Below are 55,804 nucleotides of genomic sequence, written 5' to 3'. Positions count from 1 at the left end.
TCTGCATCGTGCATCACCCCGCAGTCAGGCACTCGTCCCGCTGTCCAGTGTGCACCCGCCGCTTCCCATGGAGCGGTCAGGAACGGCCCCAGGGGCGGCAAAGGGCCGCCGCCGGGCCGCCGGGCGTCAGTACGGCGAGCGCATCTGGGCGTAGCCGAGGAGGACGATGACGACGGCCACGCAGCCGAGCACCACGGCCGTCGACACCCAGGAGGACCGGCGCGGCACCGGGTCCGGGTCGGCACGGAAGGGCGCCGGCTCCGGCGGGTTCTCCTTCCAGCGGGCGGCGAGCATCCGAGCCCGGGCGGAGGGCTCCTTGTGCTCGGCCGAGTTCGCCCATGTGTGATCGAACTCGCGGTCCCAGTCGTCCTGTTCGGGCATCCCCGTTCAACCTCTCTCGTCCGGCAGAGTCCGGGGGCATGATCCCCCGACAATAGGAAGTTTGAGAAGCGGGAAAGGTTGCACAGGGCCGGCCGGCAGGTCCTCCCGTCATCCGGAACGGCGGAAACGGGACCGGTAGGCGGTGGGCGTGGTGTCCAGCTTGCGGCGGAAGGCCCGGATCAGGGTGTCCGTCGTACCGAAACCACACGCGGACGCGACCCGGTCCAGGGTGTCGTCGGTGGTTTCCAGCCGGTTCCGGGCCGCCTCGACGCGGGCCGCCTCGAGGTAGGCGGCCGGGGTCATGCCGAGTTCGGTCTTGAAGACGCGGGTCAGCTGGCGTTCGCTGACGTGGGCGTGCCGGGCGAGGTCGGCGATGGTCAGCGGCCCGGCGAGGTGCTCGGCGACGAAGTGGCGCAGCCCGGCCATGCGCGGGGTGGTCGAGACGGGCTCGACGGGGACGCTGAACTGGCTCTGTCCGCCCGGCCGCTTCAGGTACATCACCAGCTGGCGGGCGACCCGCAGGGCGACGGCCTCCCCGAAGTCCTCGGCGACGAGCGCGAGGGACAGGTCCAGACAGGCGGTGATGCCCGCGCCGGTCCACACCCCGCCGTCCCGGATGAAGATCGGGTCGGCGTCGACCTCGACCGAGGGGTGGTCGGCGGCGAGCTGCTGGGCGGTCGACCAGTGGGTGGTGGCGCGCCTGCCGTCCAGCAGCCCGGCGGCGGCCAGCAGGTGGGCGCCCACGCAGACGGAGGCGACGCGCCGGCTCCGGGCGGCGAGGGCCCGCACCCGGCCGACGACGCCGGCATCGGCGAGCGCGTGCACCCGGCCCTCCCCGTCGACCTCGACCGAGCCCGGCACCAGCAGGGTGTCCACGGCGCGCCCGGACACCTCCGCGAAGGTGCGGTCGGGCAGGACCCGCACCCCGGCGGCGGTCGTGACGGGCTCCAGGGTCTCGGCGGCCAGGATCACCTCGTACCCGCTCCCGCCGCCGGTCTCCCGCCGCAGCAGCGCGAACACCTCCGGCGGGCCGGTGACGTCCAGCAGGTCGACGCCGTCGAACAACATGATCACTACCAGCCGCCGGACCCCGTCCATGTCCCCCGCACCCCTCTGTCGATGTCCGGATCTGCAAGTTACCTGACATTGCCGCCATCCGGGCCGGCTCCTAGCGTGGTCGCCGTACCCACGCCACCACCCGAGAAGGGGCCGACATGCCCACCACGACCCTGCGCGACCTGAACGGCCTCGACCAGACCCCGGCCTCCCTCGCCGGCGCCACGCTGATCCTGGTCGACTACCAGAACACCTACACCCGCGGCGTGATGGAGCTGGACGGCTGGCAGGCCGCCCTGGACGCCGCGGCCGGCCTGCTCGCCAGGGCCCGGACCGAGGGCGCCCGGATCGTCCACGTGATCCACGACGGCGGCGAGGGCACCCCGTACGACATCCGCACCGAGATCGGCCGCATCCATCCCCGCGTCGCCCCCCTCGACGGCGAACCCGTCGTCGTCAAGACCGCCCCCGACGCGTTCCACGGCACCGACCTCGGCGACCACGTGGACGCCGCCGGCCACCAGGACGTCGTGATCGCCGGCTTCATGACCCACATGTGCGTCCTGTTCACCGCCCAGGGCGCCTTCCTGCGCGGCAACCGCCCCACCGTGGTCGCCGACACCTGCGCGACCCGCCCCCTGCGGACCCCGCTGACCGAGGTACCCGCGGCCCAGCTCCACCACGGCGCCCTCGCCACCGTCACGGACCTCTACGGCGTGGTCGTCCCCTCGGCTTCCTCACTGGGCTGAGACGACCCGAGCCGGACGCGGAAACGGCGGAGCCCCGCCGCCCACGGGGGAGCGGCGGGGCCCGGTCGGCGTCTCTAGGCGGTAGGGATCGCCCACGCGGTGCAGGCGATGGAGAAGACCAGGCAGCCGGCGGCGACGTAGCCGGAGGACGTCAGGAGGTGGACGCCGGCCTGGGCGCGACGCAGCGAGGTCTCGACCTCCCGGGCGTGGGGGCCGACCTCGAAGGCGGACCAGCGGTGGCGAAGCGTCAGGCGGAAGGCGATCGGCGTTGAGATGAGCATGACGAGAGCCATCGGGGCGAGGGAGTCCGCGAAGCTCCCCGACTCGTGCCAGGTCTCGGCGCCGACATAGAGGGTGAGCGCCGTGAAGAACACCACGGCGGCCCGGTAGAGGATCAGGACGCGGCGCTCGACGACGCGGCCGGCGGCAACGTGGTACGCCTGTCTGTCACTGAGGCCGTGGCCCGGTACCGATCTGACGCGGTCCGCCTCGCGTGTCAGGGCCTGTGCGAAGTCGTCCTCGGCTCCCCAGTTGATGCCCAATGCCCGTCCCCCAGCGCGTGTGTGGTGTGTGAAGGGATCGTAGCGTTGTCGGGAACATGCGGAAACGACAGAGCCCCGCCGCCCACGGGGGAGCGGCGGGGCCTTCGTCGGCGCTGTGGAGCGTCCGTCACACGTCGAAGTACAGCTCGAACTCGTGCGGGTGCGGGCGCAGCTGGAGCGGGGCGATCTCGTTCGTGCGCTTGTAGTCGATCCACGTCTCGATCAGGTCGGGCGTGAAGACGTCGCCCTGGAGGAGGAACTCGTGGTCGGCCTCGAGGCGGTCGAGGACGGCGCCGAGGGAGGTCGGGACCTGGGCGACGTTCGCGTGCTCCTCGGGAGCCAGCTCGTACAGGTCCTTGTCGATCGGCTCGGCCGGCTCGATCTTGTTCTTGATGCCGTCCAGGCCCGCGAGGAGCAGCGCCGAGAAGGCGAGGTACGGGTTGCCGGAGGAGTCGGGCGCGCGGAACTCGACGCGCTTGGCCTTCGGGTTGGAGCCCGTGATCGGGATGCGCATCGCGGCGGAGCGGTTGCGCTGCGAGTACACCAGGTTGATCGGCGCCTCGAAGCCCGGGACCAGGCGGTGGTAGGAGTTCACCGTCGGGTTGGTGAAGGCCAGCAGCGACGGGGCGTGCTTGAGGATGCCGCCGATGTAGTAGCGGGCGGTGTCCGACAGGCCCGCGTAGCCGGCCTCGTCGTAGAACAGCGGGTCGCCGTTGCTCCACAGCGACTGGTGCACGTGCATGCCCGAGCCGTTGTCACCGAAGATCGGCTTCGGCATGAAGGTCGCGGTCTTGCCGTTGCGCCACGCGACGTTCTTCACGATGTACTTGAAGAGCTGCAGGTCGTCGGCGGCCGCGAGCAGCGTGTTGAACTTGTAGTTGATCTCCGCCTGGCCGGCGGTGCCCACCTCGTGGTGCTGGCGCTCGACCTTCAGGCCCTGCTTGTCCAGCTCCAGGGAGATCTCGGCGCGCAGGTCGGCGAAGTGGTCGACCGGCGGGACCGGGAAGTAACCGCCCTTGTAGCGGACCTTGTACCCGCGGTTGTTCTCCAGGGCGCCGGTGTTCCAGGCACCCGCCTCGGAGTCGATGTGGTAGAAGGACTCGTTCGCGCCCGTGGCGAAACGGACCGAGTCGAAGACGTAGAACTCGGCCTCGGGACCGAAGTACGCGGTGTCGGCGATGCCGGTCGACGCCAGGTACGCCTCCGCCTTCTTCGCCACGTTGCGCGGGTCACGGGAGTACTGCTCGCCCGTGATCGGGTCGTGGATGAAGAAGTTGATGTTGAGCGTCTTGTCGCGGCGGAACGGGTCGATGCGCGCGGTGGACAGGTCGGGGCGCAGGGCCATGTCCGACTCGTGGATGGCCTGGAAACCACGGATCGACGACCCGTCGAAGGCCTGCTCGTCGTCGGGGTCGAACGCCTCCGCGGGCAACGTGAAGTGCTGCATGACACCCGGCAGGTCGCAGAAGCGGACGTCGACGAACTTGACGTCCTCGTCCGCGATGTACTTCTTGGCCTCGTCGGCGTTCTGGAACATCCAGCTCCTCCTACTCCCGACCGTCCTCGCCGGGGTGGTAGATCGTTCGTGCGGCCAGTGCGGTGGCACACGCTGGTCCCGACCCTAGGGACGGGTGATTTCTCTGGCGTGACCCGTTTGTTTCGCAGAAGTTAACCAGCCACCCCTCCACGGTAGCCCCGGCCCACCCCTGTGCGTAGTGCCCGAAACCGGGCGCAGTACCGTGGACGGGTGGACAACAGGCAGGCAATCGGATCGTGGCTCTCCGGCCCCCGCGCGGCCATGGAAGAGGCGGGCGCGGACTTCGGATACCGGGGCGAGCAGCTCGGCCTCCCGGAGCACGGACCCAACTCGGTCGCACGGCCCGGCAGGCGGCTCGGCGCACTCGCCGTGGACTGGGCGCTGTGCGTGCTGATCGCATACGGCCTGATCACCCACGGCTACGGCCCCGCCACGAGCAACTGGGCGCTCGGCGTCTTCTTCGTCCTGAGCGCCCTGACCGTCGGCACCGTCGGCTTCACCCCCGGCAAGCGCCTCTTCGGCATCCGCGTCGTGGCCCTGGAGACCGGCACGGTCAATCCGGGGCGCGCCCTGCTGCGCACGGTCCTGCTGTGCCTCGCCCTCCCCGCCCTGGTCTGGGACCGCGACGGCCGCGGCCTGCACGACCGGCTGGCGAAGACGGTCGAAGTACGGATCTGAGCCGGGTACGGACCCGAGCGCGTGAGCCCGGTGGCCGGCGGTCGCCGGGCTCCCGCACGTCCGCGCGCTCAGCCTCTGCGCAGCACCGTCGCCACCACCTGCCGCAGCTCCCCCTCCGCGTCCCCCGCGGCCCCCGCCGCCCGCCACGCCACGAACCCGTCCGGCCGCACCAGCACCGCCCCGTCCGCCGTCGTCCCGTGCGCGGCCGCCCAGTCGGTGCCGCCTCCGGGGCCCTCCCCGTCGTAGGTCAGGTCGGCGTCCGGCCCGGTGCCGATCCGGTACGCCTCCAGGCGTACGCCGTCCGAGCCGGCGACGCTCCGGGCGGCGGCGTGCCAGGCCTGCCCGGCGGCCGAGCCCGCGTCGCAGAGCAGCACCAGGGAGCGCTCGTACAGGTCCACGGTGGACAGCCGCTCGCCCGCGCGGCGCAGCCACAGGTGCGGGGCCCGGCTGCCCGGGTCCGCGGTCAGCCGTACTCCGTCGGGTACGACCGGATGGGCCGGGTCGGCGCCGAGGACCGCGCCCTCCGGATAGCGGTAGGCGAGGACCACCGGGAGGATGCCGCTGCGCGGGCCGCCGCCGACGCCGGGCGTGGGGGCGAAGCCGGGGTGGGCGTGCTCCACCGAGCGGGCCGAGGCGCGGGCGCTGGTGGCGAGGGCGACGGGCCGGCGCTCGGTGTCGTAGGTGTCCAGCAGGTCCGGCCCGGCCCAGCCGTCGAGGACGGCGGCCAGCTTCCAGGCCAGGTTGTGCGCGTCCTGGATGCCGGTGTTGGAGCCGAAGGCGCCGGTCGGGGACATCTCGTGCGCGGAGTCCCCGGCGAGCAGGACCCGGCCGGCCGAGTACCGCTCGGCGACGCGTTCCGCGGCGCGCCAGGACGCCTTGCCGGTGACCTCGATGTCGAGGTCGGGGACGCCGACGGCCAGCCGGATGTGCCGCTGGAGCCGCTCCTCGGTGAACTCCTCCAGCGTCTCGCCGTGCTCCGGGTGCCAGGGCGCGTGGAAGACCCAGTGCTCCTTGTTGTCGACGGGCAGCAGGGCGCCGTCGGCCTCCGGGTTGGTGAGGTAGCAGCAGATGAAGTGCCGGTCGCCGACCGTGTCGGCCAGCAGCTTGGACCGGAAGGTGACGCTCACGTTGGCGAAGAGGTCCCCGGGGCCGCTCTGCCCGATGCCGAGCCGGCGCCGCACGGGGCTGCGCGGGCCGTCGCACGCGACCAGGTAGTCCGCGCGGACGGTGTACATCGAGTCGCTGTCCCGGTCCCGGACGAACGCCGTCACCCCTTCGGGGTCCTGTTCGAAGCCCTCCATCTCGTGGAAGTAGCGCAGGTCCCCGCCGAGCGCGCGGGCCCCCTTCAGCAGCACCGGTTCGAGATCGTTCTGGCTGCACAGGCACCAGGTCGTGGGGCTGAACCTCGCCAGTCCGCCGCCCGGGTCGATCTCTCTGAACAGCCACTCGCCGGCGTCGCCGGCCAGGGTCGGCGTCTGGAGGATGCCGTGGTTGTCCGCGAGGAGCGAGGCCGCCGCCTTGATGTCCGGCTCGATGCCGGCCACCCGGTACAGCTCCATCGTCCGCAGGTTGTTGCCGCGGCCACGCGGGTGGATCGAGGTCCCGGAGTGCCGCTCGACGAGCATGTGCGGTACGCCGAGACGGCCCAGGAACAGGGAGAGGGACAGGCCCACCAGAGAGCCGCCCACGACGAGGACGGGCACCTGGTGATCGGCTTTCTGCTGCATCGAGGCTCCAGAGGCAGGGTCGGGATGTGAGGCGCGTTGCTCTTTCTGTGCCCTGTGGGACGGGTTTCGCGTGCTCAATCACCCACGTGGTTCACGCGAGTCGCGCACACCGCGGGAAGCGGCACAGGATCAAGAAGCGCTGACGTCGCGTCATCGGCCGCCGGCGCTCGCCTCTGCCCCCGTGAAGGAGATGCGCAGCATGACCACCACCACGTCGGAAATGATTTCGGCCCCGTCGACGCGTCAGGTGTCGACACGGGTCTCCCAGTCCGTGTTCGACGGCTCCCGTCTCCGGGTCGTCCTGCTCGTGGACGTCCACGACGGCGCCCAGCAGCAGTTCCTGGAGGCCTACGAACAGCTGTGCAACCAGGTGGCGCAGGTGCCCGGCCATGTCAGCGACCAGCTGTGCCAGTCGATCGAGAATCCCTCCCAATGGCTCATCACCAGCGAGTGGGAGAGTGCCCCGCCGTTCCTCACCTGGGTGAACAGCGAGGAGCACGTCCGGATGGTGGAGCCGCTGCACAGCTGCGTCCGGGACACCCGGTCGCTGCGCTTCCACATCGTCCGGGAGACCGGCGGCGAGGAGGCCGCCGCCTCCGGGGAGCGGCGCCGGCTCCAGACGTCGCCGCGGATCGGCGACGGAGTGATCCGGCACGCGCTCACCTTCACGGTCAAGCCGGGCAGCGAGGCGCAGGTCAAGCGGATCCTCGCCGACTACGCCTCGCCGCGGGCGAAGGTCGACGAGACCACCCGGCTGTGCCGGACCTCGCTGTTCATGCACGGCAACCGGGTCGTGCGGGCCATCGAGGTGCGCGGCGACCTGCTCGCGGCGCTGCGGCACGTCGCCCGGCAGCCGGAGGTGCGGGCCGTCGAGGAGGCCATCAACCCGTACCTGGAACAGGAGCGGGACCTCAACGACCAGGAGTCGGCGCGGGTGTTCTTCACCCGGGCGGCGCTGCCGGCCGTGCACCACGTCACCGCGGACGAACTCACCGCGGGCGAGCGCAGGGCGCTGTACTACCCGGCCCGCCCGGGCGACGGGATGCGGCTGGCGGAACTGCTCGCCCAGCAGGACGAGGCGGCGGCGGAGGACCCGGACAGCCCGGTTCTGCGCAGCACGATCTTCCAGCGTGACGACGTCGTCGTACGGCTGGTCGACGTACGCCCCGGCCCCGGTGCCCGGGCCGTGCTGCCGGAGCCCGGGCGGCAGGCCGCGCTGAACGGTCTGCTGGACGGCGAGCCCGTCGGCATGGACCTCGTCACCGACCGCCACTCGCCCGAAGCCTGACCCGGCCGGCCCAGTACACCCAACGGAGGAACGCCGTGATCAAACCCCTTCCGAAGATCATCGACCTCAGCGAGATCGAGCCCAACACCCGGCGCGGCGGCGACCTGCGCGCCATGCTCACCCCGGCGACGGTGGGCTCCACCAGCGGTTTCATGGGGGTGGCCATCGTGCAGCCCGGTGACCGCATCGGGGAGCACTACCACCCCTACTCCGAGGAGTTCGTCTACGTCCTCTGCGGCCAGCTGGAGGTCGACCTGGACGGCGAGCCGCACCCGCTGCGGCCCGAGCAGGGGCTGATGATCCCCATCAACATGCGGCACCGGTTCCGCAACGTCGGCAACGTGGAGGCGCGGATCGTCTTCCACCTGGGCCCGCTGGCCCCCCGGCCGGCCCTCGGCCACGTCGACACGGAGGAGACGCCCGTCACCGCCGAGCGGGAACAGGTCCGCTCATGAACCGGCGCGTGGCGGTCACCGGCATAGGCGTCGTCGCACCCGGCGGGATCGGCGTACCGGCGTTCTGGGAGCTGCTCGCCGAAGGCCGTACCGCGACGCGGGGCATCACGTTCTTCGACCCGACCGGGCTGAGGTCCCGGATCGCCGCCGAGTGCGATTTCGACCCCGCCGCCCACGGCCTGGACGCCGAGCAGGTCGAGCGGGCGGACCGGTACATACAGTTCGCCCTGGTCGCCGGCGAGGAGGCCGTCCAGGACTCCGGTCTCGACCTCGCCCGGGAGGACCCCTGGCGGGTCGGCGTCTCCCTGGGCACCGCCGTCGGCGGCACCACCCGGCTGGAGCACGACTACGTCCTCGTCAGCCACCGAGGGCAGCGCTGGGACGTCGACCACGCCGAGGCGGAGCCGCAACTGCACCGGGCGTTCTCGCCGAGCACCGTGGCCTCCGCGGTGGCGGAACGCTTCGGCGCCCGGGGTCCGGTGCAGACCGTCTCCACCGGCTGCACCTCCGGACTGGACGCCGTCGGCTACGCCTTCCACACCGTCCAGGAGGGCCGGGCCGACATATGCATCGCGGGGGCGTCGGACTCCCCGATCTCCCCGATCACCATGGCCTGCTTCGACGCGATCAAGGCCACGTCCCCGAACAACGACGACCCCGCGCACGCCTCCCGGCCCTTCGACAACAACCGTGACGGCTTCGTCATGGGCGAGGGCGGCGCGGTGCTCGTCCTGGAGGAACTGGAGCACGCCCGGGCCCGCGGTGCCCACGTGTACTGCGAGCTCGGCGGCTACGCCACCTTCGGCAACGCCTACCACATGACCGGCCTGACCAAGGAGGGGCTGGAGATGGCGCGGGCCATAGACACCGCCCTCCACCAGGCGCGGCTCGACCCCACGGCGATCGACTACGTCAACGCGCACGGCTCCGGCACCCGGCAGAACGACCGCCACGAGACGGCGGCCGTGAAGCGGGCGCTCGGTCACCACGCCTACGACACCCCGATGAGCTCCATCAAGTCCATGGTGGGGCACTCGCTCGGGGCCATCGGCGCCATCGAGCTGGTCGCCTGCGTGCTGGCCCTCGCCAAGCAGGTCGTCCCGCCGACCGCGAACTACGAGATCCCCGACCCCGAGTGCGACCTGGACTACGTCCCGCGCGTCGCCCGCGAACGGAAGCTGACCAGCGTGCTGTCCGTGGGCAGCGGGTTCGGCGGCTTCCAGTCCGCGGTGATCCTGACCCGGCCGAGGGAGTGAGGACACGATGAGCGAACCGCAGGACCGGCAGGCGGCCATCACCGGCATCGGTGTGGTCGCGCCCAACGGCACCACCACCGGCACCTTCTGGAAATCCACCCAGGAGGGCCTCAGCGTCCTCGACCGGGTCACCCGCGAGGGCTGCGAGCACCTTCCCCTCAAGGTGGCCGGTGAGGTCCGCGCCTTCGACCCGGCGGCGACGATCGAGGAGCGCTTCCTCGTCCAGACCGACCGGTTCACGCACTACGCCATGGCCGCGGCCGACTTCGCGCTGGACGACGCCCGGCTCGGGCCGGCCAGCGTGCCCGACGCGCCCTACTCCATCGGTGTGGTCACCGCGGCCGGATCCGGCGGCGGTGAGTTCGGCCAGCGCGAACTGCAGCAGCTGTGGGGCAAGGGCAGCCGGTTCGTCGGGCCGTACCAGTCCATCGCCTGGTTCTACGCCGCGAGCACCGGCCAGGTGTCCATCCGCCGCGGCTTCAAGGGACCCTGCTCGGTCGTCGCCTCCGACGAGGCCGGCGGCCTGGACGCCCTCGCCCACGCGGCCCGGGCGGTACGGCGCGGCACCGACGTGATCGTGGCCGGCTCCACCGAGGCGCCGCTCGCGCCGTACTCGATGGTCTGCCAGCTCGGCTACGAGGAACTGAGCCGCGAGACGGACCCGTCCCGGGCGTACCGCCCGTTCACGGACGGGGCCTGCGGGTTCGTCCCCGCCGAGGGCGGCGGGATGCTCGTGGTGGAGGCCGCGGGCACCGCCCTGGCCCGCGGCGCCCGGATCCGGGCCTACGTGGCGGGCCACGGGGCGACCTTCACCGGCGCCTCCCGCTGGTCGGAGTCCCGCGACGGTCTCGCCCACGCCGTCCGGCAGGCCCTGAGGGAGGCCGACTGCGCTCCCGAGGAGATCGACGTCGTCTTCGCCGACGCCCTCGGCGTCCCGGAGGCGGACCGGGCCGAGGCGCTGGCCCTGGCCGACGCCCTCGGCGAGCACGGCACCAGGGTCCCGGTCACCGCGCCGAAGACCGGGATCGGCCGGGGGTACTGCGCGGCCCCCGTACTGGACACCGCGGCGGCCGTGCTCGCGATGGAGCACGGACTGATCCCGCCGACGCCGAACGTGTTCGACGTCTGCCACGACCTCGACCTCGTCACCGGCCGGGCCCGCGCCGCCGAACTGCGGACGGCGCTGGTCCTCAGCCGTGGACTCATGGGGTCGAACTCGGCGCTGGTGCTGCGACGCGGCACCGCGCAGTGAGTACAGAAAAGGCAGTGAGCACAGAGAAGGAGGAAGCACCATGCCCGAGATCACCGTCGAAGAACTCTCCGCGCTGATGAAGAAGGCCGCCGGGGTCACCGTCAGCCCGGAGCAGCTCAAGGAGAAGCCGGACACCGGGTTCGACGTCCTCGGCGTCGACTCGCTCGGCCTGCTCGGCATCGTCGGCGAGCTGGAGAACACGCACGGCACCCCGATGCCGGTCGACGCGGAACGCTGCAAGACACCCCAGCAGTTCCTCAACCTCGTCAACAGCACCCTGATGGCAGGAGCCTGACATGGCAGGACACACCCAGAACGAGATCACCATCGCCGCCCCCCTGGACCTGGTCTGGGACATGACCAACGACCTGGAGCGCTGGCCGCAGCTGTTCAGCGAGTACGCGTCGGTGGAGATCCTCAAGCGGGAGGGCGAGAAGACGACCTTCCGGCTCACCATGCACCCGGACGAGAACGGCACCGTCTGGAGCTGGGTCTCCGAGCGCGAGCCGGACCGCGCCACCCGTACCGTCAAGGCGCGCCGGGTGGAGACCGGGCCCTTCGCCCACATGAACATCCACTGGCGGTACGAGGAGGTCCCCGCCGGCACCCGGATGGTCTGGACCCAGGACTTCGCGATGAAGCCGGACGCTCCCGTCGACGACGACTGGATGACCGACAACATCAACAGCAACTCCAAGGTCCAGCTGGAGCTGATCCGGGAGAAGATCGAGAAGGCGGCATCCGGTCACCGGCCCGCCACGGCCATCGCCGACTGAGCCGGACGACAGGAGACGACCGTGCACCAGGCCCTGATCGTCGCCCGCATGGCCCCGGGCTCCGCCCCGGACATCGCCAAGGTGTTCGCGGAGTCCGACCGGGGAGAGCTGCCGCACCTCGTCGGTGTCGTCCGGCGCAGCCTCTTCCAGTTCGGCGATGTGTACATGCACCTCATCGAGTCCGACCGGGAGCCCGGGCCGGCCATCGCCAGGATCACCTCCCACCCCGAGTTCAGGGAGGTCAGCGAGCGGCTTTCGGCGTACGTCAGCGCGTACGACCCGGAGACGTGGCGGTCCCCGAAGGACGCCATGGCCGAGCGCTTCTACCTGTGGGAGCGCGACTGAGCGCCCCGCCGGGAAAGCCGCGACGGGCTCTCGGCCGTCCGCGCCCGCGTCGTGGCGGGTCACGCCCGCGCGGCTGAGCCGCAGGGCGAGCGAGCCCCGCGCCCCCAGGGGCGCGGGGGAGCCGCTTACGCGGGGACGATGCAGTCGAACGCGTGCAGGAACGGGTTGACCGGCTGGATCTCGCCGACGGCCAGACCCGCCGCCTCCAGCCGCCCGACCATGCTGTCGGTCGTGTGCTTGGCCCCGCCGACGTTCAGGAGCAGCAGCAGGTCCATCGCGGTGCTGAACCGCATCGAGGGGGTGTCGTCCACCAGGTTCTCGATGACGATCACCCGGGTGCCGGGGCCGCCCGCCTCGACGACGTTGCGCAGCAGCCGGGCCGTGCTCTCGTCGTCCCACTCCAGGATGTTCTTGATGACGTAGGCGTCGGCCTCGACCGGGACCGCCTCACGGACGTCACCGGGCACGATCCGCACCCGGTCGGCGAGGTCGCCGCCCTCGCGCAGCCGGGGCAGTGCGTTCTCCACCACCCGGGGCAGGTCGAGCAGGCTGCCCTGCATGGCCGGGTACTTGTCCAGCAGGCTCGCCACCACGTGCCCCTGGCCGCCGCCGATGTCGGCGACCGAGCGGCTGCCGGACAGGTCCAGCAGGGCCGCCACCTCCCGCGCCGACTGCTCGCTGGAGCGGGTCATCGCGCGGTTGAAGACGTCCGCGGACTCGGGGGCGTCCTCGTTGAGGTAGGCGAAGAACTCCTTGCCGTAGAGGTCCTCCACGACGTTCCGGCCGGTGCGCACCGCCTGGTCGAGCAGCGGCCAGGCGTCCCAGGTCCACGGCTCGGTGCACCACATGGTGATGGCCCGCAGGCTGTTCGGGTCGTCCTCGCGCAGCAGCCGGGACATCTCCGTGTGGGTGAACGTCCCGTCGGGCCGTTCGGCGAAGACGCCGTAGCAGGACAGCGCGCGCAGCAGCCGGCGCAGCGGACCCGGCTCGGTGTGCACCGCCGTCGCCAGGGTCTCCACGGTCATGGGGGCGTCCCCGAGCGCGTCGGCGACGCCCAGCCGGGCGGCGGCGCGGACCGCGGCGGCGCAGGCCGCCCCGAACGCCAGCTCGCGCAGCCGCATCGACGGGGGAGGGGAGGGGGGTGCCCCCGGCTCCGGGGGAGCCGAGGGCGCGCGGGATGGTGCGGTCATGTGCCGCCTTCCTTCCTTGCGTGGATCGGGTACGGCCGTCCGGTCAGCACAGACCCGCGGGCCTGGAGGCCCGGCAGGAGTTGCCGGTGAAGGCGTTGCCGCTCTTGGCCGTCTCCTGGTTGACGAGGTCCGCCGGGGAGTTGTCCGCGAGGTGGTTGCCGGTGATCCGGTTCTTCTCGCTGGGGGCGCCGACGAAGCTCTTGAACAGGACGATGCCGCCCGACAGCGGGGACTTGCCCCGGTGGCCGGTGACCCGGTTCCGCGTGACCAGGGCGTTCTCGGTGCCGGTCAGCACGATGCCGGAGCCCTTCAGATAGGGCAGCCGGGCGGTCTTCGGGCAGTACTTGTTGTTCTGCACGACCAGGTTGTCGCTGACGGTGAGGGCGCCGGCCCGCGGCTTGTTCTCGTCGCCGACGACGAACACGCCCGCGCAGTTGCCGGTGACGTAGTTCTTCGTGACGGAGAGGTTGCGCAGGCGGCGGACGGTGAGGCCGATCCGGTTGTCCTGCAGCCGGTTGTGGTCCACCACCGCGCCCTTGCTGTCCGCGGCGCCCTGCTCGGCCTTGACGTTGTTGGCGAGGAACAGGCCCGCGTCCCCGTTGCCCAGGGCGGTGTTGTTCCGGAACAGCCCGCGGGTGGAGTGCTCCTGGGCGATGCCCCACTGGCCGTTGCGCTCGGCGATGACACGCTTCACGGTCAGCCGGTCGGTGCCCATGGAGAACAGGCCGTTCCGGGCGAACCCGGTCACCTTCAGATCGGAGACGGTGACGCCCTTCAGGGGCTTGTTCTTGCCCCCGACGACACAGATGCCGTTGCCGTCCGAAAGACAGGTGACGGCGGCCTTCTTGCCGGCCCCGGCACGGGTCTTCGTCCCGTGCGGGGCGGGCTTGGTCTTCTTCTTGGAGGGCTGGATGACGGTGCCGGGGCCCGCGCCGCGCAGGGTCAGGTCCGGCGTCTTCACCGTGACGCTCTCACGGTAGGTGCCGGCGAGCACGAAGACCGTGTCGCCGGCCTTGGCGGCGTTGACCGCCTTCTGGATCGACTCACCGGGGTGCACCACGAGGGTCCGGTGGGCGGCCGACGCCGGGGTGGTGCCGGTGAACGCGCCGACGAGAGCCGTGGTGCACGCCAGGTACGCGATGTGTCGTTTTGTCACATTCCGAAGGCTAGGAGCGCATGACCCGATTACCGGGCGGATACTCCGTTGGGCGGCGTGTCAGGCTCAGCGGCCCCGCGGACCGCCCTTGGGAAGCTTCATCCCCTTGGGCATGGGGCCCTTCGGCAGCGGCATGTTGCTCATCAGGTCGCCCAGGGCGCGCAGCCGGTCGTTGGTGGCGGTCACCTGGGGACCGGTCAGCACGCGCGGCAGCTTCAGCATGGTGGTGCGGAGCTTCTTCAGCTCGACCTGGCCCTCGCCGGTGCCGACGATCAGGTCGTGCACCGGGACGTCCGCGACGATGCGGTTCATCTTCTTCTTCTCGGCGGCCAGCAGGCTCTTCACCCGGTTCGGGTTGCCCTCGGCGACCAGCACGATGCCCGCCTTGCCGACGGCCCGGTGCACCACGTCCTGGCTGCGGTTCATCGCCACCGCCGGCGTCGTCGTCCAGCCCCGGCCGATGTTGTCCAGCACGGCCGCTGCGGCGCCCGGCTGGCCCTCCATCTGGCCGAAGGCGGCCCGCTCGGCCCGGCGGCCGAACACGATCGCCGTCGCCAGCAGAGCGATCAGCAGGCCGAAGATGCCCAGGTAGACCGGGTGACCGATCAGGAAGCCGATCGCGAGGAAGACACCGAGGGTGCCGATGCCGACGGCCGCGAGTACAAGACCGATCTTCGTGTCGGCCTTGCGGGTCATCTTGTACGTGAGGGCGATCTGCTTCAGCCGCCCTGCGTTCGCGGCGTCCGCCGCGGTTTCCTTCCTCGCCATGCCACGAAGTCTACGTGCCCCCGGGAGCGCGGACGACGGCAGTGCCCGGCGGGGGAGCCGGGGCGGTGGGGGCGGAGGCGTCAGGAGCGGCCGGCGGCCTGCTGCAGGAACCGCTCGGCCTCGACCCGGTCCTTGGCACGGCGGCGGTCCTCCAGGACGGAGGTCCAGGCGTTGCGGCGGGCGGTGCGCTGTCCGCCGCTCATGAGCAGGGACTCGACGGCGCGGAGGGCGTCGGTGAAGGACGGGATGGCGGTGGCGCGTACGGGTGCGGCCTGCATGAGCGAGGTCCCCCCTCGGAGCAGTGGCGATACGGGGCGTGATACCAGGGTCACTGTTTGGTGTTACCAGGGCGTGACCCGCCGGTCAAACGCCCGTGAAGTCCGAACGGGCCGTGCCGGAACGGCGACGCGGCCCCGGCGCCGCCCTCATCAGCGAGGACGGCCGGGACCGCGTCGACTCGGCCATTACTGGCCGGTAAGTGCTTGTGCGTGAATTCACACGCTCGGCTCACACCGCCTGGGCGGCGACGAACTCGCCCCGCTTCTCGATCGCCATCTGGAACAGGCGGCCGGCGCGGTAGGAGGAGCGGACCAGCGGGCCGGACATCACACCGGAGAAGCCGATCTCCTCGGCCTCCTCCTTCAGCTCCACGAACTCCTGCGGCTTCACCCAGCGCTCCACCGGGTGGTGCCGCACGGACGGCCGCAGGTACTGCGTGATGGTGATCAGCTCGCAGCCGGCGTCGTGCAGCTGCTTCAGCGCCTCGCTGACCTCCTCGCGGGTCTCGCCCATGCCCAGGATCAGGTTGGACTTGGTGACCAGGCCGTAGTCGCGGGCCTCGGTGATCACCTTCAGCGAGCGCTCGTAGCGGAAGCCGGGGCGGATCCGCTTGAAGATCCGCGGGACCGTCTCGACGTTGTGCGCGAAGACCTCCGGACGGGAGGCGAAGACCTCCGCCAGCTGCTCCGGGACCGCGTTGAAGTCGGGGGCCAGCAGCTCGACCTTGGTGCGGCCGCCCTCGCGGCCGGCGGTCTGCTGGTGGATCTGGCGCACGGTCTCGGCGTACAGCCAGGCCCCGCCGTCCTCCAGGTCGTCGCGGGCGACGCCGGTGATGGTGGCGTAGTTCAGGTCCATCGTGACCACGGACTCGCCGACACGGCGCGGCTCGTCGCGGTCGAGCGCCTCGGGCTTGCCGGTGTCGATCTGGCAGAAGTCACAGCGCCGGGTGCACTGGTCGCCGCCGATGAGGAAGGTCGCCTCGCGGTCCTCCCAGCACTCGTAGATGTTCGGGCACCCGGCTTCCTGGCACACCGTGTGCAGCCCCTCGCTCTTCACGAGGTTCTGCATCTTCGAGTACTCGGGGCCCATTTTCGCCCGGGTCTTGATCCACTCGGGCTTGCGCTCGATGGGGGTCTGGCTGTTGCGGACCTCCAGGCGCAGCATCTTGCGTCCGTCGGGTGAGACTGCGGACACGTCGGCTCCCTGTGACTTCGATTCTTCGGCGCACACCAGGGTACGCCCGTACTGTTCGCGCCCTGCCGCAGAGGCCAACCCCGCAGTCGCAGGGCGCATTCCCCCACGGACGGTCAGGCGGAGGCCGTCTCGATCACCCTCGGCTTCAGCTCGGCGTTCTCCAGGACGTCCCGCAGGTGCTTCTCGATCACCGGCAGGACCTCCTCGATGGTGACGTCCCGGCCCAGCTCGCCGGTGAGGGAGGCGACGCCCGCGTCCCGGATGCCGCACGGGATGATCCGGTCGAACCACTTCATGTCGGGGTTCACGTTGAACGAGAAGCCGTGCATGGTGACGCCCTTGGCCACCCGGATGCCGATCTGGGCGATCTTGCGGTCCTCGCGGCGCTGGCCCGCGTTGGAGGGGGCGTACTCCGGGCCGTTCAGCCGGGGGTCGAACTCCTCGTCCTGCAGCCGCGGGTCGAAGTCCAGCGAGAGCCCGCCGAGCTTCGGCCGCTGCTCGACCGGGTCGCCGAGCACCCACACCCCGCTGCGCCCCTCGACCCGGGTGGTCTCCAGCCCGAACTCGGCGCAGGTGCGGATGATCGCCTCCTCCAGCCGCCGTACGTGCGCGACCACGTCCACCGGGCGGGGGAGCTTCTGGATCGGGTAGCCCACGAGCTGGCCCGGGCCGTGCCAGGTGATCTTGCCGCCGCGGTCCACGTCGATGACCGGGGTGCCGTCCAGCGGGCGCTCGCTGTCCTCGGTGCGCCGGCCGGCGGTGTAGACCGGGGGGTGCTCCAGCAGGATCACGGTGTCCGGCACCTCGTCGGCGAACCGGGCCGCGTGCACCCGGCGCTGCTCGTCCCAGGCCCGCTGGTATTCGACGGCATCCGCTCCGAAGCCCATGCGGACGAACCGCAACTCACTCACGGCAAGCGCCTCCCTCGGCGATGGGTGTGTCAGGCATGTTTCGCGCCCACGCCACTGTACGTCCGACCGGCGTACGTCAGCCCTGCGGGCGTTCCTCACACGATCGGATGAATGCCCGGGGAAGTATGCGACCGTCTGCTCACTCTCCGCTACATTCGCGCCGTTCGTGAGGCCATAAGGGCTGCTCAAAGGCAATCCGGGCACGTCGACAGGCCCGGAAGGCAGGAGACCGCACCGCAGATGACGGACCGACCCGCGCAGCGCACCCCCAACCGCCAACTCGCCGCGCTCATCGCAGAAGCGGGGTTCTCCAACGCGGGTCTGGCCCGTCGCGTCGACCAGCTCGGCCTGGAGCACGGGCTGGATCTCAGATACGACAAGACATCGGTCACCCGCTGGCTGCGCGGACAGCAGCCGCGCGGGACGACCCCGGCCCTCATCGCCGAGGTGTTCACCCGCCGGCTCGGACGCCGGCTCACCGCCCAGGACCTCGGCCTGGACGCCTGCGCGCCGGTGTACGCCGGGCTGGAGTTCGCGGCCACCCCGGAGGAGGCCGTCGACATCGTCAGCGGGCTGTGGCGCAAGGACTCCGGCAGCCACGCCGAGCTGCGCAAGATCGCCTTCACCCCGGCCGGGCTCGTGGTGCCCAGCCGGGACTGGCTGATCGGCAAGGCCGACGACCGGGTGGCCCGCGAACCGGCGCCCCGGGTGCCGCCGCAGGGCCGGCCCGGCGCGGCCAGGCCCCAGCCCCTGCTGCCGCCCCGGATGCGCGGGCAGGCCGAGCGTGCCACCGGGCACAGGGTCACCGGTGGTGACATCGCCGCGCTGCACTCGGTGGGCCAGCTGTTCCGCACCCTCGACGACCGCTTCGGCGGCGGCCACGCCCGGCAGGCGCTGGTGCGCTACCTGGAGCACGAGTGCGAGCCGATGCTCCGCGGCTCCTACGACGAGCAGACCGGCCGCCGGCTGTTCGGCGCCGCCGCCGACCTGACCCGGCTCGCGGGCTGGACCTCGTACGACATCGCCGCGCACGGCCTCGCCCAGCGCTACTTCGTCCAGGCCCTGCGGCTCGCCCAGGCGGCCGGTGACCGGGCCTACGGCTCCTACGTCCTGGTGACCATGAGCCGCCAGGCCGTCTACCTCGGCCACGGCAGGGAGGCCGTGCAGCTGGCGCGGGTCGCCCAGCAGGGCGTCGGCAGCGGCGCCGTCCCGGTCGTGCAGGCGCTGCTGCACGCGTCCGAGGCGCGGGCGCACGCCGTCCTCGGCGAGGTGCGGGCCTGCACCGCGGCGCTGGTGCGGGCCGAGCGCGCCCTGGAGGCGGCCCGGCCCGGGGACGAGGTGCCGTACTGGGCCGGCTTCTTCGACGAGGCACAGCTCGCCGACGAGTTCGGCCACTGCCACCGCGACCTCCAGCAGTTCCGGGCGGCCGCGCAGCACGCGGAGCGTTCGCTCCAGCTGCGGGCGCCGGTCTACGCCCGCAGCCGGCTGTTCTGCCGGATCGTCCTCGCCACGGCCCGGCTCGGCCTCGGCGAGCTCGACCAGGCGTGCGCGCTGGCGGCGGAGGCGGCGGGGCAGGCCGCGGAGATGCGGTCCGCCCGCGCGGTGGAGTACGTGAGGGACTTCGAGCGCCGGCTGGAGCCCTACCGGGACGCGGCGCCGGTGAGGGTGTACCGGGAGAAGGTGGCGGCGCTGGGGTGAGGGGCGCGTGCCGCCGGCCGTCGTGTGCCGGGTGCGGTTCGCCGTGGCTCGTCGCGCGGTTCCCCGCGCCGGTGAGGGGCGCCTACGCCGCCCTCGGCATCGTCGGGAGCGGGTCCGCGCTGTGCATCGAACCCGCCGCGCCGAGGTCCGCCAGGACGGCCGACGCCGCCCGGCGGGCCGAATGCAGGGCGCCCTGGACCGTGCTGGTGTCGCGGTGGTCGCCGCAGACGTAGAGGCCGGCCAGGAGGCGTACCGGGCGGCGCAGGTCGTGCGGGGGGCGCATGGCCGGGACCGCCTCGGGGGTGTGGTGGACGGCCAGGGTCTCCCAGCGGCGCGTGGAGGTGCCGTAGAGGCGGGAGAGGTGGATGCGGACCGCCGTGTCCACCCCTTCCGGCGGGGTGCCCAGCACCGTGGAGGAGATCAGGACGCGGCCGGCCGGCGCCCGGCTCGGGTCCACGGTGCTGAGCACGGCCGTGTGCGCGACCGGTCCGCCCCGGTCGGCGTCCAGGAGCAGTGAGCTGCCCGTGGCGAGGACCGCCGCCGGGTCGTCGGTGGTGTGGTGGACGACCGTCACCGGGTGGAAGTCCGGCACCCTCAGCCCGGGCAGCAGTTCGGCCGCGGCCCGCGCGTCCGTCGCCAGCAGCACCGCCCGGCAGCGGATCTCCCCGTGCTCGGCGGTGGCCACGGAGGTCGTGGAGACCGCGGTGACCCGCACCCCGGTGTGCACGGTGCCCGGCGGCAGCGCCCGGGCCAGCAGCACCGGCAGCATCTCCGCGCCGCCCTCCGGCACGCACAGCCGGCCGCTCGCGAAGGCATGCAGCGCCAGGTCGGCGCACCTGCTGGACGTGGTCAGCCCCGGGTCGCACAGCAGCGTGGCCAGCAGCGGGCGCAGGAAGCCGTCGATGGTGCGGGGCGGCACCCCGCGCCGGGCGAGCGCCTGGGCGGCGGGCATCTCGGGGCGGCCCAGGACGCGTTCGACGGGGGTCGCCGCGATCCGGCCGAGCGCGGCGCCCAGCCGGGCCTGGTCCACCGCGCCGCCCACCGGCGCGGCGGGCGCGGCCGCCGTCCCCCGGGGGGCGTTGGCGAGGGCGCGCACCACATGAAGTGCGCCCCGTGCGCCCCGTGCGCTCCCGCCGCCCGCCGGCGCGCCCGCGCGCTGGGTGCGGCCGTCGCGGTGCAGCAGGACGCCCGGCGCGAAGCGGCGCAGGGTCAGGGCGTCCAGGCCCGGGGACAGGCGGAGTTCGGGATAGGACGTGGACAGCAGCTGCCCGATGCGGTCGAGCCGGAAGCCGTCGACCTTCTCGGTCGACATGCGGCCGCCGACGTACGGGGCGGCCTCCAGGACCGCGGTGGTGATTCCTGCACTGGTCAGCCGATGGGCCGCCGAGAGGCCGGCGATTCCGGCTCCCACGATGACGACGTCCACCTGGTACGCGGGCTCAAGCACGAGGCCCCTCCTGTGGTTACGCGGCCGGTGGAGACGTCATGCCCCCAACAGGCGCCACGGATACCCGAGTTCGGGTCGAGAGTAGGGCCGTGATCGGTCAGGAGCAGTCGCGCATCAACAGGGCACGGTCGCATAGAGGTCGCATACGGTCACATCCGTTCGCCGGTGTCACCCGGCCGCGCGGATCGCCTCGTCGATGCCCGGGAACGCGAACCGGAAACCCGACTCCAGCAGCCGCCTCGGCACCACCCGCTGGCTGCCCAGCACGTCCCCGGCCATCTCCCCGAGCGCCGCCCGCAGCACCGGGGCGGGCACCGCGCACACCGCCGGCCGGTGCAGCACCCGGCCCATCGCCGCGGTGATCTCCGCGTTGGTCAGCGGCTGGGGAGCCGTCAGGTTGAAGGGGCCGACGAGGCCGTCGTGGTCGATGAGATGCCGCAGCGCGGCCACCTCGTCGTGCAGCGCGATGTACGACCAGTACTGCCGCCCGTCGCCCAGCCTGCCCCCGAGCCCCGCCCGGAACAGGGGGAACAGCCGCCCCCAGGCCCCGCCGCCCCGGGCCACCACCAGGCCGGTGCGGGCGAACACCGTCCGCACACCCGCCTCCTCGGCGGGTGACGCCGCCTCCTCCCACTCCACGCACAGCCCGGCCAGGAAGCCGTCGCCCGGCGGCGCCTCCTCGTCCACCACCCGGTCGCCCGTGTCGCCGTAGAAGCCGATCGCGCTGCCGTTCACGAACACCCGCGGCGGCCGCGGCAGCGCGGCCACCGCCTCGGCCAGGGCGGCCGTGCCCAGCACCCTGCTGTCCCGCATGACCCGCTTGTACCCGGGGGTCCAGCGCCGGTCGCCCACCCCGGCCCCCGCCAGGTTGACCACCGCGTCGCACCCGGTCAGCCCGGCCGCGTCGACCTCACCCCGCTCCGGGTCCCAGCGGACCTCGTCCGCGCCCCGGGGGGCCCGGCGCACCAGCCGTACCACCTCGTGCCCGTCCGCGGTCAGGGACCGCACCAGGGCGCTGCCGATGAGGCCGGACGCGCCGGCCACCGCGATGCGTGAACGTTCCATGGCATCAGCATGACCGTACGGCCGGCCGTAAACCCGTTGGGGCCGTGCGAACCGCGCGCCGTAGGGTGACCGTCATGCCGGAGCCCTCCATACGCCTCGCCCGCGCCGACGACGAGGACGAACTCGCCGTCCTCGACCGGGACACGTGGTCCGTCCTGCACGCCGTGACCCCCCGGCCGCAGCCGCCGTACCAGCCGTTCTTCGACGAGCGGCACCAGCCGGAGGACTTCCTCGTCGCCGAGTCCGGCGGACGCCTCCTCGGCTACATCCGCCTCGCCCGCCCCACCCCGCTCCCCTCCAACGCGCACGTCCTGGCGATCCAGGGGTTCGCCGTCGCCGACGAGGCCCGTGGGCGCGGCGTCGGGCGCGCGCTGGTCCGGGCAGCCGTCACCGAGGCGCGCCGGCGCGGGGCACGCCGCCTCACCCTGCGCGTGCTCGGGCACAACACCCCGGCCCGCTCCCTGTACGCGTCCGAGGGGTTCGCCGTCGAGGGCGTGCTGCCGGGGGAGTTCCTCATCGACGGCCGGTACGTCGACGACGTGTGCATGGGCCGCGGCCTGTAGGCCCGGCGCCCCCGCGAACCGGGCGGGCAACCGGGCGGCAACCGGCTAGGAGTCGACCAGCGCGCCCGTGTCCACCCGGGCCGTCGCCGTGGCCGCGCGCCGGGCGTCGCCCGCCACCTCGGCCGCCGTCAGCGCGTACCCCGTCTCCGAGTCCGAGGTGGACCGGGCGAAGACCATCCCGAACACCCGGCCGTCCGTCGTCAACAGTGGCCCGCCGGAGTTGCCCGGCCGGACCGTGGAGCGGACCGAGTAGATCTCCCGGGTGACCGTGCGGTCGTCGTAGATGTTCCGGCCGGTCGCCCGTACCCGGTTGCCCACCGTCGCCGCCTGCAGGTCCAGCGACCCGTTCTGCGGGTAGCCCGCCACCACGGCCGCGTCCCCGCGCGCGGCACCCGGGTCGAACCGCAGCACCGGCGCCCGCAGCCCCGGCACGTACAGCACCGCCACGTCCCGGTCCGGGTCGAAGAGCACCACCCGTGCCGGGTACGACGGCCCGACCCCTCCCACCCGCACGCCCGGGTCGTCGATGCCGGCCACCACGTGCGCGTTGGTCATCACCCGCTGCGGCGCGTACACGAATCCGCTGCCCTCGCGGCCCTCCGCGCCCGCGGTGCCCTCGACCTTCACCGAGCTCAGCCGCGCCGCGCGCGCCGCCGCCGGGGTGACGCTGTCCCCGGTCGGCCGGGGCACCCGGGCCGTCGACTCGTTCTCGAACGGGTTGAACACCTGCGGGAAGCCCGCCTCGGACAGCGCGGAGGTGGCCCGCGAGAACCACGCGGGCGTGGTCTGCGGCATCGCCTGCTGCACCGCGCCGAGCAGCGTGGAGTTCCGTATCGCCGCCGTCAGGGGCTCAGCCGGGGCCGCGCCCAGCACGCTCGCCGCCACCCAGGCCACGACCAGCACCGCGACCGAGTTCGCCGCCGCGCCCCCCACCCCGTCCGCCACCCGGAGCGGCCCCCGGTCCAGTTCCCCGCGCAGCCGCAGCGCCAGCCGGCCCGCCAGCTCGTGCCCCACCACCCCCGGCAGCAGCACCGTCACCACCGCGAGGACCGTCGCCGCCGTACCCCGCGCCACCTGGTCCGTCACCCACGGCAGCAGCCACACGCCGGCCGCCGCGCCGCCCACGAACCCGGCCAGCGACACGCAGCCCGCCACCAGCCCGCGCCGGTAGCCGGCCACCGCGTAGACGGCGATCAGCAGCACGAGCAGCAGGTCCAGCAGGTCCACGGAGCCGCCTTTCTCTCGGACCCCTCAGTACGGACGGGATCGGTCCGCTGATCAGCACACGCCCTGGCGCGGCCCCCGGGTGGCAGAACCGGTCATGTACGTCCGCACCCGGGAAACGACCTGGACCAGGACGATGGTTCCATCAAGTGGCACAGTGCACATCACGGGCGGGGTGCGGCGCCGTATTCGGATCCTCCGTGGAATGGCCGAATGCGCGCACGATCGGAATCGGAACGTTCCCTTCTTGGGCTCAGATCCGGCCGTCATTCCGGCGGCACTTGTTGGGCGCAAACGAATCCACGGAACGCCCGGCGCCGGCGGACCGGCGTGGAGGATGTCGAGGACGACACGGAATTCGTGGTCGACTCCTTCTCCCTGGCCTGGCTCCCGCCCTCCGGGACGTACGGGCCCAGGATTTTTCGAGCATCAACCACATCACGGAATACGTGAATGCGCTGAGCGGCCGGAACACCGCATCCACGGGGGGCACCCGATGGCGGGGGGATATTCACCGCCTTCGGATTCGGTGAGAAGGCGCTTCTCGACGGTGCGTTCGCGGGGCGTCCGGCCTTCCGCGAGGGGAAACGGGGTTTCGACATCACGCCCTTCCGGTGCTCCACCGCGGCCAACGCGCCCCCCGGCCTCACCCCCTGAACCGCTCCCACAGGCGGGGGTAGCGCTGCGCGAGGGCCCGGTCGTCCTCCAGGTCCAGGGGCGTGCCCGCCGGCTCGGCGGGTGCCGGGGCGATCCCCAGGTCGGGGGCGACGGTGCCGGTCAGCTGCTCGTACGCCTCGTCGGCCGCGTAACCCAGCTCCTCGCCGTCGCCGTCGATCTCCTCGTCGAACTCGCCCAGCAGCTCGGCCAGCGCGTCCGGCTCGTGCAGGGCGCCCTCGAACACCTCCCGGCCCTGGCCGATCAGCCAGCACCGGAAGAAGTCGAACGCGTCGTCGCTGCACCCGTCCAGCAGCAGCCAGGCCGCCCCCCACAGGTCCCAGCGGTAGGCGCGGTTGTAACGGGCCTCGAAGTGACGGGCGAAGTCCAGCACCAGCTCGGGGTCCAGCTGGAGCAGCCGGTCCAGGAGCGCGTCGGCCTGCTCCTCCGGGTCGCCCTCGGCCGCCTCCCGGCTGGAGTCGATCAGCTCCCAGAACTCCGTCTCGTCCATCACGGAACCAGCATCGGGCCTCGGCCGGTGGGCCGCACGCGGAGTCCCGGGATCCTCACCGGTCCTCGTTACGGCGGTACAGCGCGGCGATCCGGGCCGCGTCCGCCGCGAACCGCTCCCGCAGACTCTCCGGAGCCAGCACCTCCGCCTCCGCGCCCAGCGCCGTCAGCTGGCCGTGCGCGACCTCCTCCGACTCCACGGGCAGCGTCACCGTCACCCAGCCCCCGGCATCCGGCTCGCCCGGGTTCCGCAGCGCCTCCCGCGCACCGAGCGGATCCACGGCGTGCGGCAGCCGGCGCACACCCTCCGGGGACAGCCGTACGACCACCTCCGCCCGCAGGATCGACCGGGCGAACCGCTCGGCCTGCTCCGTCCAGAAGCCGGGCAGGTCGAAGTCCGGGTCGCGGTCGAAGCGTTCGCCGAGGACGTCGACGCCGTCGAACCGGTCGATCCGGTACGTCCGGAACGAGCCGCTGTCCGCCGCCCGCGCGCACAGGTACCAGACCCCGGCCTTCAGCACGAGCCCGTACGGCTCCAGCAGCCGCCGAACGGCCGTCTCCCCGCGCCGGTACACCGCGCCGACCCGCCGGTCGTCCCACACCGCCTCGGCGAGCGCCGGCAGCGGCGCGGGCGTCTCCGGCTCCCGGAACCAGGCGGGCGCGTCCAGGTGGAACCGCTGCGCGGCCGTGTCCGGCGCGTCCCGCAGCGAGGGCAGCAGCGCGGCGGAGACCTTCAGCCGGGCCGCCGAGGCCGCGTCCTCGAGTCCCATCTCCCTCAGCGCCCCCGGCACCCCGCTCAGGAACAGCGCCTCGGCCTCGCTCCGCGCCAGCCCGGTCAGGCGCGTCCGGTACCCCCCGACCAGCCGGTACCCGCCGACCCGCCCCCGCTCCGCGTAGACCGGCACCCCCGCCTCCGACAGCGCCTGCGCGTCCCGGGTCACGGTCCGCTCCGACACCTCCAGCTCCCGCGCCAGCTCGGCCGCCGTCATGGCGGGCCGGGACTGGAGGAGCAGGACCATCTTGATGAGACGAGCGGCGCGCATGCGCCCATCATGCAAGAGGCCCCCGCCGAAGCGGGGGCCTCTCACGTGAGCGGTGCTGCCTTACAGCCCGTACTTCTCCCGGGCCTCCTTGACCGCCGTCGCCTTGACCTCGCCGCGGCGGGCCAGCTGGGCGAGGGCCGCCACGACGATCGACGGGGCATCGACGCCGAAGTGGCGGCGGGCGGCCTCGCGGGTGTCCGACAGGCCGAAGCCGTCGGCGCCCAGCGAGGACCAGTCCTGCTCGACCCACTGCGCGATCTGGTCCGGGACCTGGCGCATGTAGTCGGACACCGCGAGGACCGGGCCCTCGGCGCCCTGGAGCGCCTGGCGGACGTACGGCACCCGCTCCTCGCCGCGCAGCAGTGCCGCGTCGGCCTCCAGGGCGTCCCGGCGCAGCTCGGACCAGGAGGTCGCGGACCACACGTCGGCGGCCACGCCCCACTCCTCGGCGAGCAGCCGCTGCGCTTCGAGGGCCCAGTGGATCGCCGTACCCGAGCCCAGCAGCTGGATGCGCGGGGCGTTGGCGGCCACGGTCACGCCCGCGGACTCCGCCGTGTTGAAGCGGTACAGGCCCTTGACGATGCCCTCGTCGATGCCGAGGCCCTGCGGCTTCGCCGGCTGCGGCAGCGGCTCGTTGTAGACCGTCAGGTAGTAGAAGACGTTCTGGTCCTCGCCCGGCTTGGCCTCGCCGTACATCCGGCGCAGACCCTCACGGACGATCACCGCGATCTCGTAGGCGAACGCGGGGTCGTACGTCAGCGCGGCCGGGTTGGTCGCGGCGATGACCGGCGAGTGGCCGTCGGCGTGCTGCAGGCCCTCGCCCGTCAGGGTCGTACGGCCCGCGGTGGCGCCGACGAGGAAGCCGCGGCCGAGCTGGTCGCCGAGCTGCCACATCTGGTCGGCGGTGCGCTGCCAGCCGAACATCGAGTAGAAGATGTAGAACGGGATCATCGCCTCGCCGTGCGTCGCGTACGCGGTGGACGCGGCGATGAAGTCGGCCATCGAACCGGCCTCGGTGATCCCCTCGTTGAGGATCTGGCCGTTCCGGGCCTCCTTGTAGTACATCAGCTGGTCGCGGTCGACCGGCTCGTACGTCTGGCCCTTGGGGGAGTAGATCCCGAGCGACGGGAACAGCGACTCCATGCCGAAGGTGCGCGCCTCGTCGGGGACGATCGGCACCCAGCGCCTGCCGGTCTCCTTGTCGCGGACCAGGTCCTTGACGAGACGGACGAAGGCCATGGTGGTGGCGACGTTCTGCGAACCCGAGCCCTTGTCGAAGGAGGCGAAGGCCTTCTCCGCCGGGGCCGGCAGCGGGGCCAGCGCGTGCGTACGGCGGGCCGGGGCGGGGCCGCCGAGGGCCGCGCGGCGCTCCTGGAGGTAGCGGACCTCGGGGGAGTCGGCGCCCGGGTGGCCGTAGGGCACCACGCCGTCGACGAAGTCGCTGTCCTTGATCGGCAGGTCCAGCAGGTCCCGCATCGTCTTGAACTCGTCCACCGAGAGCTTCTTCATCTGGTGGTTGGCGTTCTTCGACGCGAAGCCCTCGCCGAGGGTGTGGCCCTTGACCGTCTGGGCCAGGATCACGGTCGGCGCGCCCTTGTGCTCGACGGCGGCCCGGTACGCGGCGTAGACCTTGCGGGACTCGTGACCACCGCGGGAGAGGTGGAAGCACTCCAGGATCTTGTCGTCGCTCAGCAGCTTCGCCATCTCGGCGAGCGCCGGGTCCTTGCCGAAGAAGTCCTGGCGGATGTAGGCGGCGTCGCGGGTCTGGTACGTCTGGATCTGCGCGTCCGGTACCTCGCGCAGCCGGCGTACCAGCGCGCCGGTGGTGTCGAGCTGGAACAGCTCGTCCCAGGCCGTGCCCCACAGCGTCTTGATCACGTTCCAGCCGGCGCCGCGGAACTGGGCCTCCAGCTCCTGCACGATCTTGAAGTTGGCGCGGACCGGGCCGTCGAGGCGCTGCAGGTTGCAGTTGATGACGAAGGTGAGGTTGTCCAGTTCCTCACGCGCGGCCAGCGCGAGCGCCGCCGTCGACTCCGGCTCGTCCATCTCGCCGTCGCCGAGGAAGGCCCACACGTGGGACGCGGAGACGTCCTTGATGCCGCGGTTGGTCAGGTAGCGGTTGAAACGCGCCTGGTAGATCGCGGAGAGCGGGCCGAGGCCCATCGACACCGTCGGGAACTCCCACAGCCAGGGGAGGCGGCGCGGGTGCGGGTACGACGGCAGGCCGTTGCCGCCGGCCTCCTGGCGGAAGTTGTCCAGGTGCGCCTCGTTCAGGCGGCCGTCCAGGAAGGCGCGGGCGTAGATGCCGGGGGAGGCGTGGCCCTGGATGTACAGCTGGTCGCCGGAGCCGTCACCCTCCTTGCCCTTGAAGAAGTGGTTGAAGCCCGTCTCGTACAGCCAGGCGGCGGAGGCGAAGGTGGCGATGTGGCCGCCGACGCCGTGCTTCGCGCCCCGGGTCACCATCGCGGCCGCGTTCCAGCGGTTCCAGGCGGTGATCCGGGCCTCCATCTCCGGGTCGCCGGGCACGCCCGGCTCGGCGGAGGTGGGGATGGTGTTGACGTAGTCGGTCTCGAGGAGCTTCGGCAGCGCGATGCCGCCCGCCTCGGCGCGCTCCAGCGTGCGGCGCATCAGGTACGCGGCGCGGTGCGGCCCGGCCTCCCTGGCGACGGCGTCCAGGGAGGCCTGCCACTCGGCGGTCTCCTCCGGGTCGCGGTCCGGGAGCTGGTCGAGCGCGCTCGGCTGGATGGCGTGGGGGTCGGTCATGTCGCCGCCTTCCTCAGTCGAAGGGGGTTCCCTCATCGGTAAGGGTTCGGGGGTGCCCTTGGTCTTTGGCAGGACAGGGCAGGGACTTCGGTGGAAGTCCGTCGGCGACTGTAACTCCCTGATCGATGATCGATCAAAGGGTTGAGGGCGAAAACCTCTTGATTTGGAGAAAGTAGGCACGCGGTGCCTTCGGTGATGGCACCCGGTGACGCGTCGGAGCCTTGTTTTCGCAGGTGGGGCGGCGTATGAGCGCAGCCGCGCTCGGCTGAACCGGGAGGCTCAGGCGCGCGGCGCGCAGCCCAGCACGTGCGCCTTCACCAGCTCCGCGATCCGCGGGTCCCGGCGCTTGAACGCCTGCACCAGCTCCTCGTGCTCCTCCGCGTACGACTGCTGGACCGTGCCCAGCCAGCGGATCGACAGCGCCGTGAAGACCTCGATCCCGAGCCCTTCCCACGTGTGCAGCAGCACCGAGTTGCGCGCGGCGCGGACCAGCTCCCGGTGGAAGCCGACCGTGTGCCGCACCTGGGCCGTGCCATCCGCCTCCCGGTCGGCCTCGTACAGGGCCAGGACGTGCGGCTCCAGCGCCGAGCAGTCCTCCGCGAGACGCTCCGCCGCCAGCTCGGCCGCGATGGCCTCCAGACCGGCCCGGACCGGGTAGCTCTCCTCCAGGTCGGCGGCGGTGAGATTGCGGACGCGCACGCCCTTGTTGGGGGCCGACTCGATCAGGCGGAGCGACTCCAGCTCGCGCAGGGCCTCGCGCACCGGCGTCTGGCTGACCTCCAGCTCGGTGGCGATCCGGCGCTCCACGATGCGCTCGCCCGGCTGCCAGCGCCCGCTGACGATTCCCTCCACGATGTGCTCGCGGATCTGCTCGCGCAGCGAGTGGACGACGGGCGCGGTCATGAGGGCTCCTTAGGGAGGGCTGACGTTTAGACAATACGGCCGGTTCGCTTCGCCGGTAGGGCGCGTGGGGGTGCTTTGGCGCAGGTGAGACGAGGCTTACACGCTGCCTGTGCCGACAAACACGAACACCCCGCCCGGAGAGGCTCCGGACGGGGTGTGCGTGGGGGACGGAACTCAGAGGCCCAGCTCGACCTCGAACTCGCCCGCCTCCAGGATCGCCTTGACCGCCGTCAGGTAACGGGCCGCGTCGGCGCCGTCGACCAGGCGGTGGTCGTAGGAGAGGGTCAGGTAGGTCATGTCGCGGACGCCGATGACCGTGCCCTCCTCGGTCTCGATGACGGCCGGACGCTTGACCGTGGCACCGATGCCGAGGATCGCGACCTGGCCCGGCGGCACGATGATCGTGTCGAACAGGGCACCGCGCGAACCGGTGTTGGAGATGGTGAAGGTCGCGCCGGACAGCTCGTCCGGGGTGATCTTGCCGGCCCGGACCTTGCCCGCCAGCTCCGCCGTGGCCTTGGCGATGCCCGCGATGTTGAGGTCGCCGGCGTTCTTGATGACCGGGGTCATCAGGCCCTTCTCGGAGTCCACCGCGATACCGATGTTCTCGGTGTCGAAGTAGGTGATGGTCCCCTCGGCCTCGTTGATCCTGGCGTTGATGACCGGGTGGGCCTTCAGCGCCTGCGCGGCGGCCTTGACGAAGAACGGCATCGGGGAGAGCTTGACGCCCTCGCGGGCCGCGAAGGAGTCCTTCGCCTTGCCGCGCAGCTTCATCAGGCGGGTGACGTCGACCTCGACGACCGACGACAGCTGGGCCTGCTCGTGCAGCGCCTTGACCATGTTGTCGCCGATGACCTTGCGGATCCGCGGCATCTTCACGGTCTGGCCGCGCAGCGGGGAGGCCTCCAGCGCCGGGGCCTTCTTCGCGGCGGCCGGAGCGGCGGCGGCCGGAGCCGGAGCGGCGGCGGCCTTCGCGGCCTCGGCGGCGGCGATGACGTCCTGCTTGCGGATGCGGCCGCCGACGCCGGTGCCCTTGACGCCGGCCAGGTCGACGCCGTTCTCGGCGGCGAGCTTGCGCACCAGCGGGGTCACGTACGCGCCCTCGTCCGTCGCCTGGGTGGCGGTCGGGGAGGTCGGCGCGGTGGCCGGGGTGACCGGAGCCGGGGCCGGCGCCGGGGCCGGGGCGGCGGGGGCAGCGGCGGCGGGCGCCGGGGCGGGAGCGGCGGCCGGAGCCGGAGCCGGAGCCGGGGCCGGCGCGGGGGCCGGGGCCGGAGCGGCGGGGGCCGGGGCCGGAGCCGGGGCCGGAGCAGCGGCGGCCGGGGCCGGGGCGGGCGCCGGGGCGGCGGCCGGGGCGGCACCCGGGGCGCCGATGACGGCGAGCTTGGCGCCGACCTCGGCGGTCTCGTCCTCGCCGACCGTGATCTCCAGCAGCACACCGGAGGTGGGCGCCGGGATCTCGGTGTCGACCTTGTCCGTGGAGACCTCGAGCAGCGGCTCGTCGGCCTCGACGCTGTCGCCGACCGACTTCAGCCAGCGGGTGACGGTGCCCTCGGTGACGGACTCGCCGAGCGCGGGCAGGACCACGTCCGTGCCCTCGGCGGAACCGCCGCCGGAAGCCGCCTCGGCGGTCGGGGCGGGGGCGGGGGCGGCCTGCTCGGTGGACGGGGCGGCCTGCGGGGCGGGCTCGGGCTCGGCGGCCGGGGCGGGCTCGGCGGCCGGGGCGGCCTCGGCCGCGGGGGCCTCGGCGGCGGGGGCCTCGGCGGCGGCGGGCGCGCCCGAGCCGTCGTCGATCAGGGCCAGCTCGGCGCCGACCTCGACCGTCTCGTCCTCGGCGACCTTGATGGAGGCCAGCACGCCGGAGGCCGGGGCCGGGATCTCGGTGTCGACCTTGTCGGTCGAGACCTCGAGCAGCGGCTCGTCGGCCTCGACGCGTTCGCCCTCGGCCTTCAGCCAGCGGGTGACAGTGCCCTCGGTGACGCTCTCACCGAGCGCCGGAAGGGTTACGGAAACCGCCATGGTTTCGGTTGCTCCTAACGAATTGCGGAAGTCTGTGTCGTCGCGCCCGTTGACCGAAGGCTCAGTCGTGGGAGTGCAGCGGCTTGCCGGCCAGGGCCAGGTGGGCCTCGCCGAGCGCCTCGTTCTGCGTCGGGTGGGCGTGGATGAGCTGGGCGACCTCGGCCGGCAGCGCTTCCCAGTTGTAGATCAGCTGGGCCTCGCCGACCTGCTCGCCCATGCGGTCGCCGACCATGTGGACGCCGACCACGGCACCGTCCTTGACCTGGACGAGCTTGATCTCGCCCGCGGTCTTGAGGATCTTGCTCTTGCCGTTGCCCGCCAGGTTGTACTTCAGAGCGACGACCTTGTCCGCGCCGTAGATCTCCTTGGCCTTGGCCTCGGTGATGCCGACGGAGGCGACCTCCGGGTGGCAGTACGTCACCCGCGGGACACCGTCGTAGTCGATCGGAACGACCTTCAGACCGGCCAGACGCTCCGCCACCAGGATGCCCTCGGCGAAGCCGACGTGCGCGAGCTGGAGCGTCGGGACGAGGTCGCCGACGGCGGAGATGGTCGGCACGTTGGTGCGCATGTACTCGTCGACGAGGACGTAACCGCGGTCCATGGCGACCCCGGCCTCCTCGTAGCCCAGGCCCTGCGAGACCGGGCCGCGGCCGACGGCGACGAGGAGGACCTCGGCCTCGAACTCCTTGCCGTCGGCGAGGGTGACCTTCACGCCGTCCTGGGTGTACTCGGCCTTCTGGAAGAAGGTGCCCAGGTTGAACTTGATGCCGCGCTTGCGGAACGCGCGCTCGAGCAGCTTCGAGGAGTTCTCGTCCTCGACCGGGACGAGGTGCTTCAGGCCCTCGATGACCGTGACGTCGGAACCGAAGGACTTCCACGCCGAGGCGAACTCGACACCGATGACACCGCCGCCCAGGATGATCGCGGACTTCGGCACGCGGTCCAGGACGAGGGCGTGGTCGGAGGAGATGATGCGGTCGCCGTCGATCTCCAGGCCCGGCAGCGACTTCGGCACGGAGCCGGTCGCCAGCAGGACGTGGCGGCCCTGGACGCGCCGGCCGTTGACGTCCACGGAGGTGGGGGAGGACAGCCGGCCCTCGCCCTCGATGTACGTCACCTTCCGGGACGCGATGAGCCCCTGCAGACCCTTGTACAGGCCCGAGATCACGTCGTCCTTGTACTTGTGGACGGCCGGGACGTCGATGCCCTCGAAGGTGGCCTTCACACCGAACTGCTCGCTCTCGCGGGCCTGGTCGGCGATCTCGCCCGCGTGCAGCAGGGCCTTGGTGGGGATGCAACCCCGGTGCAGGCAGGTGCCGCCGACCTTGTCCTTCTCGATCAGGGCGACGTCCAGGCCCAGCTGCGCCCCGCGCAGGGCCGCGGCGTAACCACCGCTACCACCGCCGAGGATCACTAGGTCGAAAACGGTGCTGGCGTCGTTCGCCACGTCACGTCCTCCATGCATGTGCGCCTTGCGCCGATCGACTGTGACCGGCGGGCGGCTGGTGTCCGGCCGCTTGATGCTTCGGCCCTTCGGTGGGGGCCCTGTCCTGCCGTGCTCCATCTTTGCACTTGTCGGACGGGACCGAGACGCCGGGCCGGTGTGTGAGACGTCCCACGTTCGGGCGCCCCGGAGGGGGCGGGGCCGTGTCCGCCGCGCGGGCGCGACCGGCCCCGCGCGGCGGACAGTCACCGTACTGCGGTCGGAACCGAGCCGGTGGGCGACCGTCAGCCCAGGTCACCCTCGGCCGTCAGCTCGGCGAGACGGATCAGCGTCCGCACCGCGGACCCCGTGCCGCCCTTCGGCGTGTACCCGAAGGGACCGCCCTCGTTGAACGCCGGGCCGGCGATGTCGAGGTGGGCCCAGGTGATGCCCTCGCCCACGAACTCGCGCAGGAACAGGCCGGCGACCAGCCCGCCGCCCCACCGCTCGCCCATGTTCGCGATGTCGGCCACCGGCGAGTCCATGCCCTTGCGCAGGTGCTCCGGCAGCGGCATCGGCCACGCCGGCTCGCCGACCTCCTCGGCCGCCTCGTGCACCGCGGAGCGGAACGCGTCGTCGTTGGCCATGACGCCGAAGGTCCGGCTGCCCAGCGCCAGCACCATCGCGCCGGTCAGCGTGGCCACGTCCACGATCGCGTCCGGGTTCTCCTGGGAGGCCGCCCACAGCGCGTCGGCGAGCACCAGCCGGCCCTCGGCGTCGGTGTTGAGCACCTCGACCGTCTTGCCGCTGTACATGCGCAGCACGTCACCCGGGCGCACGGCGGAGCCGGACGGCATGTTCTCGGCCAGCGCCAGCCAGCCGGTGACGTTGACCTCCAGGCCGAGACGCGCGGCGGCGACGACCGCGGCGAACACCGCTGCGGCACCGCTCATGTCGCACTTCATCGTCTCGTTGTGCCCGGCCGGCTTCAGCGAGATGCCGCCCGAGTCGTAGGTGATGCCCTTGCCGACGAAGGCCAGGTGCTTCTCCGCCTTCGGGTGCCGGTACGACAGCTTCACCAGGCGCGGGGTGGCCGCCGAGCCGCCGCCGACGCCGAGGATGCCGCCGTAGCCGCCCTTGGCCAGTGCCTTCTCGTCGAGCACCTGCACCTTCAGGCCGTGCTCCTTGGCCGCGGCCTGCGTGATCCCGGCGAAGGCCGCGGGGTCGAGGTCGTTCGGCGGCATGTTGATCAGGTCGCGGGCGCGGTTCAGCTCCTCGCAGACCGCGACCGCGCGGGCGAGGGCGCCCTTGTGCGCGGCGTCGCGCGGCTTGCCGCCGAGCAGCGCGGCCTCGGCCAGCGGCGCCTTGCCGTTCTTGGCCTTGCCGTTGCCGGCGTCCTGGGCGCCGCCCTTGTAGGCGTCGAAGGAGTAGGCGCCGAGCAGGATGCCCTCGCTGATCGCGCCGACGGCACCGGGGCCGTCGACGGGCAGCGCGAACGCGGCCTTCCTCGACCCGGTGAGCGCCCGGGCGGCCACGCCGGCGGCCTTGCGCAGCGCCTCGGCGTCGTAGCCGTCCTCGGCGTTCTCGCCGGGTTCCTCGCCGAGGCCCACCGCCACCACGAGCGGGGCCTTGAAGCCGGCCGGGGCGGGCAGCTTCGTCAGCTCGCCCTCGGCACCCGAGGCGCCGAGGGTCTCCAGGACGCCGGCCAGCTTGCCGTCGTACGCCTTGTCCACGGCCTCGGCGCCGGGCGCGACGACGGGCCCCTGGGCGCCCTTGGCGACACCGATCACGATCGCGTCGGCCCGCAGGCCGGGCGCCGCGGCGGTGCTGAGAGTCAGAGCAGTCACGGTGGTGAATTCTCGCTTCCGATGTGAAGTTGCTGTGGCCGATGTAGGGGTGGGTCGACCGGGCCCGAGAGCCGACCCTAGGTCCAGGCCTGGGGACTGGTGGCAACCGGGGCCTTCACCCTGTCGGCGAACACCCGGGACGAGACTACGCGCGTGGGTGCGTCCGCTCATTCCTTCGGGTGTTCACCCGAGTGTGGCGCGGTGTCCGCGTCCACCCCCTCTGCTCGCATGATGTCCACCGATTCTCCGCCGAACACCGGCGGGGGAAGCGGGGGCCCCGGGAGAACCGGTGCGCTACCGGCCGAGGGCCAGCACCACCAGCGACACGGTCGCGGCCGTCTCCGCGACCGCCCCGAACACGTCCCCGGTCACCCCGCCGAACCGGCGGACGCACACCCGCAGCAGCACCTCGGCCCCGCCGGCCCCCGCACCCGCCGCGACGGCGGCGTGCACCCCCGCCGCCCCGGCGACCGCCACCACCGCGACCCCGGTCCCCAGGGCTGCAGCCGCCGGCACCGCCCCGGCCACCGCCGCCCCCAGCCCCTCCGGACGGGCGGCCGGCACCCCGGCGCGGGCGGCCAGGGTGAGCGCGAGCCGGGCCGTGACCGCCGACACCACGGCCGCCACGGCCCCCCGGGTCCAGGAGCCGCCGTAGAGCTGCGCCAGGACGGCCACCTGGGCCAGCAGCACCAGGACGAGGGTCAGCACACCGAACGGCCCGATGTCCGACTGCTTCATGATCCGCAGGGCGTCCTCGGCGGGCTTGCCGCTGCCCAGCCCGTCGGCGGTGTCGGCGAGCCCGTCGAGGTGCAGCCCCCGGGTCAGCGCGGCCGGTACGGCGACCGAGGCGACGGCGGCGAGCAGCGGGCCCGCGCCGAGGAGGAGCAGCAGCAGGCCGAGCCCGGCCGCGCCGCCGCCGACGACCAGCCCGGCCAGCGGGGCGCACAGCATGCCCCCGCGCGCGGCCTCCCGGTCCCAGCGGTGCACCCGTACGGGCAGCACGGTGAGCGTGCCGAAGGCGAAGCGGAGGCCGTCGAGGGGAGGAGACTTGAGCACCGGCGCAGGGTACCGGGCGGCCGGAGAGCCGCCGGCCGGAGCCGGGGCTACAGTGCGCACATGGGGCACTGGTGGGTGCGGAACATCCTCGAGCCGGGCAAACTCCCGCTGCTGCTCGCGCTCACCGCCTTCGTGCTGACCTTCGTCGTCACCCGCGTCGTCACCCGGCTGATCCGGGCCGGCAGGGGCCCGTTCGGCAACGTCAGAGCGGGCGGGCTGCACATCCACCACGTCGTCCCCGGGGTCGTCCTCACCGTCGTCGGCGGCTTCGGCGCGGTCGCCAGCGACCGGCACGGCGCGGGGGCGGCCGTCTCCGCCGTGCTGTTCGGCACGGGCGCGGGCCTGGTCCTGGACGAGTTCGCGCTGGTCCTGCACCTGGACGACGTGTATTGGACCGAGGAGGGCCGCAAGAGCGTCGAAGTGGTCGTGCTCACCGCCGCCCTCGTCGGCCTGCTGCTCGCCGGTTTCTCCCCGTTCGGCGTCAACGACCTCTCCCAGGAGGAGCTGCACGACCGCGGCGGCGCCATCGCCACCGTCGCCGGGAACTTCCTCCTGTCGCTCGTCGCCCTGGGCAAGGGCAAGGCCCGCACCGCGCTCTTCGGGGTGATCGTGCCGCTGGTGGCCCTCGTCGGCGCGCTCCGGCTCGCCCGCCCCGGCTCCCCGTGGGCCCGCCGCTTCTACGGCCGCCGTCCCCGCGCCCGCGCCCGGGCCGCCCTGCGCGTCTACCGGCACGACCGCCGCTGGACCCGGCCGCGCCGCGCCCTTCAGGACTGGATCGGCGGCAGACCCGACCCCCGCCCGGCACGCCTGCCCGGCCACCGCTGACCGCTCCCGCCCCGCCGCCACGGACGGCGGGCGCGGCCCGGCCGGCTCCGGTCGCGCTGCCGCAGCGCCGCCAGCAGGCACAGCAGCCCCACCGCCATCAGCGCGGCCAGGTGCTCCTTGCCGGCCAGGTTCTCCTTCAGCAGCACCTCCACGACCATGGCCAGCGTCACCGCGCCCGCCGTCGCGTAGGCGCCGTACCGCCAGCTCACGAACACCGCAAGCCCCACCACGGCCGCCGACGGGCCGGTGTCCACCACCTGCCCGTCGGTCCACGGCAGCCCGAACGGGGCGTGAGCGCCGAGGGTGGTGCCCAGCCGCGCGTACAGGGTGCCGGCGAGCGTGGCGACGTACGCGATGGTCAGCGTCCGCCACCGGCCCAGGCACAGCTCGGCGATCCCGAACACCAGCAGGATCTGCGCCAGCGCCCCCCACACCGGCAGGTCCAGCGCGGGCACGAACAGCGACAGGGGCGTGCGCAGCAGGGCCAGCCACAGCGGGTCCTCGGCCCGCACGGCACCCACGTCCTGCACGAGCCGGTACCCCCACGGCTGGTTCTGCACGTACTGCAGGAACGCCGTCAGACCCACCGCCGCAAGGCTCATCGGTACGGCCGCCGGCCCCCGCCCGCGCAGCGGCTCGCGCACGGCGGCGCACAGCGGGCCCCACTCGGCCCTCGCCCACCGGGCGAGCGCCCTCATCGCGCCACCCTCATCGAACGTGCCCCAGTCGAGCGTTCCGGCCATCGAGCGTCCCCCGTCGAACGTGTCTCATCGGTGCGTGCCCAGGTGCCTGCGGTGCAGCCACTTCGGCAGTCCCGGCGCCTCCAGGAACCCCTCCGCCCGGGCCGCGGCGAGGCCGATGCGCGGCAGGTCCGCGCTCTTCTCGAAGAGCAGGAACCGCGGTTCCCAGATGGGCCGGTACTTGGCGTTGGCGCGGTACAGCGACTCGATCTGCCACCAGCGCGAGAAGAAGCTGAGCAGCGAGCGCCACAGCCTCAGCACCGGCCCGGCGCCGAGGCGCGCGCCACGTTCGAAGACCGACCGGAACATCGCGAAGTTCAGTGAGATCTGCGTGATCCCGGTCTCGTCGGCCCGCCGCAGCAGCTCGATGACCATGAACTCCATCAGCCCGTTGGCGCAACCGTCGGAACCGTCGGCGGTCCGGTCGCGCCGCATCAGGTCCAGGGACAGCCCGTTCGGCCCCCACGGCACGAAGGAGAGCAGCGCGCGCAGCCGCCCCTCGGCGTCCGTGCACTCCAGCATCACGCACCGGCCGTCCCCGGGGTCCCCGAGCCGGCCCAGCGCCATGCTGAAACCGCGCTCGGTGGCGCCGTCCCGCCAGTCGTCGGCGCGCTCGACCAGGAAGGCCATCTCGTCCGCCGGGATGTCCGCGTGCCGCCGGATGCGCACCCGGTACCCGGCCCGCCGCACCCGGTTGTAGGCCTGCCGGACGGTCCGCATGGCCCGGCCCTCCAGAGTGAACTCGGCGACCTCCACGATCGCCTCGTCCCCGAGTTCCAGCGCGTCCAGACCGTGCCGGGCGTACACCGTCCCGGCCTCCTCGCCCGCCCCCATCACCGCCGGGATCCAGCCGTGCGCCCGCGCCTGCGCGAGCCACGGCTCGATCGCCCCCGGCCACGCCTCCGGGTCCCCGATCGGGTCCCCGGACGCCAGGCTCACCCCGCCCACCACCCGGTAGGCGACGGCCGCCTTCCCGGTCGGCGACCACACGACGCTCTTCTCCCGGCGCAGCGCGAAGTAGCCGAGCGAGTCCCGGTCGCCGTGCCGCTCCAGCAGTTCGCGCAGCCGCTCCTCGTCGTCCCGGCTGAGCGGGTCCACGGCCCGCCGGGACCGGAAGGCGGCGTAGAGGACGGCGAGGACGAGGGCCGTACTGAGCACGTTGACCGCCACGTTGGCCCAGTTCGGCGGGTCGATCCCCGGGAAGTGGGACTCCTCGGCCGCCACCGACACCAGCCGCAGGGTGCCGTAGTGCCAGCGCTCCGGGAAGGTCGAACGGGCCGCGTCCGGCGCCTGGTTGGTGACCGTCACCAGCAGCCCGGCCAGCAGGCTCGCCGCGAGCCCGCCGCCGACGGCCACGAGGGCCGCGAGCCGGGGGTTGGACCGGTCGCCCTTGGCGTAGAACTCGCGCCGTCCGGCGAGCAGCGCGCCCACGAAGGCGGCGGTCAGCGCCAGGGAGACCCAGTTCTGCGGGTGCCGCCGGATCTCCGGGAAGGCCATGGCGAAGGCGAGCAGCGCCAGGAAGAGCCCGCTCACCACCAGGTTGAGGATCCACGCGGCACGCTTGCGGCGCCGCATGGTGATGGCCAGGAAGGCGGTGAACACCCCGGAGGCGAAGCCGGCCGTCAGCAGGTACGGGGTGAAGAAGTCGTCCTGGTTGTGCCGGCGCACGTCCTGGCCGAGCGAGACCCAGACCGCGCTGAGGAAGTTGATGAAGGCGACGGTCCGCAGGTACCAGACGGCGCACGCGGCGGCCCTCCGGGACACCCCGGTGGACCGCCGCACCCCCTCACCCGTCCGCGCCGCCTCGTCGCACCGCTCCCCGGCAATTCGGGCATCTCCCATGGAGCAGGATCATATGGGCGCGGGTCAGGTGAACCACGCCATTCCGACCCCGGATCCCTGGTCCGCGTGACGGAACCGGATCTGCTCCTCGGCGGCGAGGGCGTTCGGACGGGCCGGGGCTGGGCGGGGGCCGGCGTTCAGGCGGGCCGGTGCTGGGCGGGGGCCGGAGCGCAGTCGAGCCGGTGCTCGGCCGGGCCGGCGTCCAGCGGTGACGGCGCCTCGTGGGGACGAAGCTCAGCGGTGACGTCGCTCGGTCGTGTCGGCGTTCAGCGCCGGCCGGTGTTCGGTCGGTCCGGCGCTTCGCCGAGACGGCGTGCAGCCGGGCCGGCGCTCAGCGATGCCGGCGCTCAGCGATGCCGGCGCTCAGCCGTGACGGCGTTCAGCCCGGCCGGCACCCCGCCCGGCCGGCACCCCGCCCGGCGGGCACCCCGCCCGGCCGGCGCCCCGCCGACGCTACGCCGTGCGACGGCGCCCAGCCGCGACGGCACTCGGCCGGGCCGGCACTCGGCCGGCCCGGTGCTCAGCCGGCTCGGCCGGATCCGGCTCGGCGCAAGCCTGCCGTGCCGAAGCGGCCGCGACCGCCCCCTGCGCCGCCTACGCCTCCGTCTGCCCTTCCGTTCCGTCCCCCGGCAACGTCCCGGGCTCCGCCCCGTCCCCCGGCTCCGTCTCGTCCCCCGGCTCAGTCCCGTCCTCCGGCTCCGTCTCGTCCCCCGGCTTCTCCGGAAGCTCCGCGGCCAGGGCTGCCGCGGCCCTGACCAGCGGCAGTGCCAGCAGCGCGCCCACGCCCTCGCCGACCTTCACGCCCTGCTCGAGCAGCGGCTCCAGGGCCATCCGGTCCAGGGCCTTGGCCTGCCCCGGCTCCCCGCTGTCGTGCCCGGCCAGCCACCAGTCCGGTGCCCGGAAGGCGACCCGCTGGGCGACCAGCGCGCACGCGGCGGCCACCACCCCGTCGAGGATCACCGGCAGCTTCCGCACCGCGCACTGCAGCAGGAATCCGGTCATCGCCGCGAGGTCCGCCCCGCCCACCGCCGCCAGCAGCTGCAGCTGGTCCCCGAGCACCGGCCGGGCCCGCCGCAGGGCGTCCCGGATCGCCGCGCACTTGCGCATCCAGGCCAGGTCGTCGATCGCGACCCCGCCCCGCCCGGTCACCACGGAGGCGTCCGTCCCGCACAGCGCGGCGATCAGCACCGCCGCCGGGGTGGTCCCGCCCACGCTGATGTCGCCCAGCACCACCAGATCGGTGCCCGAGTCCGCCTCCTCGTCGGCGACCGCGACACCCGCGAGCAGCGCGGCCTCCGCCTCCTCCGGGGTGAGCGCGTCCTCGACGTCGATCCGGCCGCTGCCCCGCCGTACCCGGTGCCGCGTCACGTCCTTCGGCAGGGCGTCCGGCTCGCAGTCCAGGCCCATGTCCACGACCCGTACCGGAACCTCCAGCCGGCGCGCGAGCACGGACACCGGGCTGGCCCCCTCCAGCACCGCCCGCACCAGCTGCTCCGCCCCGCCCGCGGGCCGGGCCGAGACGCCCAGCCCGGCGACGCCGTGGTCGCCGGCGAAGAGCACCACCCGCGGCCGTTCGACCGGCCGCACCGGCACGGTGCCCCGCGCGGCGGCCAGCCACTCGCCCAGCTCGTCCAGGCGGCCCAGCGCTCCCGGCGGCACGATCTGGCGCTCTCGCCGGGTCTCGGCGTCACGGCGTACGCCCCCGTCCGGCCGCTCGATCAGATCGGTGAAGTCGTCCAGATTAAGGCTGCTCATTCGCCGAACAGTACCGCCAGCGGACGGAGGCTTCCGCGCCACGTCGGCACCACACCCCCACGACGTCATTGCACCTCGGTACCTGATCCCATACGTTCCGGTTTGCCGCGGAATGTCGCACAGGGAGCCGCCCATGCCGACCTCGCCCCTCACCCCGCAGTTCACCGCCGCCCACGACCCCTTCCAGGAGCCGCGCCGCGAGGACTGCCCCTGGTGCGGCTCACGCGACCTGCGCACCCGGGTGCGCGCGCCCGACCCGCTGCGGCACCGCCCGGGCACCTTCGCCCTCGACGTCTGCCGGGACTGCGGCCACGGCTTCCAGAACCCCCGGCTCACCGCGGAGGGACTGGCCTTCTTCCACCGGGACGTCTACGAGAGGCATCTGGAGGAGTTCACCGCCCGCCTCCGCTCCGACAAGGCGGTCCGGCGCCGGCACCGCGCCACCGCCTGGCGGCTGTCGGACCTGCGCGAACCGGAGAGCTGGCTGGACGTCGGCACCGGCCACGCCCGGTTCCCGGAGGCGGCGAAGGAGTTCTTCCCGTACACCAGCTTCGACGGGCTGGACCCGACGGCCCGGGTGGAGCAGGCGCTGCTGGAGGGGCGGGTGGAGGAGGCGCACCGCGGCTACCTCTCGACACCGGGGACGGCGGCCCGGCTGCGCGCCCGCTACGACGTCGTCACCATGTTCCGCCACCTGGAGCAGGCGCCCGATCCGCGCGCCGAGCTCCGCGCCGCGCTGACCGTGCTGCGGCCCGGCGGCCACCTGGTCGTCGAAGTCGCGGACCCTCGCTGCCTGTTCGCCACACTGCTCGGCAAACGGTGGCTGCCCCACGGCCAGCCGCGCCACCTGCACCTGGTGCCCCTGGCCAACCTCCGCGCGGAACTGGAGTCCCTGGGCTGCGCGATCCTCGTCACCGACCGCAGGACCCCCCACGTCCCGTGCGACCTCGCGGCGGCCGTCGCCCTCTGTCTGGCCCACGTCCACCCCGTGCTCCAACTGGCGGCGTCACCCGTCCTGGACGTGGCCGCGGCCCTGGACCACGCCCTGGCCCCCCTCTTCCGCCGCAGCCGCTTCTCGAACGCGTACCGGGTGGTGGCGCGCAAGGAACGCTAGGGCCTCGCCGCCGGCCCCGGCCGCGCGTCACCCCCGGAGCACCAGCGCCTGTCCCGCCACCACCAGCAGCACCTGCTCGCACTCCGCCCCGAACGCCGCGTTCAGCCGGCCGAGTTCGTCCCGGTACCGCCGGCCGGAGGGGGTCGCGGGGACGATGCCGGAGCCGACCTCGTTGGACACCGCGACCACGGTCCGGCGCGTGGCCCGGACCGCGGACGTCAGCTCCCGTACCCGCTCCCGCAGTGCCTTCTCGCCGCCGCCCGCCCACTCCGCGTCGTCCCACGCGCCGACGGAGTCCATCACGTCCGTCAGCCACAGCGACAGGCAGTCGATCAGCAGCGGCGGCCCGTCCTCGGCCAGCAACGGCACCAGGTCCGTCGTCTCCGCCGTACGCCACGACCCCGGCCGCCGCTCCCGGTGCGCGGCCACCCGTGCCGCCCACTCGCCGTCACCACCCCGGGCGCCGCCCGTCGCCGCGTACAGCACGTCCGGGAAGGTCTCCAGCCGCCGCTCCGCCTCCACCGACTTGCCCGAGCGCGCCCCGCCCAGCACCAGCGTCCGGCGCGGCACGTCCGGCACCTCCTCGTACGCCCCCACCACCAGCGTCGTACCGTCCGGCACCGCCCGCGCCCCGGCCGCCGCCAGCCGGCGCCGCAACTCCGCGCCGGGCGGCACGTCGTGGTCGAGGTGGACGGCGATGACGTCCGTCGTGGGGCCGACCGAGCCGACCGCGCGCAGCCGGGCGACCGCGTCCGGGCGGCCCACGACGTCCGCGAGGAGCATGTCGTACGACTCCGCCGTCGCCTCCGCCAGGCCGGCCGGCGCCCCGCCCGGCGGGAGGTACAGCAGCCGCTGCCCGTCCGGCCCGGTCACCGCGTACCCGGTGCCGCCCGCGTCCATCGCCACGGCCCGCACCCGATGCCCCGTCAGCAGCGCCAACTCCCGCCCGTCCGGCACCCGCCCGGGCTGCGGCAGCCCGGCCGGCACCTCCACCGCCGGGCCGTCGTGCGGATGCGACAGCAGCACCTGCCGCACCCCGCCCAGCGAATGCCCGGCGCGCGCCGCCGCGAAGGCCGCGCCCGGTGTCAGGTCGAGCAGCAGCGCGCCGTCGACCAGCACCGCGGTCGCGGCCCGCGCGTCCGGTCCGAGCGCGGTCGCACAGGCGGCACAGGAACAGTCGGGTCGAGGCAGCCCCGCCGGGGCACCGGTACCGAGCAGAGTGATGTCCACGGACCGATTTTCGCCTGTCCCCGCAGGTCTTGCGCTTCCGGCTAGGCTGCCGGGCAGGTGTCGGATCAAAGGAGGCCCACATGACGGCATGGACGTGGCGGTTCGAGAAGGCCGACGGGACGGAGGTCCAGCCGGCGGTGCAGCCCGAGGAGTTCACCACGCAGGGCGACGCCGAGTCCTGGATCGGCGAGCACTGGAAGGCGCTGCTGGAGGGCGGGGCCGACCAGGCGCGGCTGTTCGAGGAGACCGCCGAGATCTACGGGCCGATGAGCCTGCACGCCGACGCCTGACCCGCGTCCGGCGGGCGGCGACCGGGGGTGAGGAGGGCCCGCCCTCCTCACTGCTCGCCCAGCGTCACCTCGACCGTGTGCTCGCCGCCGTCGCGCTGGTACGTCACCTGGGTCCGCCCGCCCGGCCTGCCCCCCGCGAGTGCCTCGGCGAGCGAGGTGATGTCGACGACGGCCTGGTCACCCACCCCGGTGATGATGTCCCCGGGGCGCAGGCCCGCCTTGTCGGCCGCGCCGCCGGGGCGCACGCTGACCACCGCCACCCCGACCGGCTGGTACTGGTCGTTCAGGAAGGTCCGCCCGGTGATGTCGAGGGCCGCCCGCCCGGAGTCGACGACCTTGCCCTCCTTGATGATCTGGTCGGCGACCGTCCGCACCATCGAGGCCGGGATCGCGAACCCGATGCCGGGCGCCGTACTGCCCCCGAGGCTGGGGTCGGCCGCCGCGAGCGTCGGGATGCCGATCACCTGCCCGTCCAGGTTCACCAGGGCGCCGCCGCTGTTGCCGGGGTTGATCGCGGCCGACGTCTGCACCATGTTCGCGATGGTCGCGCCCGTTCCGCCGCCCGTGTCGCCCTCGCTGACGGTCCGTCCGGTCGCCGAGACGATGCCCTGGGTCACGCTGGACGACAGCCCCAGCGGCGAACCCATGGCCAGCACGATCTGCCCGACCTGGACCTTCTCCGAGTTCCCGATCACCGCCGGCTTCAGCCCGTTCTGCCCCTGGTCCAGCCGGATCACGGCGAGGTCCTGCTCGGGGTAGGAGAAGACCAGGCTCGCGGTCAGCGGCTGCTCGTTGTTGGCCGTGGTGACCCGGAAGGTCTTCTCCGAACCGACCACGTGCGCGTTGGTGACGATGTGTCCCTTGTCGTCGTACACCACCCCGGAGCCCAGCTCCCGGCTCCCCTGGATCTGCACGACCGACGGCAGGACCTCCCTGATGACCCGCTGGTACTGGTCCTGCAGGTCGGTCCCGGCCCTCGGCGCGGCCGCCCGGACGTCGGCCGAGGCGTCCTGCGCGGTGGGGGCGAGGGGAGAGGTGCAGCCGGCGGCGAGGAGCGCGCAGGCCACCGGCACGGTCCTGCGGACGGCTGCCCGGAGGGCTCGCGCACGGGTACGGAAAGCGTCCATGCCCCGAGTCTCACCGCGGGGTGATCACCCGGCCCCCGCTGTTGCCCCGAACGGGCTCAGCCGCGTCCCCCGCACAGATGCAGCAGCGCCGCCACCCCGCGGTACGGGTCCGTGCGCCCGGCCCGCTCCTCCACCGCGAGCAGCGTGTCGAGGTCCTGGGGGACCGCCGCGTCGTCCGCCGCCGTGTCCGTGAAGACGCGCACCCCGTACCAGGCGTGCAGCGGGGCGGCGATGCCGTCGAGCGTGGCCGTGAGGGAGGCCAGGCGGTCGGCGCGGACGGACACGCCCAGGCGGTTGCGGTAGGCGGTGGTGTCGAAGGCGGCCAGGGCGCCCGCCCAGTCACCGCCGAGGCCGGGGCGCATGGCCAGCGCGTCGCCGTTGCGCACCAGCAGGGAGAGCAGACCGCCGGGGGCCAGCATCCGGGCCAGGCCCGCCACCAGCGGATCGGGCTCCTCGACGTACATCAGGACGGCGTGGCACAGCACCACGTCGAAGCTGCCCGGCAGGAAGTGCACACCCGTGTCCCGCCCGTCGCCCTGCACCAGCCGGACCCGTTCCCGGATGCCCTCCGGCTCCCGGGCCACGGCCTCCCGGGCGGCGGCGATCATCGTCGGGTCGCGCTCCACCCCGGTCACCTGGTGGCCGAGCCGGGCCAGCCGCAGCGCCTGCGCGCCCCGGCCCATGCCCACGTCGAGCACCCGCAGCCGCCGCCCGACCGGGAACCGCCCGGCTATCTGCTCGTCGAGCTGCCGCGCGACCAGCTCCTGGCTGACGACGTCGCGCAGCCCGCCCAGCCGGTTCGGCCGGGCACCGGCCGCGTCCCCGGTGAAAGCCTCAGCGCTCAGGGCCGTTCTCCGCGCTTCACCTGCGGCTTCGGCAGCCGGAGCCGGCGCATCTGCAGGGACCGCATCAGCGCGTAGGCGACCGCGCCGCGCGTGTTCTCGTCCGGGAAGCGCTCCTTGAGCCGCTTCTTCAGCCGGAAACCGCTGACCGCCGCGTCCAGCACGATCAGTACGATCACGATCAGCCACAGCAGCAGCGCCAGGCGCTGGATCGAGGGCACCCGCACCACGCTCAGCACCAGGATGACCACGGCGAGCGGCAGGAAGAACTCCGCCACGTTGAACCGCGAGTCCACCCAGTTCCGGGCGAACTTGCGGACCGGGCCCTTGTCCCGGGCGGGCAGATAGCGCTCGTCACCGGACGCCAGCGCCTGGCGCTGCCGTTCCAGTGCCTGGCGCCGCTCCTCGCGCTGACGCTTCGCGGCCTCCTTGCGGTTGGTGGGCGTGTGGGCCACGCTGCGCCGCTGGGACTGGGCCTCACTGCGCTTGGGCGTGGGCCTGCCCTTCGGGGCCTGCGGGTCACGGGGCTGCTTGGAGAGGGTCACCTGAGCCTTGTCGGCGGGGGCCTTCTCGTCCTTGGCACGGCTACGGAACACAAAACCCAAGGGTAAGGGCTGCACGGGCATGGACCCCAGCCCGGTGGGGAACGATCCGGCAACGCCGGACGTCTGTACAGGGTGGATCACCTACTCCTCACGCCGGAGCGGAGCGGCCCGCAGTCGTCCTCGGGGATGAGCGCATCACCCCGGGAACAGTGCGGTAATGGAAGCAGGGCCCGTACTGTGGGTCCTGTCGCAGGATCTGTGAGCTGGAGTCCGTCAGAAGGGGGCGCGCGAAGCCCATGAGCGGTGTCATGAAGCGTATGGGGATGATCTTCCGCGCGAAGGCGAACAAGGCCCTTGACCGGGCCGAGGACCCGCGCGAAACCCTCGATTACTCCTACCAGAAGCAGCTGGAGCTGCTGCAGAAGGTGCGGCGCGGCGTGGCCGACGTGGCCACCAGCCGCAAGCGCCTGGAACTGCAGCTGAACCAGCTCCAGCAGCAGTCCGCCAAGCTGGAGGACCAGGGCCGCAAGGCGCTCGCGCTCGGCCGTGAGGACCTGGCCCGCGAGGCGCTGTCCCGCAAGGCCGCCCTCCAGCAGCAGGTGACGGACCTGGAGACCCAGCACGCGACCCTCCAGGGCGAGGAGGAGAAGCTCACCCTGGCGGCCCAGCGCCTCCAGGCCAAGGTGGACGCCTTCCGTACGAAGAAGGAGACCATCAAGGCCACCTACACCGCCGCCCAGGCCCAGACCCGCATCGGCGAGGCCTTCTCCGGCATCTCCGAGGAGATGGGCGACGTCGGCCTCGCCATCCAGCGCGCCGAGGACAAGACCGCCCAGATGCAGGCCCGGGCCGGTGCCATCGACGAGCTGCTCGCCTCCGGCGCCCTCGACGACCAGTCCGGCATGCACAAGGACGACATCCAGGCCGAGCTGGACCGGCTCTCCGGTGGTACGGATGTAGAGCTGGAACTGCAGCGCATGAAGGCCGAGCTGGCCGGGGGCTCCCCGCAGCAGGCCATCGAGGGCGGCGCCGGTCAGGGGCAGTCCCAGCAGCAGCCGCAGGACACCCCGCGCTTCGACAAGCAGTAGCCCGGCGCCGGGGCCCGAGCCGAGGAGGCCGACGTGATCGTACGGATCATGGGGGAGGGCCAGGTGAGGCTGGACGACAGCCACCTCGCCGAGCTCAACCAGCTGGACGACGAACTGCTGGCCGAGATGGAGAGCGGTGACGGCGAGGGTTTCCGCCGGACGCTCACCGCCCTCCTGGACGCCGTCCACCGCCTCGGCACGCCGCTGCCGGACGACTCCCTGGAGCCCTCGGAACTGATCCTGCCCTCGCCGGACGCGACGCTGGAGGAGGTCCGGGCACTCCTCGGCGACGAGGGACTCATCCCGGGCTGAGGGGCGCGCGGCGATACCGCACGCGCCCCTTCGGGGCCCGTTCCGCGGCCGGAACCGTACTGTTCCTCAGGTGAGCACTCTCGACAGCGCCCGATGCAGGCTCAAGGCTCACCCACTGGCGGCGGACGCGGTTCTCGCCCTGGGGGTCCTGGCCTGCATGGTCGCCGGTTCCTTCGCCGTGCCCCGGCGGGACCACGGCGTCACCTGGGACCTGCACGCCCCGGGCGTCCTCAGCCTCCTCCTCATGCTGGCCGGCGCCGCCGCGCTCGTGTTCCGCCGCCGCGCGCCCAGGACGGTCCTGGCCGTCACCGGCACGGTCTCCCTCGTGGAGTGCGTCACCGGTGATCCGCGCGCCCCGGTCGCGATGTCCGCCGTCGTCGCCCTCTACACCGTCGCCGCGACCACCGACCGCCCCACCACCTGGCGCCTCGGCCTGCTCACCATGACCGTGCTGACGGCCGCCGCGATGCTCGCCGGCCCGCTGCCCTGGTACGCCCAGGAGAACCTGGGCGTCCTCGCCTGGACCGGCATCGGCGCCACCGCCGGTGACGCGGTCCGCAGCCGGCGCGCCGTCGTCCAGGCCATCCGGGAGCGCGCGGAACGCGCCGAACGCACCCGCGAGGAGGAGGCCCGCCGCCGGGTCGCCGAGGAGCGGCTGCGGATCGCCCGCGACCTGCACGACGTCGTCGCCCACCACATCGCCCTGGTCAACGTGCAGGCCGGCGTCGCCGCCCATGTCATGGACAAGCGGCCCGACCAGGCCAAGGAGGCCCTCGCGCACGTCCGCGAGGCCAGCCGCAGCGCGCTGAACGAACTCCGCGCCACCGTCGGCCTGCTCCGCCAGTCCGGCGACCCGGAGGCCCCCACCGAACCCGCCCCGGGCCTGAGCCGGCTGGAGGAGCTGGCCGACACCTTCCGCAGCGCGGGCCTGCCGGTGGCCGTGGCCCGCGCCGACCAGGGCACCGAACTCCCCGCCGCCGTCGACCTGGCCGCCTACCGGATCGTGCAGGAGGCCCTGACCAACGTGCAGAAGCACGCCGGCCCCGACGCCGAGGCCGAGGTGAGCGTCGTACGGGTCGGACCGCACGTGGAGGTCACCGTCCTGGACGACGGCTCGGGGACGCCCGGCGCGCCCGCGGCCGGCGGCGGGCACGGGCTGCTCGGCATGCGCGAGCGGGTCACCGCCCTCGGCGGCACCCTGACCACCGGACCCCGCTACGGCGGCGGCTTCCGCGTGCATGCGATCCTGCCGGTCAAGACGACGTCGGCCCAGGGGGAGCCCGTATGACCATCCGTGTCCTGCTCGCGGATGACCAGGCACTGCTGCGCAGCGCGTTCCGGGTGCTGGTCGACTCCGAGCCCGACATGGAGGTGGTGGGGGAGGCCACCGACGGCGCGCAGGCGGTCCGGCTGGCCAAGGAGCACGTCCCGGACGTCGTCCTCATGGACATCCGGATGCCCGGCACGGACGGCCTGGCCGCGACCCGGCTGATCAGCGCCGACCCGTCCCTCGCCCAGGTCCGTGTGGTCATCCTGACCACGTTCGAGGTCGACGACTACGTCGTCCGGGCGCTGCGCGCCGGCGCCTCCGGTTTCCTCGGCAAGGGCAGCGAGCCGGTGGAGCTGCTGAACGCCATCCGGGTCGCGGCGGGCGGTGAGGCGCTGCTGTCCCCGGCCGCCACCAAGGGGCTGATCGCGCGGTTCCTCGCCCGGGGCGACGACGGCGACGGACCCGACCCGGCCCGTTCGGGGCGGCTCGGCACGCTCACCGTCCGGGAGCGGGAGGTCCTCGTCCAGGTCGCCGGCGGCCACTCCAACGACGAGATCGCCGAGCGCCTGGAGGTCAGCCCGCTGACGGTGAAGACGCACGTCAACCGGGCCATGGCCAAGCTGGGCGCGCGGGACCGGGCGCAGCTCGTCGTCCTCGCGTACGAGTCGGGACTGGTACGCCCGAGGATGGAGTGAGCTCCACCCGCGTGTACTGCGCGGGGAGTAGGGGCCGGTGAGGGAACGGGACCTGGGGCCTACGGAACGGCGTCCCGGGATGGATCAGGGTGGTGGGGCGGGCGCTCGTCCGTGTTCCCCTCGTACCCCTCGTCCCCCTCGCCGCTTCTGCCGCTCACAGAAGAGAGACCCTGATCCATGTCCTGGCTGTCCAGATTCAGCCTCGCGCAGCGGGCCCTCGTCGGGCTCGTGTCCCTCGTCGCGCTCGCCTTCGGGCTGATCGCGATACCCCAGATCAAACAGCAGCTGCTGCCCACTATCGAACTGCCCGTGGTGTCGGTGATCGCGCCGTACCAGGGCGCCTCGCCCGACGTGGTCGAGAAACAGGTCGTCGAGCCCGTCGAGGACAACCTCCAGGGCGTCGACGGCATCACCGGTGTCACCTCCACCGCGAGCGAGGGCAACGCCGTGATCATGGCGTCCTTCGACTACGGCAACGACACCAAGCGGATCGTCTCCGACGTCCAGCAGGCCGTGAACCGGGCCCGCAACCGGCTCCCGGACGGCGTCGACCCGCAGGTGGTCTCCGGCTCCACGGACGACATGCCGACCGTCGTCCTTGCCGTCACCTCCGGCAAGGACCAGCAGGCCCTCGCCGACCAGCTCGACACGACCGTCGTGCCGGCGCTGAAGGACATCGACGGCGTCGGCCGCGTGCAGGTCATGGGCGTCCGCGACCTCCAGGTCACCGTCACCCCGGACGACGCGAAGCTCGCCCGGGCGGGCCTCACCCCCGCCGCGCTCGGCCAGGCGCTCCAGGCGGGCGGCGCCACCGTCCCGGCCGGCTCCTTCGACGAGGACGGCGTAAGCCGCACCGTCCAGGTCGGCGGCGGCTTCACCTCCCTGCGGCAGATCAGGGACCTCAGGGTCACCGGCGAGGGCGTGAAGCACCCGGTGCGGCTCGGTGACGTGGCGGCCGTCGAGGAGCGGCCCGCCCCGGCCGACTCGATCACCCGCACCGACGGCAGGCCCAGCCTCGCCGTCAACGTGACGATGGACCACGACGGCAGCGCGGTCTCCATATCCGACGCGGTCAAGGACAAGCTGCCCGGCCTGCGCAAGGACCTCGGCACCGGCGCGAAGCTCACGGTGGTCAGCGATCAGGGCCCGGCCGTATCCAAGTCCATCAAGGGCCTGACCACGGAGGGCGCGCTCGGCCTGCTCTTCGCGGTCCTGGTGATCCTGGTGTTCCTGTCCTCCGTCCGCTCGACGCTGGTCACGGCGGTGTCCATCCCGCTGTCGGTGGTGCTGGCCCTGCTGGTGCTGTGGACGCGCGACCTGTCGCTGAACATGCTCACCCTGGGGGCGCTGACCATCGCCGTCGGCCGGGTCGTGGACGACTCGATCGTGGTCCTGGAGAACATCAAGCGGCACCTCGGCTACGGCGAGGAGCGCGGGGAGGCCATCCTCACCGCGGTGCGCGAGGTGGCCGGCGCGGTCACCTCCTCCACCCTCACCACGGTCGCCGTGTTCCTGCCGATCGGCCTGGTCGGCGGCATGGTGGGCGCCCTGTTCGGCTCGTTCAGCATCACGGTGACGGCGGCCCTGCTGGCCTCCCTGCTGGTGTCGCTGACGGTCGTGCCGGTCCTGTCGTACTGGTTCCTGCGCGCCCCGAAGGGCACCCCGGCGGACGCGGCGGAGGCCCGCCGCAGGGCCGAGGAGAAGGAGGCGGGCAGCCGCCTCCAGCGCGCCTACGTCCCCGTCCTGCGTTTCGCGACCCGCCGCCGCCTCACCAGCGTGGCTCTGGCGGTCGCCGTCCTGGCGGTCACCGTCGGCATGTCCGGTCTGCTGAAGACGAACTTCTTCGACCAGGGCGAGCAGGAGGTCCTCACCGTCAAGCAGAAGCTGAAGCCCGGCACCAGCCTCGCCGCGACCGACGCCCAGGCCAGGCGGGTCGAGAAGCTCCTCGCCGCCACGAAGGGCGTGAAGGACTACCAGGTCACCGTCGGCTCCTCCGGCTTCATGGCGGCCTTCGGCGGCGGCACCGACACCAACCAGGCGTCGTACCAGGTCATGCTGGAGGACTCCGCCTCCTCCACCGACGTGCAGAAGGACCTGGAGGAGGGCCTGAAGAAGCTCCAGGGCATCGGTACGACCACCGTGTCGGCCGGTGACGGCTTCGGCAACCAGGACCTGAGCGTCGTGGTGAAGGCGTCCGACCCGGAGGCGCTGCGCACGGCGGCGGAGCAGGTCCGGTCCACGGTCGCCGGCCTCGACCACGTCACGGACGTCGGCAGCAACCTCGCGCAGAGCGTGCCGCGGATCTCCGTCAGGGCGAACGCCGAGGCCGCGGCCGCCGGGTTCGACGACCAGAAGCTGGGCGCCGCGGTGGCCCAGGCCGTACGCGGTACGACGGCGGCCAAGGCGGTCCTCGACGACACCGAGCGGGACGTCGTCGTGCGGTCGGCGAAGCCCGCGACCACCCTGGCCCAGCTGAGGAAACTGCGCCTCGGCCCGGTGAGGCTGGCCGACATCGCCACGGTGAAGCTGGTGGACGGCCCGGTGTCCCTGACCCGTATCGACGGGCAGCGCGCGGCCACCGTCACGGCCCGGCCGACCGGTGACAACACGGGCGCGATCAGCAGCGAGCTCCAGTCGAGGATCAAGGCCCTGAAGCTCCCGGCGGGCGCCACGGCCGAGATCGGCGGTGTCTCCTCCGACCAGGACGACGCCTTCAAGAACCTGGGCCTGGCGATGCTGGCGGCCATCGCGATCGTCTTCATGCTGCTGGTGGCGACCTTCCGCTCGCTCGTCCAGCCGCTGATCCTGCTCGTCTCGATCCCGTTCGCGGCGACGGGCGCGATCGGCCTGCTGGCCGCCACCGGCACCCCGCTGGGCGTGCCCGCGATGATCGGCATGCTGATGCTGATCGGCATCGTGGTGACCAACGCGATCGTGCTGATCGACCTGATCAACCAGTACCGCGCCCAGGGCCACGGCGTGGTGGAGGCCGTGGTCGAGGGCGGCCGGCACCGGCTCCGCCCGATCCTGATGACGGCGCTGGCGACGATCTTCGCCCTGCTCCCGATGGCCCTGGGGGTCACCGGCGAGGGCGGCTTCATCGCCCAGCCCCTCGCGGTGGTCGTCATCGGCGGCCTGATCACCTCGACCCTGCTGACCCTGCTCCTCGTCCCGACGCTCTACGCGATGCTGGAGCTGCGCAAGGAGCGCAGGGCGAGGAAGCGGGCCGCGAAGAGGCAGCCGGCGGCCGAGACCTCCGAGGAACCGCAGCCGGCGCGGGTCTAGCCGCAGGACGGAAAAAGGGGGGCCGCACCACCAGGTGCAACCCCCCTTTTTTTCGCGTTTTCGCGTTTTTCGCGCGTCACGTCGCGTTTTTCGCGCGTCACGACCGCCGGAGGCTACGGCAGCGCCAGCATCCGCTCCAGCGCGAGCTTGGCGAACGCCTCCGTCTCCTTGTCGACCTCGATGCGGTTGACCAGGTTGCCCTCGGCGAGGGACTCCAGGGTCCAGACCAGGTGGGGCAGGTCGATGCGGTTCATGGTCGAGCAGAAGCAGACCGTCTTGTCGAGGAAGACGATCTCCTTGCCTTCCGGAGCGAAACGGTTCGCCAGCCGGCGGACCAGGTTCAGCTCCGTGCCGATGGCCCACTTGGAGCCGGCCGGGGCCGCTTCGAGGGCCTTGATGATGTACTCGGTCGAGCCGACGTAGTCCGCCGCGGCCACGACCTCGTGCTTGCACTCGGGGTGGACCAGGACGTTCACACCGGGGATGCGCGCGCGCACGTCCTCGACCGAGTCCAGGCTGAACCGGCCGTGCACCGAGCAGTGACCGCGCCACAGGATCATCTTCGCGGCGCGCAGCTCGTCCGCGGTCAGCCCGCCGTTCGGCTTGTGCGGGTTGTAGACCACGCAGTCGTCCAGGGACATGCCCATGTCCCGGACGGCGGTGTTGCGGCCGAGGTGCTGGTCCGGCAGGAAGAGGACCTTCTCGCCCTGCTCGAAGGCCCAGTCCAGCGCCCGCTTGGCGTTGGAGGAGGTGCAGATGGTGCCGCCGTGCTTGCCGGTGAACGCCTTGATGTCGGCCGAGGAGTTCATGTACGAGACGGGGACCACCTGCTCGGCGATCCCGGCCTCGGTCAGCACGTCCCAGCACTCGGCGACCTGCTCGGCCGTCGCCATGTCGGCCATGGAGCAGCCGGCGGCGAGGTCGGGCAGGACCACCTTCTGGTCGTCGGAGGTCAGGATGTCCGCCGACTCCGCCATGAAGTGCACACCGCAGAAGACGATGTACTCGGCCTCCGGGCGCGCCGCCGCGTCCCGGGCCAGCTTGAAGGAGTCGCCCGTGACGTCGGCGAACTGGATGACCTCGTCGCGCTGGTAGTGGTGGCCGAGCACGAAGACCTTGTCGCCGAGCTTCTCCTTGGCCGCGCGGGCGCGCTCGACCAGGTCGGGGTCGGACGGCGACGGCAGGTCACCGGGACACTCGACGCCCCGCTCGCTCTTCGGGTCGGCCTCGCGGCCGAGCAGCAGCAGGGCGAGCGGAGTCGGCTGCACGTCGAGCTCCGGGGTCTGGGCGGTGGTCACGACACGCACCCTTTCTACTTTTCGTCTAACTGACGCTATCTATCATAACCGCTTCACGTCACTTTGACGATGGCCATAGCGTCGATGTGACGTGAATCCCGCCGGGGGTCCCCCTCCGGGCGCCTGTCCGCCATGCCGGGCATGTGCGAGCATGAGGAAGCGAGAAAAAACGCGACAACGCGAATGCCCGGCCCGGAATGAATCCGCGGAATCGCCGGTTGCACTCGTCGGCAAGCAGTCTCCGTACAACCCGGGAGAGATGTAGATGTCCGTATCGGACGAGACCACCACCGTCACCGACGGCATCATCCTGACCGACGCCGCCGCGGCCAAGGTCAAGGCCCTGCTCGACCAGGAAGGCCGCGACGACCTCGCGCTGCGTGTCGCCGTCCAGCCCGGCGGCTGCTCCGGCCTGCGTTACCAGCTCTTCTTCGACGAGCGCTCGCTCGACGGCGACGTCGTGAAGGACTTCGGCGGGGTCAAGGTCGTCACGGACCGGATGAGCGCCCCGTACCTGGGCGGCGCCACCGTCGACTTCGTGGACACCATCGAGAAGCAGGGCTTCACGATCGACAACCCCAACGCGACGGGCTCCTGCGCCTGCGGCGACTCCTTCAGCTGAGCCGGGACGACTCCGGACGCGACCGAGGCGGCGGTCCCCTCACGGGGCCGCCGCCTCGGCGTTCGCGCGCCCGCTAGCGCGGCCGGGCCGACGCGTCCGGCCGCAGGGAGCCCGGCTTCGCCTTCGGGACCTCCCGGCCGTCCGTGCCGACCACCGTCCGCCCGTCCAGCGGCGCGTGCAGCGTCACCGTCTTCACGTACTCCTTCGCGATCAGCACGCACACCCGGCCCGGCCAGGGCTTCTCGGTGACCGTCACCGTCACCCGCCCGCCGCTCTCCCGGGCCGAGGTCCGGTAGTCGGCGCACACGCCGCCGTAGAAGCCCAGGTTCAGCGTCCGTCCGTCGGCCGTGTAGGCCTCGACCTTCACGCTCCGGCTCCCGGCGGGCGCGCCGGTGGACGGCGGCGCCGAGGGCGAGGAGGGCGTCGGGGCGGTGGCGGAGGGCGCGGAGGGGGCCGGAGCCGTCCGCGACGTCAGGTACTCCGGGGCCACCGCCGGATACGTCACCGTGAACGCGTCGTCCGCCGCCGCCCCCCGCACCCGGAACAGCCAGGACGGCACCAGCGTCTGCCGTCCGCCGACGGAGTGCGCGGCCAGCCCGAACACCGCCTTCTCGACCGTCACCGTGTTCGTGTCCCGGCCGGCCGGCGGCTTCCGCGGTGCCCCCGTGGAGGCGCCGCACGGCCGCTCCAGCCGGTCCTTCAGCGGCACGGGCGTGGCGCACCCGCCGATCCCCATCCGGTGGCCGTCCCTGTCCGTCCCGTTCAGCAGCTCCAGGGTCCTCCCGGCGCCCAGCACCGGGTACGTGTCGCCCTTCACCGGCGTGGCGAGCAGCCCGTGGCCGCCGACCAGCTCGCCGGTCCGGTCGACGGTCAGGCCTGTCGTCCAGCCGTAGGTGGGCAGCCCGCCCACCACCGGGTCCGCGTCCACCACCCGCCGGGCGCCCATCACCTGGCTCGCGTCGGTCCTCGCGTCGTCCAGGCCCGCCGCCTCCAGCACCGGGGCCGCCGCCTTCTCGGCGTCCGCCACGCTCACCGGGTCGCCGGCCGGAGCACCCGGGTCCTGCGCGCAGACGGTCACCTTCCGGCAGTTGTCCGTGCCGGGCGGGTACCGCTCGAAGCTCCAGCTGCCCGGCGCGTCCCGGTTCACCCGCAGGACCGGCCCGGTCCCG

Annotated in this window: 52 protein-coding genes (2 of these 52 cut by a window edge); 20 read left to right on the top strand and 32 right to left on the bottom strand. The window is 72.9% G+C overall.

Annotated elements, in window-relative coordinates:
* The 3 genes from htpX to ACZ4VF_RS10075 form a co-directional block, all read right to left on the bottom strand.
* Nucleotides 1-7, bottom strand: partial view of a zinc metalloprotease HtpX gene (gene htpX / locus ACZ4VF_RS10085; RefSeq protein WP_467924577.1) — the start only. Its footprint begins 944 nt before the window's first position; the window shows 7 of its 951 coding nt (coding positions 1-7); it begins with the start codon at nt 5-7; its stop codon lies beyond the left edge, outside the window.
* 119 nt (nt 8-126) lie between these two features.
* On the bottom strand, nt 127-381 hold the full coding sequence (locus tag ACZ4VF_RS10080) for an SCO2583/SCO2584 N-terminal domain-containing protein (protein WP_467924575.1): 255 nt from the start codon (nt 379-381) through the stop codon (nt 127-129).
* A gap of 108 nt (nt 382-489) precedes the next feature.
* A complete protein-coding gene (locus ACZ4VF_RS10075) occupies nt 490-1,479 on the bottom strand; it encodes a GlxA family transcriptional regulator (RefSeq protein WP_467924573.1) in 990 nt (329 codons plus the stop codon).
* Nucleotides 1,480-1,595: 116 nt separating this feature from the next.
* Between ACZ4VF_RS10075 and ACZ4VF_RS10070 the strand changes: the two genes are divergently transcribed.
* A complete protein-coding gene (locus tag ACZ4VF_RS10070) occupies nt 1,596-2,186 on the top strand; it encodes a cysteine hydrolase family protein (RefSeq protein WP_467924571.1) in 591 nt (196 codons plus the stop codon).
* A 74-nt stretch (nt 2,187-2,260) separates the two neighbouring features.
* On the opposite strand, the gene ACZ4VF_RS10065 is transcribed toward ACZ4VF_RS10070, so the two are convergent.
* Nucleotides 2,261-2,728, bottom strand: coding sequence for a hypothetical protein (locus ACZ4VF_RS10065; protein ID WP_467924569.1), 468 nt, complete (start codon nt 2,726-2,728; stop codon nt 2,261-2,263).
* Between the two features lie 127 nt (nt 2,729-2,855).
* A complete protein-coding gene (glnA, locus tag ACZ4VF_RS10060) occupies nt 2,856-4,265 on the bottom strand; it encodes a type I glutamate--ammonia ligase (protein ID WP_467924567.1) in 1,410 nt (469 codons plus the stop codon).
* A gap of 210 nt (nt 4,266-4,475) precedes the next feature.
* On the opposite strand from glnA, the gene ACZ4VF_RS10055 reads away from it, so the two are divergent.
* Nucleotides 4,476-4,943 carry an RDD family protein gene (locus ACZ4VF_RS10055; protein ID WP_467924565.1) on the top strand — a complete coding sequence of 156 codons (468 nt, stop codon included), beginning with the start codon at nt 4,476-4,478 and terminating at the stop codon, nt 4,941-4,943.
* 68 nt (nt 4,944-5,011) lie between these two features.
* Here ACZ4VF_RS10055 and ACZ4VF_RS10050 read toward each other — a convergent pair whose 3' ends face one another.
* Nucleotides 5,012-6,670: an FAD-dependent oxidoreductase gene (locus tag ACZ4VF_RS10050; protein ID WP_467924563.1), complete on the bottom strand. Its 1,659-nt coding sequence runs from the start codon at nt 6,668-6,670 to the stop codon at nt 5,012-5,014.
* A 190-nt stretch (nt 6,671-6,860) separates the two neighbouring features.
* Here ACZ4VF_RS10050 and ACZ4VF_RS10045 point away from each other — a divergent pair, with 190 nt between their 5' ends.
* From ACZ4VF_RS10045 to ACZ4VF_RS10015, 7 genes are read left to right on the top strand one after another with little or no spacing between them, the layout of a single operon-like run.
* Nucleotides 6,861-7,958: a SchA/CurD-like domain-containing protein gene (locus ACZ4VF_RS10045; RefSeq protein ID WP_467924561.1), complete on the top strand. Its 1,098-nt coding sequence runs from the start codon at nt 6,861-6,863 to the stop codon at nt 7,956-7,958.
* 59 nt (nt 7,959-8,017) lie between these two features.
* The gene (locus ACZ4VF_RS10040) at nt 8,018-8,413 is read left to right on the top strand and encodes a cupin domain-containing protein (RefSeq protein ID WP_467925596.1); all 396 of its coding nucleotides are present in this window, start codon (nt 8,018-8,020) and stop codon (nt 8,411-8,413) included.
* Nucleotides 8,410-9,669: a beta-ketoacyl-[acyl-carrier-protein] synthase family protein gene (locus ACZ4VF_RS10035; protein ID WP_467924559.1), complete on the top strand. Its 1,260-nt coding sequence runs from the start codon at nt 8,410-8,412 to the stop codon at nt 9,667-9,669. The genes ACZ4VF_RS10040 and ACZ4VF_RS10035 overlap by 4 nt, the downstream gene beginning before the upstream one ends.
* A 7-nt stretch (nt 9,670-9,676) precedes the next feature.
* A complete protein-coding gene (locus ACZ4VF_RS10030; protein WP_467924557.1) occupies nt 9,677-10,921 on the top strand; it encodes a beta-ketoacyl synthase N-terminal-like domain-containing protein in 1,245 nt (414 codons plus the stop codon).
* A 40-nt stretch (nt 10,922-10,961) separates the two neighbouring features.
* Entirely contained in the window at nt 10,962-11,216 is a 255-nt protein-coding gene (locus ACZ4VF_RS10025; RefSeq protein ID WP_467924556.1) for an acyl carrier protein, read from the top strand.
* Between the two features lies 1 nt (nt 11,217).
* Entirely contained in the window at nt 11,218-11,697 is a 480-nt protein-coding gene (locus ACZ4VF_RS10020; RefSeq protein WP_467924554.1) for an SRPBCC family protein, read from the top strand.
* Nucleotides 11,698-11,718: 21 nt separating this feature from the next.
* Nucleotides 11,719-12,042, top strand: coding sequence for a TcmI family type II polyketide cyclase (locus ACZ4VF_RS10015; protein ID WP_467924552.1), 324 nt, complete (start codon nt 11,719-11,721; stop codon nt 12,040-12,042).
* A 125-nt stretch (nt 12,043-12,167) separates the two neighbouring features.
* On the opposite strand, the gene ACZ4VF_RS10010 is transcribed toward ACZ4VF_RS10015, so the two are convergent.
* The 6 genes from ACZ4VF_RS10010 to lipB all read right to left on the bottom strand — a co-directional run bounded on the left by ACZ4VF_RS10010 (nt 12,168) and on the right by lipB (nt 17,540).
* Nucleotides 12,168-13,232: a methyltransferase gene (locus tag ACZ4VF_RS10010; protein ID WP_467924550.1), complete on the bottom strand. Its 1,065-nt coding sequence runs from the start codon at nt 13,230-13,232 to the stop codon at nt 12,168-12,170.
* A gap of 43 nt (nt 13,233-13,275) precedes the next feature.
* Entirely contained in the window at nt 13,276-14,388 is a 1,113-nt protein-coding gene (locus ACZ4VF_RS10005) for a right-handed parallel beta-helix repeat-containing protein (RefSeq protein ID WP_467924548.1), read from the bottom strand.
* A gap of 66 nt (nt 14,389-14,454) precedes the next feature.
* Nucleotides 14,455-15,156, bottom strand: a complete 702-nt coding sequence (locus ACZ4VF_RS10000; RefSeq protein WP_467924546.1) for a DUF4191 domain-containing protein — start codon at nt 15,154-15,156, stop codon at nt 14,455-14,457.
* A gap of 80 nt (nt 15,157-15,236) precedes the next feature.
* Nucleotides 15,237-15,434 (bottom strand): SCO2195 family GlnR-regulated protein, encoded by a 198-nt coding sequence (locus tag ACZ4VF_RS09995; protein WP_467924544.1) that lies wholly within the window; start codon nt 15,432-15,434, stop codon nt 15,237-15,239.
* A 229-nt stretch (nt 15,435-15,663) separates the two neighbouring features.
* Nucleotides 15,664-16,629, bottom strand: a complete 966-nt coding sequence (gene lipA / locus ACZ4VF_RS09990) for a lipoyl synthase (RefSeq protein WP_467924542.1) — start codon at nt 16,627-16,629, stop codon at nt 15,664-15,666.
* A 113-nt stretch (nt 16,630-16,742) separates the two neighbouring features.
* Nucleotides 16,743-17,540, bottom strand: coding sequence for a lipoyl(octanoyl) transferase LipB (lipB, locus tag ACZ4VF_RS09985; protein ID WP_467924540.1), 798 nt, complete (start codon nt 17,538-17,540; stop codon nt 16,743-16,745).
* A gap of 240 nt (nt 17,541-17,780) precedes the next feature.
* On the opposite strand from lipB, the gene ACZ4VF_RS09980 reads away from it, so the two are divergent.
* Complete coding sequence (locus ACZ4VF_RS09980; RefSeq protein WP_467924538.1) at nt 17,781-19,238, top strand: regulator; 1,458 nt, start codon at nt 17,781-17,783, stop codon at nt 19,236-19,238.
* An 82-nt stretch (nt 19,239-19,320) separates the two neighbouring features.
* Here the strand turns inward: ACZ4VF_RS09980 and ACZ4VF_RS09975 are convergent, their stop codons facing one another.
* Nucleotides 19,321-20,685, bottom strand: coding sequence for an NAD(P)/FAD-dependent oxidoreductase (locus ACZ4VF_RS09975; RefSeq protein WP_467924536.1), 1,365 nt, complete (start codon nt 20,683-20,685; stop codon nt 19,321-19,323).
* Nucleotides 20,686-20,853: 168 nt separating this feature from the next.
* The gene (locus ACZ4VF_RS09970; RefSeq protein WP_467924534.1) at nt 20,854-21,750 is read right to left on the bottom strand and encodes a TIGR01777 family oxidoreductase; all 897 of its coding nucleotides are present in this window, start codon (nt 21,748-21,750) and stop codon (nt 20,854-20,856) included.
* Nucleotides 21,751-21,824: 74 nt separating this feature from the next.
* Here ACZ4VF_RS09970 and ACZ4VF_RS09965 point away from each other — a divergent pair, with 74 nt between their 5' ends.
* Nucleotides 21,825-22,313 (top strand): GNAT family N-acetyltransferase, encoded by a 489-nt coding sequence (locus ACZ4VF_RS09965; RefSeq protein ID WP_467924532.1) that lies wholly within the window; start codon nt 21,825-21,827, stop codon nt 22,311-22,313.
* A gap of 45 nt (nt 22,314-22,358) precedes the next feature.
* Here the strand turns inward: ACZ4VF_RS09965 and ACZ4VF_RS09960 are convergent, their stop codons facing one another.
* The 9 genes from ACZ4VF_RS09960 to ACZ4VF_RS09920 all read right to left on the bottom strand — a co-directional run bounded on the left by ACZ4VF_RS09960 (nt 22,359) and on the right by ACZ4VF_RS09920 (nt 35,755).
* Nucleotides 22,359-23,540 carry a MarP family serine protease gene (locus tag ACZ4VF_RS09960; protein WP_467924530.1) on the bottom strand — a complete coding sequence of 394 codons (1,182 nt, stop codon included), beginning with the start codon at nt 23,538-23,540 and terminating at the stop codon, nt 22,359-22,361.
* Nucleotides 23,541-24,183: 643 nt separating this feature from the next.
* Nucleotides 24,184-24,702, bottom strand: a complete 519-nt coding sequence (locus ACZ4VF_RS09955; protein WP_467925594.1) for a DUF4240 domain-containing protein — start codon at nt 24,700-24,702, stop codon at nt 24,184-24,186.
* Nucleotides 24,703-24,757: 55 nt separating this feature from the next.
* Complete coding sequence (locus tag ACZ4VF_RS09950) at nt 24,758-25,744, bottom strand: helix-turn-helix transcriptional regulator (RefSeq protein ID WP_467924528.1); 987 nt, start codon at nt 25,742-25,744, stop codon at nt 24,758-24,760.
* 60 nt (nt 25,745-25,804) lie between these two features.
* Nucleotides 25,805-28,507, bottom strand: coding sequence for a pyruvate dehydrogenase (acetyl-transferring), homodimeric type (aceE, locus tag ACZ4VF_RS09945; RefSeq protein WP_467924526.1), 2,703 nt, complete (start codon nt 28,505-28,507; stop codon nt 25,805-25,807).
* A 279-nt stretch (nt 28,508-28,786) separates the two neighbouring features.
* The gene (locus tag ACZ4VF_RS09940; protein WP_356160086.1) at nt 28,787-29,410 is read right to left on the bottom strand and encodes a GntR family transcriptional regulator; all 624 of its coding nucleotides are present in this window, start codon (nt 29,408-29,410) and stop codon (nt 28,787-28,789) included.
* Between the two features lie 174 nt (nt 29,411-29,584).
* Nucleotides 29,585-31,426 (bottom strand): 2-oxoglutarate dehydrogenase, E2 component, dihydrolipoamide succinyltransferase, encoded by a 1,842-nt coding sequence (gene sucB, locus ACZ4VF_RS09935; RefSeq protein WP_467924524.1) that lies wholly within the window; start codon nt 31,424-31,426, stop codon nt 29,585-29,587.
* A 61-nt stretch (nt 31,427-31,487) separates the two neighbouring features.
* Nucleotides 31,488-32,876, bottom strand: coding sequence for a dihydrolipoyl dehydrogenase (gene lpdA / locus ACZ4VF_RS09930; RefSeq protein ID WP_467924522.1), 1,389 nt, complete (start codon nt 32,874-32,876; stop codon nt 31,488-31,490).
* Nucleotides 32,877-33,157: 281 nt separating this feature from the next.
* Nucleotides 33,158-34,699 (bottom strand): leucyl aminopeptidase, encoded by a 1,542-nt coding sequence (locus ACZ4VF_RS09925; protein ID WP_467924520.1) that lies wholly within the window; start codon nt 34,697-34,699, stop codon nt 33,158-33,160.
* Between the two features lie 294 nt (nt 34,700-34,993).
* A complete protein-coding gene (locus ACZ4VF_RS09920) occupies nt 34,994-35,755 on the bottom strand; it encodes an adenosylcobinamide-GDP ribazoletransferase (RefSeq protein ID WP_467924518.1) in 762 nt (253 codons plus the stop codon).
* 60 nt (nt 35,756-35,815) lie between these two features.
* On the opposite strand from ACZ4VF_RS09920, the gene ACZ4VF_RS09915 reads away from it, so the two are divergent.
* Nucleotides 35,816-36,580 (top strand): hypothetical protein, encoded by a 765-nt coding sequence (locus ACZ4VF_RS09915; RefSeq protein WP_467924516.1) that lies wholly within the window; start codon nt 35,816-35,818, stop codon nt 36,578-36,580.
* On the opposite strand, the gene ACZ4VF_RS09910 is transcribed toward ACZ4VF_RS09915, so the two are convergent.
* The 3 genes from ACZ4VF_RS09910 to cobT form a co-directional block, all read right to left on the bottom strand.
* Nucleotides 36,520-37,278, bottom strand: a complete 759-nt coding sequence (locus ACZ4VF_RS09910) for a hypothetical protein (protein WP_467925593.1) — start codon at nt 37,276-37,278, stop codon at nt 36,520-36,522. The genes ACZ4VF_RS09915 and ACZ4VF_RS09910 overlap by 61 nt on opposite strands.
* 69 nt (nt 37,279-37,347) lie before the next feature.
* Nucleotides 37,348-39,162, bottom strand: a complete 1,815-nt coding sequence (locus ACZ4VF_RS09905; RefSeq protein ID WP_467924514.1) for a phosphatidylglycerol lysyltransferase domain-containing protein — start codon at nt 39,160-39,162, stop codon at nt 37,348-37,350.
* A 594-nt stretch (nt 39,163-39,756) separates the two neighbouring features.
* Nucleotides 39,757-40,917, bottom strand: coding sequence for a nicotinate-nucleotide--dimethylbenzimidazole phosphoribosyltransferase (gene cobT / locus ACZ4VF_RS09900; protein ID WP_467924513.1), 1,161 nt, complete (start codon nt 40,915-40,917; stop codon nt 39,757-39,759).
* Nucleotides 40,918-41,050: 133 nt separating this feature from the next.
* Here cobT and ACZ4VF_RS09895 point away from each other — a divergent pair, with 133 nt between their 5' ends.
* On the top strand, nt 41,051-42,031 hold the full coding sequence (locus ACZ4VF_RS09895) for a class I SAM-dependent methyltransferase (RefSeq protein ID WP_467924511.1): 981 nt from the start codon (nt 41,051-41,053) through the stop codon (nt 42,029-42,031).
* Between the two features lie 27 nt (nt 42,032-42,058).
* Here ACZ4VF_RS09895 and ACZ4VF_RS09890 read toward each other — a convergent pair whose 3' ends face one another.
* Nucleotides 42,059-43,261, bottom strand: coding sequence for a bifunctional adenosylcobinamide kinase/adenosylcobinamide-phosphate guanylyltransferase (locus ACZ4VF_RS09890; RefSeq protein ID WP_467924509.1), 1,203 nt, complete (start codon nt 43,259-43,261; stop codon nt 42,059-42,061).
* Nucleotides 43,262-43,341: 80 nt separating this feature from the next.
* Between ACZ4VF_RS09890 and ACZ4VF_RS09885 the strand changes: the two genes are divergently transcribed.
* Complete coding sequence (locus ACZ4VF_RS09885) at nt 43,342-43,551, top strand: hypothetical protein (protein WP_467924507.1); 210 nt, start codon at nt 43,342-43,344, stop codon at nt 43,549-43,551.
* 47 nt (nt 43,552-43,598) lie between these two features.
* Here the strand turns inward: ACZ4VF_RS09885 and ACZ4VF_RS09880 are convergent, their stop codons facing one another.
* The 3 genes from ACZ4VF_RS09880 to ACZ4VF_RS09870 all read right to left on the bottom strand — a co-directional run bounded on the left by ACZ4VF_RS09880 (nt 43,599) and on the right by ACZ4VF_RS09870 (nt 46,146).
* On the bottom strand, nt 43,599-44,678 hold the full coding sequence (locus ACZ4VF_RS09880) for a S1C family serine protease (RefSeq protein WP_467924505.1): 1,080 nt from the start codon (nt 44,676-44,678) through the stop codon (nt 43,599-43,601).
* A 56-nt stretch (nt 44,679-44,734) separates the two neighbouring features.
* Nucleotides 44,735-45,439 carry a class I SAM-dependent methyltransferase gene (locus tag ACZ4VF_RS09875; RefSeq protein WP_467925591.1) on the bottom strand — a complete coding sequence of 235 codons (705 nt, stop codon included), beginning with the start codon at nt 45,437-45,439 and terminating at the stop codon, nt 44,735-44,737.
* Nucleotides 45,440-45,519: 80 nt separating this feature from the next.
* Nucleotides 45,520-46,146 carry a DUF3043 domain-containing protein gene (locus ACZ4VF_RS09870; RefSeq protein WP_467924503.1) on the bottom strand — a complete coding sequence of 209 codons (627 nt, stop codon included), beginning with the start codon at nt 46,144-46,146 and terminating at the stop codon, nt 45,520-45,522.
* A 227-nt stretch (nt 46,147-46,373) separates the two neighbouring features.
* On the opposite strand from ACZ4VF_RS09870, the gene ACZ4VF_RS09865 reads away from it, so the two are divergent.
* The 5 genes from ACZ4VF_RS09865 to ACZ4VF_RS09845 all read left to right on the top strand — a co-directional run bounded on the left by ACZ4VF_RS09865 (nt 46,374) and on the right by ACZ4VF_RS09845 (nt 52,715).
* Entirely contained in the window at nt 46,374-47,153 is a 780-nt protein-coding gene (locus tag ACZ4VF_RS09865; RefSeq protein ID WP_467924501.1) for a PspA/IM30 family protein, read from the top strand.
* 33 nt (nt 47,154-47,186) lie between these two features.
* Nucleotides 47,187-47,465: a PspA-associated protein PspAA gene (gene pspAA, locus ACZ4VF_RS09860; RefSeq protein WP_467924499.1), complete on the top strand. Its 279-nt coding sequence runs from the start codon at nt 47,187-47,189 to the stop codon at nt 47,463-47,465.
* Nucleotides 47,466-47,535: 70 nt separating this feature from the next.
* Nucleotides 47,536-48,753, top strand: a complete 1,218-nt coding sequence (locus ACZ4VF_RS09855) for a sensor histidine kinase (protein WP_467924497.1) — start codon at nt 47,536-47,538, stop codon at nt 48,751-48,753.
* Entirely contained in the window at nt 48,750-49,430 is a 681-nt protein-coding gene (locus ACZ4VF_RS09850; RefSeq protein WP_467924495.1) for a response regulator, read from the top strand. Before ACZ4VF_RS09855 ends, ACZ4VF_RS09850 begins: the two co-directional genes overlap by 4 nt.
* A 177-nt stretch (nt 49,431-49,607) precedes the next feature.
* Nucleotides 49,608-52,715 carry an efflux RND transporter permease subunit gene (locus tag ACZ4VF_RS09845; protein ID WP_467924493.1) on the top strand — a complete coding sequence of 1,036 codons (3,108 nt, stop codon included), beginning with the start codon at nt 49,608-49,610 and terminating at the stop codon, nt 52,713-52,715.
* Between the two features lie 113 nt (nt 52,716-52,828).
* Here ACZ4VF_RS09845 and nadA read toward each other — a convergent pair whose 3' ends face one another.
* Entirely contained in the window at nt 52,829-54,013 is a 1,185-nt protein-coding gene (gene nadA, locus ACZ4VF_RS09840) for a quinolinate synthase NadA (protein ID WP_467924491.1), read from the bottom strand.
* 265 nt (nt 54,014-54,278) lie between these two features.
* On the opposite strand from nadA, the gene ACZ4VF_RS09835 reads away from it, so the two are divergent.
* Nucleotides 54,279-54,635 (top strand): iron-sulfur cluster assembly accessory protein, encoded by a 357-nt coding sequence (locus tag ACZ4VF_RS09835; RefSeq protein ID WP_030340884.1) that lies wholly within the window; start codon nt 54,279-54,281, stop codon nt 54,633-54,635.
* Between the two features lie 73 nt (nt 54,636-54,708).
* Here the strand turns inward: ACZ4VF_RS09835 and ACZ4VF_RS09830 are convergent, their stop codons facing one another.
* On the bottom strand, nt 54,709-55,804 hold the 3' portion of the coding sequence (locus ACZ4VF_RS09830; RefSeq protein ID WP_467924489.1) for a hypothetical protein. The gene runs 461 nt beyond the window's last position; the window shows 1,096 of its 1,557 coding nt (coding positions 462-1,557); the start codon falls outside the window, past its right edge; its stop codon occupies nt 54,709-54,711.

This window comes from Streptomyces sp. NPDC029151 (genome assembly GCF_055564315.1).
The sequence above is the reverse complement of the archived record's forward strand: the minus strand, read 5'-3'. Positions and strand labels throughout refer to the sequence as shown.

What these genes read in the sequence shown, in the direction of transcription:
- ACZ4VF_RS10070 (WP_467924571.1), top strand. Translation starts at nt 1,596, where the DNA reads ATGCCCACCACGACCCTGCGCGACCTGAACGGCCTCGACCAGACCCCG.
- ACZ4VF_RS09885 (WP_467924507.1), top strand. Translation starts at nt 43,342, where the DNA reads ATGACGGCATGGACGTGGCGGTTCGAGAAGGCCGACGGGACGGAGGTC.
- ACZ4VF_RS09910 (WP_467925593.1), bottom strand. Translation starts at nt 37,278, where the DNA reads ATGAGGGCGCTCGCCCGGTGGGCGAGGGCCGAGTGGGGCCCGCTGTGC.
- ACZ4VF_RS09895 (WP_467924511.1), top strand. Translation starts at nt 41,051, where the DNA reads ATGCCGACCTCGCCCCTCACCCCGCAGTTCACCGCCGCCCACGACCCC.
- ACZ4VF_RS10035 (WP_467924559.1), top strand. Translation starts at nt 8,410, where the DNA reads ATGAACCGGCGCGTGGCGGTCACCGGCATAGGCGTCGTCGCACCCGGC.
- ACZ4VF_RS10025 (WP_467924556.1), top strand. Translation starts at nt 10,962, where the DNA reads ATGCCCGAGATCACCGTCGAAGAACTCTCCGCGCTGATGAAGAAGGCC.
- ACZ4VF_RS09965 (WP_467924532.1), top strand. Translation starts at nt 21,825, where the DNA reads ATGCCGGAGCCCTCCATACGCCTCGCCCGCGCCGACGACGAGGACGAA.
- aceE (WP_467924526.1), bottom strand. Translation starts at nt 28,507, where the DNA reads ATGACCGACCCCCACGCCATCCAGCCGAGCGCGCTCGACCAGCTCCCG.
- ACZ4VF_RS09980 (WP_467924538.1), top strand. Translation starts at nt 17,781, where the DNA reads ATGACGGACCGACCCGCGCAGCGCACCCCCAACCGCCAACTCGCCGCG.
- ACZ4VF_RS09995 (WP_467924544.1), bottom strand. Translation starts at nt 15,434, where the DNA reads ATGCAGGCCGCACCCGTACGCGCCACCGCCATCCCGTCCTTCACCGAC.
- cobT (WP_467924513.1), bottom strand. Translation starts at nt 40,917, where the DNA reads ATGAGCAGCCTTAATCTGGACGACTTCACCGATCTGATCGAGCGGCCG.
- ACZ4VF_RS10030 (WP_467924557.1), top strand. Translation starts at nt 9,677, where the DNA reads ATGAGCGAACCGCAGGACCGGCAGGCGGCCATCACCGGCATCGGTGTG.
- ACZ4VF_RS09870 (WP_467924503.1), bottom strand. Translation starts at nt 46,146, where the DNA reads ATGCCCGTGCAGCCCTTACCCTTGGGTTTTGTGTTCCGTAGCCGTGCC.
- ACZ4VF_RS09915 (WP_467924516.1), top strand. Translation starts at nt 35,816, where the DNA reads ATGGGGCACTGGTGGGTGCGGAACATCCTCGAGCCGGGCAAACTCCCG.
- ACZ4VF_RS10020 (WP_467924554.1), top strand. Translation starts at nt 11,218, where the DNA reads ATGGCAGGACACACCCAGAACGAGATCACCATCGCCGCCCCCCTGGAC.
- ACZ4VF_RS10000 (WP_467924546.1), bottom strand. Translation starts at nt 15,156, where the DNA reads ATGGCGAGGAAGGAAACCGCGGCGGACGCCGCGAACGCAGGGCGGCTG.
- ACZ4VF_RS10080 (WP_467924575.1), bottom strand. Translation starts at nt 381, where the DNA reads ATGCCCGAACAGGACGACTGGGACCGCGAGTTCGATCACACATGGGCG.
- sucB (WP_467924524.1), bottom strand. Translation starts at nt 31,426, where the DNA reads ATGGCGGTTTCCGTAACCCTTCCGGCGCTCGGTGAGAGCGTCACCGAG.
- ACZ4VF_RS09865 (WP_467924501.1), top strand. Translation starts at nt 46,374, where the DNA reads ATGAAGCGTATGGGGATGATCTTCCGCGCGAAGGCGAACAAGGCCCTT.
- ACZ4VF_RS09970 (WP_467924534.1), bottom strand. Translation starts at nt 21,750, where the DNA reads ATGGAACGTTCACGCATCGCGGTGGCCGGCGCGTCCGGCCTCATCGGC.
- ACZ4VF_RS09950 (WP_467924528.1), bottom strand. Translation starts at nt 25,744, where the DNA reads ATGCGCGCCGCTCGTCTCATCAAGATGGTCCTGCTCCTCCAGTCCCGG.
- ACZ4VF_RS09845 (WP_467924493.1), top strand. Translation starts at nt 49,608, where the DNA reads ATGTCCTGGCTGTCCAGATTCAGCCTCGCGCAGCGGGCCCTCGTCGGG.
- ACZ4VF_RS09850 (WP_467924495.1), top strand. Translation starts at nt 48,750, where the DNA reads ATGACCATCCGTGTCCTGCTCGCGGATGACCAGGCACTGCTGCGCAGC.
- ACZ4VF_RS10050 (WP_467924563.1), bottom strand. Translation starts at nt 6,670, where the DNA reads ATGCAGCAGAAAGCCGATCACCAGGTGCCCGTCCTCGTCGTGGGCGGC.
- glnA (WP_467924567.1), bottom strand. Translation starts at nt 4,265, where the DNA reads ATGTTCCAGAACGCCGACGAGGCCAAGAAGTACATCGCGGACGAGGAC.
- ACZ4VF_RS10045 (WP_467924561.1), top strand. Translation starts at nt 6,861, where the DNA reads ATGCGCAGCATGACCACCACCACGTCGGAAATGATTTCGGCCCCGTCG.
- ACZ4VF_RS09880 (WP_467924505.1), bottom strand. Translation starts at nt 44,678, where the DNA reads ATGGACGCTTTCCGTACCCGTGCGCGAGCCCTCCGGGCAGCCGTCCGC.
- ACZ4VF_RS10010 (WP_467924550.1), bottom strand. Translation starts at nt 13,232, where the DNA reads ATGACCGCACCATCCCGCGCGCCCTCGGCTCCCCCGGAGCCGGGGGCA.
- ACZ4VF_RS09955 (WP_467925594.1), bottom strand. Translation starts at nt 24,702, where the DNA reads ATGGACGAGACGGAGTTCTGGGAGCTGATCGACTCCAGCCGGGAGGCG.
- ACZ4VF_RS09835 (WP_030340884.1), top strand. Translation starts at nt 54,279, where the DNA reads ATGTCCGTATCGGACGAGACCACCACCGTCACCGACGGCATCATCCTG.
- ACZ4VF_RS09905 (WP_467924514.1), bottom strand. Translation starts at nt 39,162, where the DNA reads ATGGGAGATGCCCGAATTGCCGGGGAGCGGTGCGACGAGGCGGCGCGG.
- ACZ4VF_RS10075 (WP_467924573.1), bottom strand. Translation starts at nt 1,479, where the DNA reads ATGGACGGGGTCCGGCGGCTGGTAGTGATCATGTTGTTCGACGGCGTC.
- ACZ4VF_RS09940 (WP_356160086.1), bottom strand. Translation starts at nt 29,410, where the DNA reads ATGACCGCGCCCGTCGTCCACTCGCTGCGCGAGCAGATCCGCGAGCAC.